The organism is Loigolactobacillus zhaoyuanensis, assembly GCF_003946385.1.
Lineage (GTDB): Bacteria > Bacillota > Bacilli > Lactobacillales > Lactobacillaceae > Loigolactobacillus > Loigolactobacillus zhaoyuanensis.
In genome coordinates this window covers 1-41,042 of sequence record NZ_RHOE01000022.1, presented here as the reverse complement: position 1 = coordinate 41,042, position 41,042 = coordinate 1, and the positions used below count along the sequence as shown (strand labels likewise).

The window sequence follows — 41,042 nt, the reverse complement described above, 5'->3', positions numbered from 1 at the left end:
TGTTGCGCGTAGCTGTGGTTCAGATTGATCCATTTTGATTTGTACAATATCGGGTTTTGCCAATAAAAATCACCTCACCAATTATTTGATGAGGTAATCATAACTTGGATTTAGTTAGTTTGATAGTCGGTCAGTTATTTGGTGCTTACGTTTAAACTGCTTAGTATATTTAGTCATAGTAAAACCCCCGGTATTGGATTCTGGTCCAATACCGGGGGTTCACTTCAACCCTGATATTTCAGAGTCACCTTTTTACCTTGTCTATGTTAAACCTGGTTTATATTTAGACTAGGTGCTTAAACTTTATCTTTATTTAGTATTAGCATGTGGTAAAATTGTTTCTACTTCAGCATGTGGTCTTGGGATAACATGGACAGAAATTAACTCACCGACTCTTTGTGCAGCCGCAGCACCGGCATCAGTCGCTGCCTTAACGGCACCAACATCCCCGCGTACGAGTACAGTTACTAAACCACCACCAACGTGTTCTTTCCCAATCAAAGTCACATTTGCTGCCTTGACCATTGCATCAGCAGCCTCAATCGAGCTAACCAAACCTTTAGTTTCAATCATACCTAGAGCATCTTGCATTGTAAATTACCTCCAAATTTTTATTTTTTTATTGTAATCGGTGTACCTGGTTTAACACCTAACGCATTGGCCTCTTCAGTATCGATATGACACTCTAACCCTGAATTTTCCTTTGCGCGAATAATAACATTGTTTAAAACACCGCCACGTAAGCCAGTGAATTCAATCGTGACATTTTCGCCATCCTGAACATTGAAAGCTGCTGCCTGACTGGGTAACATATGAATATGCCGTTGGGCGATGATTAAGCCATCTTCAGTTTCAACGGATCCATTAGGCCCAATAACCGTAATACCAGGGGTACCGTCTAACTGTCCCGATAGACGAACAGGTGCTTTAACTCCTAGTTTAAATGTATCGCTGGCGAGAATTTCAATTTGTGTATGCGATCTTACTGGACCAAGAATTCTTACTTTCTCAATCGCACCCTTGGGCCCACATAAAATGACAGTTTCCTTACAGGCAAACTGGCCTGGTTGGGATAAATCCTTTAATTTAGTTAACTGATGTCCTGTCCCAAATAGCTTATTCAAATCCTGTTGTGATAAATGAATATGTCGATTTGAGATCCCAACCGGAATTGTTTTTCCAGTGGTGACGTTAGTACTTGCAGTTGTCGTTGTGCTAGTCTGGCTATTCAATGTCCCCGTAAGGATTCGAATTGCTTTTTCATAATTATCCAATTAATTCACCTCTTCACTATTATTTATCATTCATAGCCAGTAATAACTTGCGCACAACTTCAGCCAATTCTGCATTACTAGCATCTTCCTGCTTAGCACTTAATGTATTTTTAAGTTCCGCAGAGCTTGCTTGTAATGGCTTTGGCGGCATCATCGCGTCACACTTACCGTTTGCACAGCCGGCTTCTTTGTAGTTAAATGTTGGATCATCCTCAGCCAGAGTGGTTACGTCCTTCATACCATAAGCAACTTTCTTAACATTCAATAAATGCTTAGGACTAACATTTTCCGACACTGAACTACCACCGAAGGTACCACAACCAAGCGTAAACGAAATTGGTAACCCAGTACTTAAACCTGTACCACCTTGACTGCCACCTGTATTGACTAAAATTCTTGAAGCCGGTTTAGCCGCAAATCTAAGCACCATATCATGGTTATTTGTGTGAATACTCATCGTATGACCAATTCCGTTTTGCAATAAATTGATACTCAAATCACACGCTTCTTGCCAATCTTTGACAACATAGAATGCCAATACGGTAGTTAATTTTTCAAAGGATAATGGATTACCCTCACCAACACCATCTTGTGCACCAATCAGAACTTTAGTTCCTTCTGGAATTCCAATACCAGCACCAGCTGCAATTACTTGCGGTGAGCGCCCAACATACTTAGCACTCATAGCATGTGTCCCCGGTCGGAATAAAACTTTACAAACCTTTTGTGTTTCTTCAGGAGTCATAAAGTACCCGCCCTGCCGCTTCAATTCGCTAATGACTTCATTCTTATTAGACTCTTCACACACAATTGATTGTTCTGAAGCGCAAATCGTTCCGTTATCAAAAGTTTTACTAGCAATTATCCGTGCCACCGCAGCTTTAACATCAGCACTAGCTTCAATATAAGCTGGTGAATTCCCTGCACCAACACCAATCGCAGGTTTACCAGCGCTATATGCTGCTTTGACCATCCCAGGACCACCAGTAGCAATAATCAATGCTACATCTTTGGCGTGCATCAATTCGTTTGTTGAAGCCATAGTCGGTGTCGACACACAGCCAATGATTCCTTCAGGCGCTCCAGCCGCAACAGCAGCATCATTTAGGATCTCAGCCGCTTTATTTGTACATTTGGTAGCTGCCGGATGCGGCGCAAAAATAATAGCATTACGTGATTTAATTGCAATCATAGCCTTGAAAATTGTCGTTGAAGTTGGATTAGTTGATGGAACGATTCCCATGATCAAACCAACTGGCGCTGCGACATCAAACGTGCCATTAGCCTTATCTTCAGCAATTACACCGATTGTCTTTTGATCCTTAATTTGCTCATACAGCAAGGTGGCTGCAGCATGATTTTTGTAAGTTTTATCTTTAGCCTTACCAAATCCAGTTTCAACGACTGCCATTTCAGCTAATTCAGCAGCATGTTCTTCAGCTGCTTCTTTCATATATTGTAAAATATGATCAATTTGCTCGTTATTAAAGGTAGCAATTTTTTTTGTTGCTACTTCGCCAGCTTTGACCAAATCCCTTGCTTCTTGAATCGAACGAAGGTCCTTGTCAAATTGTTCCACAATCATAATCTCCCTTTTCTGCGTAAATTATTTTTTACTTCTATAATATTTAATTAATTCTTTGATGATATTTTCCTTGCTTAGCTGATAAAAATTCTTCTTATCGGCTGCAAGATCTGGCTGACTTCTTACTAAACTACGTAAATCATTAATTTTAAATCCATTTAAGTATTTCTCAGCTGCGGTATTATCCGCAATGACTGTCATTAAATGATTTTCATTGATTTTACCTATGGATTTAGAATCGGGAGTCGTTACTTCCTTAACAATTTGCCGCTCTACCACTGAAACTTTGTTATCGACCACTGGTTTAGAATCGTCAAGTGCCTGTTCTTTGATGGAATTTTCCGACTCTATTTTGTCATCAAAAATAATATTCTTTAACATCTTGTCTGGTCGCGGAATCACATCAGTAACAAACAAACTCTCTGTACTTAAACGTTTAACTGCTGTGCTAGCTGCATCAACGGAAGTTTTTACAGCTGCAACATCGCCTGCAACCAAAGTCGCCACTAAACCACCACCGACTTTTTCTTGAGAGACGATTGTTACTTCAGCCGTTTTAAGCATGACATCACTGGCTTCAATTGCTGCTAGCATGCCCTTTGTTTCTATCATACCTAGCGCATCCATCTAATCCCTCCTTAAACTAAATCAGCCCAATTAGACGGATATGTTGTGTAGAAAATATGCGCCTGATCTGGTGAACCCCAAGTAACATCAGAACCTGATGGTACAAACAAGACATCGCCAGCCGTTGCAGTATATTTTTTGCCGTCGATTACAACTTGCAACGTACCACTGATCACGTAGTCAATTTCTTCATAAGTTAATTTCCAATCAAACGATGAATGATCGATTTCTAAAAATCCAGCGCTCATCTGCGATTCTTCTTTACTAACTAATTCTTGAAATTTTACATCAGCGTCAGGATTGCCCGTCTCAAACTCGTCCATCCGTACGCTACCACCCTTAACGACTTTCAAACCATTAGAATGACATTCAGCTTTAAATGGTAAGTTACTATTCTCTAAGCCACCATCGGCGATAATCCCCTTAAGCAGCTCAACTAGATCTTTTTTAGTGAAATTGTGACCCGCAGTTGATGCTGACTGAGCCTTATCGTGGACAAAACTTATACCGTATTCATCTGCCAGATCTTTAGCTGCTGGCGTAATGATCGTATCTTTATCAACCGAATAGCTCTGTTGTCCTTTTATGTGAACAGCTTCTACACTTTTAATGCAGATAAGTTTTTTCATGAACTAAATCCCTCCTTATCTTGTTTTTATTGATTACTGTCTATCGAACAATCTGTATCGATAATACCGACAACTGCTGCGTCAACTGGGATTTCATCATTTTCTAACATTCTACGTGCTGAACTGCCAGTTACAACAATGACACAGTCGCCTACACCACCGCCAACATTGTCAACCACAACAATTTGTTCACCTGCGCGGGTGCCACCAATAACCTCTGCTAACATTAACCTGAACCCATTTAGCAAATCTGATTTACGCGTCGCCCAAATATTTCCTGTTAACTTTGCTGTTACCATAACGCCACTCCTATTCTTTCAAAGACTGATCTACCGCTATGGTAACTAAGACATCGTCACTAGGTTTGCTATGCGGCAGGAACAATACTTGCTGCAATGCCTAATGGGGTAACAAACATTGGGTTATTTGGTTTCACCGTCATGATTCCCAATTTTTGTTCAATGATTGTCTCAATACCAGCTAAACAACACGTTCCTCCCACAAGGTAGATAACATCAATTTTTTCATTAGAAATATACTTTGCGATAATCGACGATACTTTCTCAATCACTGGTTTTAGAACTGGTAAGAGTTCTTTATGATTCTTATCTTGGCGTTTATATTCTTCAGCCTCTTGAAAAGACTTCTTATAAGCTCCTGCAATAACTAGTGACATGTGTGTACCACCAGTTGCTTCATCAGCAACTTTGATAACTCGACCATCTTTTAAGATAGCAATCCCAGTTGTACCGCCACCGATATCAACAATTGCACCATTTTTGACCTGCAAAATTTGATTGGCTGCTGTCGGTTCATCTAGTAAGTTTACTAAGTCAAAGTCAGCGCCTTGAACTACATTTTTTATGGCACCAGAATCTAATTCGTTTGTACCCGGCGGAATCGCGGCAGCTGCCTTAACCAATGTTGTTTGCAAGTCAGCTTCTAATTTAGTCTTTAATTTACGAACAATATCGATAGCGCCAATATAATCAACTACCATTCCATCACGGACCACATTAGCGTATTGATAGGCTCCCGCTACAGGATTGCCATCTCTATCCATCACAGAAAGCACGATACAGGCAGTACCTAAATCGACTCCCGTAAAATATTCCGAGCCTGCCATCCGTACTGGATGTTGAATAGTTGATTCGAACTGTGAAATAACACGATTACAGTTAATTAGTTCTTGATTGTCATCCATTGTTATTTTTCCTTTCGCATTAACTGATCCATCATCCAAGCTAACTGAGTGAGAATTTGTTTTACAGTTTGTTGTTCTTGCTGTGGAAGTTCACAAGCAAGTAATTCTATCGCACTACCGGTGTGTGCTAATTTGATGATCAGTGCACCATATTGACTTAAAACATGAAAATAGCTTATCTTGAAAGCATCTTGCTTTAGCGTAAAACCTTTGCTATTTGTAAATTCTACTAACTTAGTATCAACCGTATCATTAGTTAGTGCTTCCGCTGTTTTAAATAACGATTGACTAAATTGGCTATCGACTGGCTTCATAAGTAAAGCGATTTCATAAAAATCAATTCTGATCATGTTATATAACAACTGATTACGTCGAGTTGTCACTTCTGTGGGGATAGTTACTTCTTCAGCCTTTGCTTCCGGGACCAGCACCTGTTTAGCCAAATCAATTCGGTGATCTGATAAGAATTGTCGCGCTTCAGGCGTTAACCGACAATTGTCAGCTAAATAATAAGTTTTGAAAGGAGCTTGTTTATAATGAAATTTTATTTCATGTTCTGTGATAAATTTCATCAGAATCCTCCCTTGACCAGCTCCTTATATATTGCTTCCAAATCAGCCAAAGCTGGTTGGCGTGGATTGGTCACTGTGCAATTATCTGCCAATGCCTTTTCGGCCATAATTGGAACTGCTTCGATAAATTCAGTTGGATCAATTCCATATTCATTGATTGTTTGTGGAATAGAAAATTGTTTTGTCATTCGCTTAATACGACTGATCAAGCTGTGAACTGTAGCTTTTGGTGTTCCGTTTTTGAGACCCAACAGGTTAGCTGCTTGTTCATATCGTGCTAAGGCACAGTATTCAGTTGCTTCATTTAATCCTGCATTATAAGCAATCACATGGGGTAATAACATTGCGTTAGCACGACCATGTGGAATGTGGAATTGACCACCAAACGCATGGGCCAAGCTATGACAAATGCCTAATGAAGCCCCATTAAATGCAATTCCAGCTAAGCAGGATGCATTATGCATCTTCTCACGCGCTGTTTCATCACTACCATTTTTAACAGTTTTATCTAGGTTATCCCAGACTAACCGCATAGCTTTCTCACCGCAAGCATCGGTGAAATCAGAAGCATTGGTCGATACATAAGCTTCTAACGTATGTGTCAATACGTCCATACCAGTATCGGCGGTCACACTTGCTGGTACACTTAGCGTAAATTGTGCATCCAAAATAGCTAAATCTGGTAATAATGAGTTATCAATGATCGGATATTTTGCTTTAGTAGTTGGATCAGAAATCACTGCAAATGAAGTGACTTCACTACCTGTCCCACTAGTCGTAGGAATTGCAATCAATTTAGGTGGTTTGTTTTCCACAGTCTTAGCATAGATATTCGTAATAGCCTTGGCCGTATCAATTGCAGAACCACCACCTAACGCAATGACCGCATCTGGTTCAAAATTAATAATTCCTTCAAGCCCTTTTGTAACAACATCAATTGTCGGATCTGGAACAACATCCGCAAAGATTTCGTATGTTGCCGATTTTTCTTTTAAAATCTCAGTAATGGTATCTACCTTATGACTTTTCTGCATAAAAGGATCACAAATGATGTAATATTTTTTGAAGGTTAAGCTAGCTAAAATATCAATAGCGGCTTTACCAAAAAATATTTTTGTGGGCATCGTATACTGCTCCACTTAGGTTACCTCCTTTTTTAACTAACAATTGTTTCAATCAAATCTAAATCACTAGGTTTATCTAAATTAACTTTATAAAATGGACGTGATACCCCCGCTAAATCAAATTCACGCAATACATCTACTATTGGAGCATCCAAAGGAATCGAATCACGAGTTGTGAGAATTCCAAAGACTGGCAAACGAAATACTTTTGCAAAATTCGGGGGATAAAAGCGGCGATTATGATCAATTGAAGAAAGCATTAAGATACATTTTGCGTCCTGCTGAGCAGCAATTATATGCTGATGCATCCATGGACATTCTAAGTACGCGCCTGGTACATTTAACGTGCGTTTGCCGTAAACCATACAAGCACTCATCTTAGTTGTTGGATCCTGTTGATCAAGAAAATGTACCAATGCTGTTTTTCCGCTATTTCTGGCACCAATTATCATAATCTTCTGCTTCATTATCATTTCCCCTAAACTTAGGTACGGGTAATACCGCTAACAGTAAAACCTAGCTTATCCTGTAGAACGTTGCAAACAGAATTGAGTGCGACTTCGACACTTTGCACATCACCTAACAGCACTACCGAGCCAGTAAATCGATCGAGAAAACCGATTGAAACATCCGCAGCTTTGACTGCAACATCTGCAGCAATCATTGATGTTTCATATGGTGATAGCGTAAGAATACCGATTGCACCACTATCATCGATTCCTAAACTGTCATAAACGGCTTGAACTGGTGAGGCAATCACATGTGCCAATGTTACCTGCTTGCCTGGAACTGACTCTTCAATTAGGCGTTGGGTTAATTGTTCTGTCATAGCTCTCCCTCAATTCATAACTGCCTAATGGCGAATAACGTCGACTGGAAAATCATATTCTGCAATCCAACCTTCAATACGATCTAAATCTTCATCGCTCAGACTAGGATCACCATCAACTGGATATTCCATTCCTAGTTGCCCATATTTATTAACTCCTAATTTATGGTAAGGTAATAAATTGATCCCTTGGAAATTAGGCAAATCTTTGTATGGTCTTAAGAAGTCGATGATTGCATCAATTTCGGCTTTACTATCGTTAATTCCTTTTAACAATGGCATTCTGATTTTGATTTTATAACCCAGTTTCAATAATTCTTGTAAGTTTGCGAGAATTCTTTCGTTACTGATCCCTGTTAGTTGATTATGTTTGATTGGATCCATATGTTTTAAATCATATAGAAACAGATCCGTATACTCAGCTATTTTTAAAATATTATCTAACTTAGTATGCCCGCAGGTCTCAATTGCGGTGTTGATTCCATCATTCTTGCATGCTCGTAATAAAGCTATTGCAGCTTCGGGCTGTGCCGTACATTCACCACCACTCAGGGTTACACCGCCGCCGGACATTTCATAAAAAGCATCATCTTCATGGATTATTTCCATTAATTCAGAAATTGTTCTAACTTGACCGGTGATATTCAATGCTGCCACTGGACAAACTTCAACGCACTTTCGACAACCGTTACAAGAACGATCCCGTCGCACCTGATGCTGCCCATTTTCATCGATATAGTGAATCCCCATTGGGCAGGCATCTACACATGCTCCACAATTAGTACATAAATCTGACTTGTACATTACTTGATATTTCTGTTCCAAACCTTCAGGATTAGAACACCATTGGCAACGCAATGGACAGCCTTTTAAGAAAACAATCGTCCTAATTCCGGGGCCATCGTAAACGTTATATTTTTGAACATTAAATACCATTGCCTGTCGTTCAATATCTACTTTAGTCTGAACACCCATCGACAATCATCTCCTCAAACGTCTAATTAAAAGTGGGTTAACATGGTACGACTAATAATTTCATCTTGGACATCTTTACAAAGTTCAACGAAGAATGCGCTGTAACCTGCAACACGAACGATTAAATCACGATATTGTTCTGGATGCTTTTGCGCTTCGATCAACGTATCATTATCTAAATAGTTGAATTGCATTTCGCCATTTCCTAAATGGCTAGCAGTCCTTAGCAACGTAATTAAGCTTTCTTCACCTTCTGGCGTATCTAATATACCAGACATAATTTTAAAGTTATGCACCATTCCAATATTCATACTGTCATTTGACATCTTAGAAACTGATTTAATAGTCGCTGTAGGGCCTTTAAAATCAGCACCTTGTGATGGACTAATCCCATCAGATAATGGTGTCCATGCTTTGCGTCCATTAGCAGATGCACCAGTCATTTCACCAAATGGCGTGTTATTTGAAATTGATAATGTGCCATGGCTGAGCCTAGAGTATAAGGTTTTATATTGACGATGTTCTGCTTCAGTAAAGGTAACCAAGTCAGCTGCAATTAAATCAGCATAATCATCATCATTACCATATTTAGGTGCATTCAAGCAATCAGTTCTTACTTGTGGATTTGCTTCAAAATCATTCTTCAATGCTTCATTCATTTGTTCTAATGTATATTTTTTGTCATCAAAAACTAATTTTTTGATTGCTGCCATTGAATCAGTGTAAGTTGCTAATCCTGACCAAACGACCCCAGGGCCAAAGTTATACATTGCACCACCAGCAGAAACGTCTTTACCATGCTCCATACAGCCTTCATACATGATCGACATTAATGGCTTGGGTGCTAAATCACGATGGACGCGTTGTGAGATCACAGTTGCAACGTCGGTCCATTTAGTAATATATTTAATTTCGTCCTTAACTGCAGAGTCGAACTGTTCATAGGTTGTAAACTGAGATAAGGCCCCCATATCAGGACAAACTTTCTTACCATACCAAAGTGGTACACCATGATTTAAGACTAATTCAATACAAATTGGCCATTGCGTGTAAGATGTTGAAGTCCATTGGTAAAGTCGCCCTGATTTTTGTGGTTCAACGCAACCCATTAAGCAATAATCACGGGCATCTTCAATGGATACTCCTTTAGCCAGCATCATCTTAATGTGAGTATCATCAAAGTGACAAGCTGGGAAGCCCATTCCTGCACGAACAACATCCACAATTTTTTTAAGATATTCACGTGGAGACTTATTATGGATTCGGCAAGCCAGCGATGGTTGGTAAACCTTAACATGACGAACTGCATCCATTAATAAATAAGTGAGTTCATTAGTCGCATCTTGACCATCACGTGTGACACCGCCGACACACATATTAACAAATGGTTGATAGCCAGCGAAGAATTTTGAACCACCTTCACTAGTGATCCACATCATTTCTGACATTTTGATCAACATACTACCCGATAGTTCAAAAGCCTGAAAATCATTCATGCGGCCGGCTTCAATATCTGCTTTGTAATAAGGATACATGTATTGATCAACACGGCCGATCGACATTCCTGTTTGATTTTCTTCAACTACTAAGAGCGATTCAATTGTCCAAACTGCTTGAATTGCTTCCCAATAAGTTTCGGGTTTGTGGGCTGGCACACGCCAGTTAACTTGCGCAATTTGTTCTAATTCTGCTTTACGCTTTGGATCAGATTCCTTAGCAGCCAAACTACTAGCATATTCTGACATCCGCTTAGCATAGATCATCACGCCATCAGTTGTATCAATAACTGATTTATAGAAATATATTTTTTCGATATCATCTGGATTTTCATAATCTAATTTCTCTAAATGCTCTTTAGCTTCGTTTTGAATATCCAACATACCTTTTTTCATGGTGATCACATCATAACCAGGATTAGAATCGCCACCACCATTTAGTTGATGGTACGAACAATCAGAAACAAATGATTCCCCAGAAAGTTCCCAAACACCAGCTTCACGATATTGATCTTCGCAATATTCATCAACGGACTTACCTTTCCAATATGGGAAAAGTTCATCACGCATAATTTTCTTATCTTCATCGGATATATAGAATGGGTCTTGTGGACGATTACCAATTGTATCGATTTCATCTTCCATCCAGCGCCAAGCGATATCTGGTGAAAAAGCTCCTGCACGTGGGGCACCATTTGGCGCACCGACGATTAATTCATGATCTTGAATAACTAACGGTGCCGTTTCACAACAATATTTGAAACATTTTGCCCGTAAAACAATTTTTGGCATACCAGGATTTTCTTTAGCAATCTTAGTAATTGCTCTAGCTCGATAGGTTGTGATACTTGGTACTTGGTCTAAATAATTATCTTTTAACGCTTTTAAGCGTGGGGTGATTCCATCAGGAATTCCTGTTCCTTCAGAAATGATTGCCTCAGCTGCTGATTTATTGACACTCTTTTGTGCGCCTGTAGATTGAATATCACCTGAAATTGTTTTAAATACTTCCTTTAACGATGCTTGTTCTTCAGGGGATAATTCTTTAGTTGCTTCAGCTAATTTAGTCGAGAATTCTTTGATGTCCATACGATAAACTCTCCTTTTCAATTTCTACTTCATTTCATTGGTCAATTGTTTTAGTAAGTTTAAAAAATTATCTTGAATTTTAATATCCGTAGAATCTTCTTGCGTGGTATTCTGCCCAGATAAAATTGACGTTACTGCAGGGTACCCAATTTGCCGAACATAAGTTAAATCAGCAGGTGTAATACTGTTAGCAGCGCTACCACCTGCTGACGTTAGCCCACCCAACCAGAATGATGGTGTTAAATCTGAGTCAAGTCCAAAACTGCTGAATGTAGCTGCACCGTTAACGATTACCCGTGCTACTGGTTTTTTTAAAGCAAATTCACGAATAATTTTTTGATTATTAGAATGAATGACCAATGTATGTCCATGATGTTTATTTTTTAACAGTGCCATACATTTTTCACACGCACGTAACCAATCTGGTTCCAAATAAAAAGCTAATATTGGAAAACTCATTTCATTACAGTAAGGTGATTCATCAAAAATATATTCTTGTGTAGTGACTAGAACTTTAGTTTTATCTGGTACGGTAAATCCAGCTCTGTTAGCTAAGTACTTAGCTGATTTACCAATATTTGCCTCATATGTTGGTTGATCAACAGAGCCAATTAATGCTAATAGCTTAGTCTCATCATCAGCTGACATGAAGTAAGCGCCTTGTTCACCAAGTTCATAACGAACTTTATTCGCAATAACGGATTCAGTGATGATAAACTGTTCTGCTGCAGGTAAAATACCGTTATCGTAACTACGACTAGCAATAACCGTGGCCACTGCCGCTTTAATATCTGCTGATTTTTCAATAAATACTGGACTAAATCCTGTCCCACAATATAGAACAGATTTCCCACCGACGGGGTTAATCTCTAAATACTCCGGACAGCCGAGATTAACAACTACATCAATATTTTTATTTGTTATTAATTCATTAATACCATCAACTGCAATTTTTTTCATACAAGAAATAGTGCCATGCGGTAAACCCGCGTCCTCAATAGCCTGCGATAACATATCAGAAATACTATTAACTACAGCAGTTGTTTTAGTGTGCGGCGCAATAACTAACGAATTACCCGATTTAATCGCAATTATCGCAGCGTAACAGGTATTCAGTACTGGATTTAGCGCTGACATTACTACCCCAACAACACCGCGTGATACACCAACCGTTTGGATATTTTGATCTGTATCCGCTGATAAAATACCAACATATTTTTTATCCTGTAAGTACGTTGCCAATTTATTCATGAAGTCCGTTAGTAATTGCATTTTATCTTGCAAATTACCATAGTTCGATCCATCAACTTCTTGGCTAAGCATTGTCTCTCCGTGCTCCGCAATTACTTTAAAAATTGCCATTACTGCCTTATCCAATTCCGTTTGTGAATAACTGGCTAAATTATTCTGATTACTTTTAGCCGCATCACTTAAGATCCTTGCTTCGGAAATCGATAATAGATCTTTATCAATAAATTGCATTTCACCATCTCCTACTGACCGTCAGGCAATAGTTCTTTTAATGCATAGCGGGCGATGATTTTTTCTAAATCCTTGTGCGGACTAGCAATAACTACAGAACTATAAACATCAGCTCCCATTGCCTCCACCGCATGGACCCCTGCTTCAACAGCTGCCTTACAAGCCGCAACATCACCTTTTACAATTACTGAGATATAGCCCGATGCAACATTTTCATAGCCAACAATTTCTACATCTGCTGCTTTTCCCATTGCATCTGCTGCTTCTAGGATGTAGACAAGCCCAAAAGTTTCGATTGATCCTATAGCTTCATGATTTTGCATAAGTTTTCTCCTAGTTATTCTGAATCAATATCATGGACCAAAACAATTTTTCCTATAGCTGGTAGTGGACGAGGCATAACGTTTTGAGCAGTTAATTTACCGATGGCCTCTGCTGCTTTCGCACCAGCTTCTACAGCTGACTTAACAGCCGCAACATCCCCTTTAACCATGATAGTCACTAAGGTGGAACCAATGTTTTCATATGAAATCAATTCAACATTTGCTGCTTTTAACATCTTGTCAGCCGCATCTAATGCAGGTACTAAACCAACAGTTTCAATGAGACCAAGTGCTTCCTCGCCTTGATACTTCACACTATTCACTCCCGTCACGCAACGCGATATTTTTTGTCTACGTATTTCACAACAGTATTTTTACCATCTTCGGTTATTTTGTAGTGCAACTGTAATTCTTCCTTCTCAGATAAATCGTAATTTTCCAATTCAAGTAACCCATTTGCCTCTAATGCCATTACATGATCAATATATAATTTTTTGGTAAATTGTTTTTCTTGACCATAATCATCTTCAAGTGCTGTCATAATTTCTTCAACATTCGCTCGTCCAACTTTATATAAATGATTTAGCACTGCTGTTCTTACTGGTAATAACACATTTATTCCTCCCCGTGTTTAAATAAATCTAGCGGATTCATCGTAACCAAAATCGCTCCGAAAACGATTACAATTGAACCAATAATGATTGTTGGTGTCATCGTTTGGCCTAAGAATATCACGCTAAAAAGTACACCCCAGAAAGCATAAGTAACATTTAGCGACATTCCAACGGCAGTTCCAACTGTTGAATTTGCTTTATACCAACAAACGAATGAAATTGCTGCACTCAATCCAGCAATCGCAAGCCATGCAACTGATATTCCAGCAACTAAAGTACCACCTAACAATTTAATCCCGCCACTGATAAATGGTAAAACAGCAATCAGTACAACAAGACCAGAAATTAATTCTCGTAAATTAACAGCAACATCAGTATCGATCATTGCACCACCAAAGCTTGAGAAAACACCTTCAGCACCCCAGGCAATTGCTGCAACTAATGCGAAGATAACACCTAAGGTAAAGTTTGGTGCACCTTCTGGTTTGACGAAGTTAATGATGATTGCACCTGCAACGCACATTACCATACCGCCAACAACTCGTTTAGTTGGTCGTTGCTTCAAAAAGATCCAAGAAAAAATTGCTCCGAACAGACTGCAAGTTGCCGAAATTGGAATCGCATACGCACCTGCCAAACCTAAACCAACTAAATAAGCACCATTGGCGATCGGGCCACCCAGTAAAAAGCCTATAACTAACATAATACCTGGCTTAGTTCTTAAGGTCCGCCCTAACTCTCTTAATCTACCTTGTTTTGCGTTATAAATAAGAAGCCAAATACCTGCTAAAAAGTCGTTTAAACCTGAACAAACAAATGGGGCTGCCAAAATCCCAGCCGCGCTAGCCAATGGATCATATCCAGTAGCAACCACAACTAATGTTGAATAGATAGCATAAGTTAAACCTGAAACAAAGCCATTTGCCAACCCAGTGAGATGAAAACTTTTATTTAAACTCTTCATTTTAATATCTGCCATTGTACCTGGTGCTGTTCGTAAAATATCTTTTTCTGAATTCATATTATGCCTCTTTTTCTATTTAGTAGCGGCTGGCAGAATAGTCTCAACTTCAGCATGAGGACGAGGAATGACATGAACGGAAATGAGTTCGCCAACTTGCTGTGCTGCGGCCGCACCAGCATCAGTTGCCGCTTTAACGGCACCGACATCGCCACGAACTAATACAGTTACCAAGCCGCCGCCAACTAGTTCTTTACCGATCAAAGTAACGTTTGCTGCTTTTACCATTGCGTCTGCTGCTTCAATAGAACTAACGAGACCTTTAGTTTCAATCATACCTAATGCTTCTGAATTCATAATTTAACACTCCTTTTTAATTGACTACTTACGATTTCCATTATGCGGTAAAATAGTTTCAACTTCAGCATGTGGCCGTGGGATAACGTGTACTGACAATAATTCTCCAATTCTTTCGGCAGCTGCTGCACCAGCATCTGTAGCAGCTTTAACGGCACCAACATCGCCGCGAACTAATACAGTCACTAAGCCACCACCAACATGTTCTTTACCGATCAAGGCAACGTTTGCTGCCTTCATCATTGCATCTGCTGCTTCAATAGAACCCACTAAACCTTTAGTTTCGATCATACCCAACGCATCATATTCCATGGCGTCAAGCTCCTTTCAGATTTCATATGTGCAACATTTAACAATTGAAGTGTAAACGTTTACCTTAGGGGACGCGTCAAGAGTTTTTTTAAAAAAATTACTATATCCTAGCGCTTCAGCATCTATAGTTATTTAAATAAAGTTCTAATTGAGAATCTAAGTCAAGTAGTCAAAAACCTGCTATAATAGACACATTAACATTAATTTTCACAATTTAATAAAGTGATAAATCCGGTTAACTACGCCTTTTATGAAGGTATCCCCTTTACTGGAAGGTTAGTATTAGAACCAAATTTACCATTGACTAGGCAAAAATTTCATACTACATTTAGAGTGGATTTTATATGGGGGTATAATAATGACCACAGTAAATGAGACAAAAGAAATGTATACCGTTGGGGAAGTCTCTAAAATCTGTCATATTTCAAAGAAAACATTACGCTTTTACGATCAGGAAGGCATTATCTCGCCAGATTACGTTTCAGCTAAAAACAATTATCGTTATTACGGCAAGGATACTTTATCTTCAATCGCAATTATCAAATATTATAAGCAAATGGGATTTAAACTTTGTGAAATGAAAAATATTAATTCAAAGTCTTCATTTTATTACCATGAAAAAAATTTCCGCAGCAAAATTGAAGAATTACAAGCGGAGGAAAGACGGATTCATGATAAGTTGATTGAATTATCAGACTGGTATGATCTGCTGCACGAAGCACAGACGGTAAGCGAAGAATATAACGATGCCGTGAGTATCAAGTATCTAACTGATGAACCATATTGTTGTCTAACTCAGGATTTTCACTATGACTATATGGACTCCATTTTAAATATTCCATGGGTCAATCATTTAGAAGATAATGATCAAGCTATTACTGGACCAGTTATATTAAAATTTCCATCCTATATTGAAAAGCCCGCCAAAACAAGTCAAACAGCAATGATTATGCAAAAATCTGTTTATCCAAAAGAATCAGCGGTGTCAAAAATAAATTTTGGTGGTATCTTTGCTAGCATCTATCACGTCGGTGACTTCAATGAAATTGCTACTTCTTATCAAAAAATTGCACTTTGGGCAGCCGAAAATTCGTACATTTGTGGCCCAGAGTGTTATGAACGTTATGTTGTTGATTATTGGACAACAAAGAACTCACAAAAATTTGTCACAGAAATCCTAATTCCCATAAAAAAGTCCGATTGTTGATCACTTCATTTATTATCGTTCAGTTTTGCTTTCTCTCGTGATATATCACAAATAAAACTGAATGCTTTTACAAAACATTAATTCGTTCTATTTTCCGTAAAGGATGCGATAAATCATGAGACAGACAGAAACCATGGATGGCAATATGGCAGCAGCTTATATTTCTTATGCTTTTACTGAAGTTGCAGCCATTTATCCGATCACGCCGAGTTCAACTATGGCAGAATCAGTCGATAGATGGGCTGAACAAGGTAAACACAATATCTTTGGTGAAAAAGTAAAAATAGTCGAGATGCAGTCAGAAGGTGGCGTGGCTGGTGCAGTACACGGCTCTTTAAAAGCTGGCGCACTGACTTCTACCTATACATCATCACAAGGATTACTACTAATGATTCCCAATATGTATAAGATTGCTGGCGAATTATTGCCCAGTGTATTTCACGTTGCTGCCCGAGCTATTTCAACTAACGCCCTAAGTATTTTTGGTGACCATAGCGATGTTATGGCAACACGGCAAACTGGATTTTGTATGCTAGCTGAAAGTAGTGTACAAGAAGTTATGGATTTATCTGCTGTAGCACATTTGGCTAGCATTGAGGGTAGTTTACCTTTCGTCAACTTCTTCGATGGTTTTCGTACTAGCCATGAGCTACAACGCATTGAGGTTTTGGACTATGCTGATTTGCAAAAAATGCTTAATCAACCCGCTTTACAGGACTTTCGCATGCGCGCAATGAATCCGAACCACCCTTATGTCTCTGGAACGGCACAAAATCCGGATATTTATTTCCAATCACGTGAAACTGTCAATCAATATTATGATCAACTACCAAAAATTGTGCATGGCTACATGCAGAAAATCAACACACTGCGCGGTACTAACTATGATCTAACTAACTATTATGGTGATTCTGATGCCACTGAGGTTATTATTTCTATGGGTTCAGTTTCACCAACTATCCAACAAACCGTCAACTATCTAAACGCTCACGGGCGTAAAGTAGGCCATTTAAATATTCATCTGTATCGGCCATTTCCAGCGGCAGATATCCTTGCAAAACTACCATCAACTGTTGAACGAATTGCCGTTCTAGATCGAACCAAGGAACCTGGCTCCGATGGGGAACCTTTACTATTAGATATTCAAAGCGTCCTTTATCGTCAAGAAAAACGGCCGATCGTTATCGGCGGCCGTTATGGTATTGCGTCAAAAGATGTCACTCCCGATCAGATTATCGCTGTTTATGACCATTTACGTTTACCAGTAGCACAGCTGAAGCAGCGATTTACGATTGGAATCATTGATGATGTTACTCACTTATCTCTTCCTTTAAGAACTACGTTAGATTTAACACCCCCATCAACTTTTCAAGCAAAATTTTGGGGATTTGGCTCTGATGGTACAGTTAGTGCCAACAAGCAAGCTATCAAAATTATTGGTAAGCACAAAGACTACTATACTCAGGGCTATTTTGCTTATGATTCAAAAAAATCGAGTGGTCTCACCGTCTCTCACCTACGTTTTGGTCATGAGCCCATTATGTCAACATACTGCGTAACTCAGCCAGATTTTGTTGGCTGTCATAATGCCGCCTATTTGCACAAATATGACTTACTCAAGGGATTAAAAACTGGTGGTACTTTTCTGCTCAATACACCATGGACTCCTGAAAAAGTTAAAGCTATTTTACCAAAAAAATTAAAGCGCTATCTTGGTGAACATCAGATCAAGTTCTATGTTATCAATGCGCTAGCCATTGCCCAACACTGCGGTCTTGGTCGTCGAATCAACACAGTTATGTCGACGGCTTTCTTTGAAGTCACAAATATGTTTACTCGACAAGACTTTATTCCATTGCTTAAAAGAGAAATTGAACAATCTTATGTTAAAAGTTCCCATGAAGTAATCACAAGTAACTGGCAAGCCATTGACGAAACCTTTGCTGCAATACACCAGATTGAAATCCCAAGTGATTGGGCTAGTATCGATCCAAACACGCAATCAAAGCCGCGGCATTTACCCGCTTACGTTACGAACATCTTAGAACCTATCAGTCGGCAAGAAGGCGATCAGCTATCGGTTAAAGACTTAATTGATAATGGGATGCTAGCCGGCGCAATGCCACTTGGTTCAGCCGCCTACGAAAAGCACGGGTTAGCCTTAGAAGTTCCTGAGTGGGATGCTGATAAATGCATCATGTGTAATCAATGTTCCTTTGTCTGCCCCCATGCAGCTATTCGTCCATTCTTAGCTGATGATGACGAAATGGCGACTGCACCAGATGGTTTTATCACACGTGACATGCGCGGCCCAGATGGTCTGAAGTATCGTATTCAAGTTTCGGTCGAAGATTGTACTGGCTGCGGTTTATGCGTTGCAGCTTGTCCAGCTAAAGATAAAGCTTTAGTCATGAAACCCTATGAGGATCAGAAAAAGCAGGCTTTAAATTGGGCATTTGCCATGACTTTAGATCAAAAAACAAATCCAGCTAAAAAAAGCTCCGTCAGAGGCTCACAATTTGAAAAACCATTGCTAGAATTTTCTGGCGCCTGCTCCGGCTGTGGAGAAACACCGTATATTAAATTGCTAACACAATTATATGGTGATCATATGATGATTGCCAACACAACTGGCTGTTCATCAATTTGGGGGGGCTCTTCACCAGCTACACCATATACTGTCAACAGCCAGGGACAAGGCCCCGCCTGGAGCAACTCTTTATTTGAAGATAATGCTGAGTTTGGTTTTGGAATGTACATGGCTAGCACCGTTAAACGTGAACGCCTAGCTAATCAAGTCCGTGCTGCTTTAACAAAAAAAATAGGTTCTAAAGAAACACAAGCATGCTTATCTGATTGGCTAACACACATGGATGCTGGTGAGGATACACAACAACGTGCAAACAAGTTAACTACTGCTTTACAAATAGAAACAGAGTCTGACCTACAAGTTATTTTAGACAATAAAGATCTCTTTGCTAAAATCAGTCAGTGGATGATCGGTGGTGATGGCTGGGCCTATGATATTAACGTTGGTGGTATTGACCATGTTTTATCCAGTGGCGCAGATGTCAATATTTTTGTAATGGATAACGAGTTATACGCCAATACCGGTGGGCAAATGTCAAAAGCAACACCAATCTCTGCTGTAGCTAAATTTGCAACTGGTGGTAAACAAACCACCAAAAAAGACCTTGGTATGCTTGCTACCTCCTATGGTAATGTTTATGTGGCCCAAATTTCCTTAGAGGCTAATCAAGCTCAAGCTCTAAAAGCAATTATTGAAGCTGAAAATTATCCTGGTCCTTCACTGATTATCGGTTATACACCGTGTATTAATCACGGTCTTAAAAATGGTATGAGTCACTCAATTGAAGAAGCTAAAGAGGCTGTTGAATCAGGCTATTGGCAACTTTATCGTTATGACCCTCGTCGCCTGGAACAAGGAAAGAATCCGATGCAATTAGATTTCAAGAAACCTAACTTTGAACAAATCCCTGCCTTTTTAGAAAAACAAACACGCTTTGCTTGTTTACATAACATTAAGCAAAGTGATGCCGAGGTCGCTACTATGTTGGCGCAAACAACTACAGATATGCGTAAACGACTGGTAAAATATGATGAATTAGACACAGGAGAAAACTACGATCAGCATTAGTTTTCTATTTGTCATCTACTTCTGCTATACTGATCCCAACACCAAGGAGGTAATAATTTGACGTCAATTTATGATTTTTCGGTTACTAGCATGGAAGGCGAAACGTTTAAGCTTGAACGTTTCCGCGATCAAGTATTGTTAGTCGTGAATACCGCCAGCAAATGTGGGCTTGCACCGCAGCTAGAAGGTTTAGAGGCGCTGCATAAAAAGTATCACGATCAAGGTTTAGTGGTGATCGGCTTGCCATCGAATCAATTTCGTCAAGAGTTAGACTCCGATGAAGCAGCTAGCGAATATTGTCAGGTTCATTACGGAGTGACCTTTTTAATGACCAAGCGTGTCGCCGTTAATGGTGACGACACTGATCCGCTATTCGACTACTTGAAGACAGAATCAGGCCATGGCCGAATTAAATAGAACTACACTAAATTTTTAGTTGGTCGTGATGGTCAACTAGTGCATCGTTACGCGCCAACAACAACCCCAGAATCATTCACCGATGCTGTTGTAGACGCATTAGACAGTAACGTTAATTAATCCAGTCCCACAAAAAAAGGTTCCAAGCCTACCCACTAAGGGAATGCTTGGAACCTTTTTTAAACGATGATCCTAAAGCCATTAAATAAGTTTAACAAAATTACAAAAATGACAATGTAGCGATAAAATTTTAAAACTAATCGTTCTGACATTTGCTTACTTAAAAGTGCGCCAAGGAATCCACCGATAATGGCGGCCACTAAGATATAAGGTAAAAGTGAAAAATGAACCTGATCCGCTTGTAAATGTGGTAGTGCCGTGGCCAATTTCGAAAGCTGCGAGAAAAAGATGATAATGATCGAGTAAACCGTCGCATCTTTGACTTTTAGTCCAAACACCACCAACAGTAACGCGACGTTGATTGGACCACCGCCGATCCCCAGTAACGTTGCCAGCCAGCCTAGTAATAGCCCGATCAAAAAGCCTAGTAGCGGATTTTTAGTTGTCTTTGTGCTTGTTTTTGAGTAGCGTAATGCCAGCAATAAAGTAACGATCGTTAAGCCGATTTGAATTAGATTAACCATTTTGCTCGTCGTTAAACCAATCAATAGTCGGAAACTGGAATCACCTAACTTGCCGCCTAATAAGGCCCCTAGTGATAGACTTCCAGCTAAGATATAGTTGATTTTAATGCCATTTTTAAGTTGTTTACTCGTCGACACGATCGCCATGACGAACACAGCGAAGCTCGAGTAAAAGTTGATTGCGCTCAGTGGGCTCAGCCCTAAGAAATCTAGGCAGGGCTTAATGATCACGCCGCCGCCCATACCGGAAATAGCGCCAACTGTATTAGCAAATATGATAATGATAAAATAAATGATCCCTGTATTCACGAATCTCTCCTTCTGTCCAATGAAATAACGATTTAGTTCTTCACATCATTTGTTTCTTTTAAGCGCACCGCTTGTTCCATTGGTAAGCCAGTATCATAATCTAGCTCACGAGGTTCGTATTCTTCATTTTCTTTTTGCCGCGTATAGCCATCATTTTCCCAGTTAGGCGTTTTATCTTGCCGCCATGAGCGCACGGCCCATTGATAACCGCGGTAAGCATCGCGCGTCTGGTTCATATGTTCCAGTAATTTATCATGCAGATCATTCCGTGCTGCTGTGTAAGCTGGATCATCGATCAAATTAGTAACTTCATATGGATCTTTATTGAGATCATAAAATTCATCTTTATCCATTAAATTGATCACTAATTTAAATTCTTTACTAGTCGCGGCACGCATCATCTGTAAGCCACCGAAACCATCATGGTCGACTTCATAGCGCGTCCATTCGGTATAAACCGTGTCGTTAGTTTCAACTGCTGGGTCATAGATCTCTGGCAGCATGCTTTTACCTTCTAATAATTTAGGCAGTGGCAGGTCCATATAATCCATAATTGTTGGTACCAGATCAATATGCGTCGCCATTGCGTCAGTAGTTTGGCCAGACACACCGCCACGGACGATCAACGGTATGTTAGCAATTTCCTTATACGCTGCTGCATTTTTCATTTGTAATTTATGCGAGCCTAACATATCGCCATGATCTGAAGTATAGATTACCAATGCGTCTGGAAATTTGTCATTGACGGCTGCCATCACGCGGCCAATTTCATGATCGACAAATGTGTTACAGCCTAAGAATAACGCCAAGCCAGCCGAAGAATGATTTAATTCAGCGGCCGATTTATTTAAATCATCACCCGCCCATAAACGTTGCAATAACGGCTTATCTTCTAGGTCGTCCTCGTAATTAGGATAGTCGTCAAACTTAAAATCAGCGTACATTGTGTTATACGGTGCTGGGCAGATACTAGGGCCGTGCGGTTCATCAAACGAAACCGTTAAGAAGAAATCCGTATCGACATTATCTTTTAAGAAATCTAAGGCACGATTACTGGTCCGATGCGCATAGGTGAAATCTTCGGTCAGATCATCGTTATAAGAAGTTTCTGATTGCCGCGATAGTACCCGTTCAGCGTCAGAGCCGAGATCTTCGAGATAAGTTTTCTGATCATACCAATATTTTCCGTCCCAACCTTCGGGACAGATGCCTTTGCCAAAATAGTCGCCGCCATCTAGATGGTATTTGCCAACATAACCACAGTGGATCCCGTTATCTGATAAACGTTGCCCAACGGTTTTGACGTTATCGCCTAGCGCCAAACAGTTGGTCACCATCCCATTAGAGTGCGGGAACTGTCCCGTAAAAATAGCTGAACGGGCTGGCCCACAAACAGGTTGACAAGAATAAGCGTTTTCAAATTTAAGCCCATCCGCCGCTAAAGCATCAATATTTGGCGTTACCATTTTAGGATTGTAACAACCAACCATATCTTTACGCGTTGTATCGGTCATAATTAGAATCACTTGCTTCTTTTTCATTAGAGCTCTCCTCCTTCTTCAGTTGCTGGAGCTTCTGCTACTTTTGCTGGTGGATCTGGATTAAAGAACTTATTGATAACCATAAATGAGATAAACGAAACGATTACATAAATTGCCGTGATCACAAGTAAACGCGTCCCGTAATGCGCATGGTAAACGATACCTAGTGGTGAAAAGACAACGTAAATGTAGATGATCGTTGTCACTAGCAGCGAGGATACTGGGCGTGCCAAATGCCAAGGTGTTAGATCAACAAGCTTAACATCCTTGAGCTTATAAGCCTCTTTGCGTGGTGCAATAACACGTGTGATCAGCATGATACCGATACAGCACAAGAACAAGATGCCATAAACATATAAATAGTTGAGATCAATTTTAAGTACAAATTTATAAAGTGTGTAAGCAATCAGGAAAAAGCCAATTGCTAATTTGGCACCGATCGGCGGTACTTTTTTGGTAAAGAAGCCCATCAGTACAACTACCAAGGTTGGAATATTAAAGTAGCCCATGACACTCTTCATGAAGACATAAAGTCCCTCTGGTGCTTTAGCAATATTCGGCGCAATAATGATCGATAAAATAACCAGAAATACACCAAAAAGTCGGCCGATACTAACTAGCTTTTTATCATCGACATTAGGATTAATGATCGGTTTGTAAATATTGACACAGAACATTGTCGTAGCAGCATTCAACGCGCCATTAAACGCACTGAGCACTGCACCAAAGAGAACAGCACCGAATAAACCGAGCAATGGTGCTGGCAAAATATGACTAACTAAGTAAGCGTACGCGTAATCTTGATTAGTGATCTTTGCGCCATACAAATGAAAAGCAATAATCCCAGGAATAACCAAAATTAATGGTACAAAGATTTTAATGATCCCAGCGTATAGCACCCCTTTTTGTCCTTCGCGTAAATCTTTAGCCGCAAAGGCCCGTTGAACAATTTCCTGGTTCGTACACCAGTAGAATGTGTTAACTAAAATAACCCCAGTGAAAATCGCCGCAAACGGCGTTGCCCCAGTATTAGAGACGGCATTGATTTTTTCTGGATGCTGCACAATGATCGTGTTGATACCATGCAGAATATTGCCGCCGCTAAGTTTCCAGAAGCCGAGGATCGGAATCAACAAACCGCCGATCAAAAGGCCGATCCCATTTAGCGTATCTGAAACGGCAACGGCTTTAAGCCCACCGATGATCGCATACAAGCTACCAATAGCGGCGATCAAGATAATGATGATCGTTAGTGCCGTTAATGATGAGACATGTAGGATGCTTGTCAGGTCAAAAAGCGAAGTAATGGCTAAGCCACCGGCATACAGAACAGTTGGCAAAGTCACCACCGTTAAACTAGTTAGGAATAAAGCGGTTACAATATTGCGTGTTGCTTTGTCGTATCTTTGTTCCAAGAATTCTGGCACCGTGGTGAAGCCACCTTTTAAATAAAGTGGCAGAAAAACCAGCGCCATTAAAACCAGTGGTATCCCGGACGTGATTTCCCATGACATTGATGCCAAACCATCACTAAATCCGTTACCATTTAACCCAACTAATTGTTCGGCTGATAAATTTGTCAATAAAAGCGAACCAGCGATAAAAACACCAGATAAACTTCTACCACCTAAAAAATAACCTGTTGTCGTAGAAACGTCATGATTGTGCGTCTTGACCCATGATATGATTGCAACTAACACGGTAAAAAAGATAAACGAAAGAAAAGTCCAAACGTGCATCGTCTTGGCCTCCATATATTTTATTTGATAAATTTATCACATAATTAATACCATGATTAATTCTTGCTGTCAACTAATTATTTAGTAATAGTTACTAAATAAACATGCTATACTTTATCTCAAGGTGGTGTAGTCATGCATATTACAGACATCAAACGCAATAATAAAAAAAATATTTTAAAAGTTCTTTATAGCAAAGGGCTTTGGTCAAAGCGCCGAATCGCTAATCGCTTAAACTTATCGCCTTCAGTCGTTACTAGACTGTGTGGTGAATTATTAGATCAAAAAATTATTATTCCTTACGAATTAATTGAATCGCCGCATGCAGGTAGGCGCGAAACTAAAATAGATATTAATCCAGACTACAAGTATGGTGTCGGTATTTCAATCAATAATAAATCGACCGCACTACTGCTAACTGATTTAAAATTAAATCCGATCGCCACACGCGTAATCGCAACTAACCAGCAACCACAGCTTTACTTTGATAAGCTGATTACCGCAATCACCGCATTGGTTGCAGATAATCAGCTAACCTTAACTGACCTGCTCGGTATTGGGATCAGTATTAAAGGTAAAACTGATGGTACGCAATCTTACTATGGCGTTTGGGAGCAGCCAGTCGACGTTAAAACGCCTTTGACCGCTGCCTTACATCTGCCAGTATTCATTGATAACGGCGTTCGCTGTAGCGCCATTGCAACCCAATTACGGCACGCTAAAAAAGACTTCGTTATGATGAAATATATTGAAGCCGGCATCGGCGCAGCGGTTGTTCGCAATAGCGAACTGCTCTATGGTCAAAACCACAGCCTGGCTGAAATTGGTCATACGATCATTGATCCCAGCCAGGACTATTGCCCAATTTGCAAACGTAAAGGCTGTTTGGAGAGTATTATCTCGATCGAGCGGCTGATCGATAACGTCCGCGCAAATTTCTCTTTGGAAAAAACGCCGGTCTTATGGGAAAATTGTCTTCAGGACGCAACAAAAATCACACTGGATACAATTATCGAAGCTGCCGACGCAGGCTCGATTTATCTGAATAATTTACTGAAAAGAAACGCTGAATTATTCGCTATTGCCGTTATCAATGCCAAAGTGATTTTTGACATCAATGATTTTGTTATCATTGGTAATTTATTTAAATCGCAAAAATTTACGGCTTATTTTAACGCGGCACTTAACCAATATCAATTATCTGAAATCAACGGCAATATCAGTATTCGCACCCAAGAAAGCAATCAACTTTCTGCAGTAGCGCTACTGATCAATCAAGGTTTACTTGAACAATTAAATTAACAACACAAAAATAGCTGCTGTTCGGCAGTTATTTTTGTGTTATTATAATAATAAATTGCTATTAAGAAACAAATAATTGAATTGAGGAAGTGCTTAACGATGAAGCATATTCATATTCTGATCAAACCTGCCTCTTCACTCTGTAATCTCCGTTGTAAATACTGCTTTTATGCTGACGTCAGCTCATTACGTGAAGTTCGTTCTTACGGTAAAATGAAAGCGGAAACATCAGAGAAGATGATTGCCAATGTTTTTTATGACCTAGATGATGGCGATGAGCTCACTCTAACCTTTCAAGGTGGTGAACCAACGCTTGCTGGGCTTAATTATTTTAAATATATCGTTGCCTGTGTCGCCCAACAGCCTAAGCGCGTTGGCGTCCACTACGCGTTACAAACTAACGGGATCGTCATTAACGAGCAGTGGTGTCGTTTTCTAAAAGAAAATAATTTTCTGATCGGCTTATCGATCGACGGCCTACCCATGTATCACGACCTTAATCGAGTCGATACTCATGGTCGCGGTACTTTCCAGCGCGTACTTAAAACTAAAACGTTATTTGATCGTTATCAAATCGACTACAATGTACTTTGCGTTTTAACTAACCCACTAGCAAAAGAAGCTAAAAAAGTTTTTGAATTTATTAAAACGCAAAATATAAAGTTCATCCAGTTTATTCCTTGTCTAGATGAATTAGAAGCAACCTCTCGAAGTGGCTATGCGCTGACCCCACAGCGTTTTGCTTTATTCTACAAAAATCTATTGCAACTCTGGCTCGATGAACTGGAAAGCGGCCATTATATTAGCATTAAATTATTTGACGACCTTTATAATCTGTTCGTCCGTAAACAAGTCACTGCCTGCGGTCTAACAGGAAATTGCACGGTCCAATATGTCATTGAAGCCGACGGTAGCGTCTACCCCTGCGACTTTTTCGTGTTAGATCAATATCGGCTTGGCTATATTCAAGACCAAACACTGAAAGAATTGTTTGAACAGGATAGCGCTAAAAATTTCATTTTCGAAAAACAAGTATTGCCAGAATATTGCAATAGCTGTCCTTTTAAACAATATTGTTGCGGCGGCTGTAAACGGATGAAAGATGCAATCTATGTTAACAAAGCCGGTAATTACTGCGGTTATCAGGAATTACTGAAACTATATGTCCCTCAGATCCAACGAATTATCGATTACGCACAAACTGCTTCGATCACACAGACCGCATAAAAAATTCGCGTCGCCATGAAAAAGCGATTCTTTCTGAAATCTGGCTACAATTACCGTTTTATTTGTGTTGCCAATACACGAATCCAGCTCTCAACTTCAGCTTGCGTTTAAGATTGGCATTCACACACTACGCTTATGGAGCATAAGCCCAAAAAAATAAGTACAAAAAACGCTCTGACGTATTATGTACGTCAGGGCGCATATTTTTACCCGTGTTACCACCATCATTCATATTACTTCACAATATCAGCTCACACTACACTGAGCGTCGTGTGCCGTCGAATTAAACTGCATCACAGCAATAGGTGACTCATCGGCCTACTTTTGCTCCAAGCTCATCTTAAGCATGCCAATCCAAATACCCTTTTCACTAAACGGTACTCACTGTCATACTTACACGTCAGCACATTATTATTTGGTTTTAATAATTACGCTAACTTTAAGCTCAAAACAATTATTCTATTGATATATCAGGCTTGAATTATAAATTAGGATCCATTTTGAAGGTTAATTTAGATAATTCAGCCCCTTGCATCGTTAAGTCTGCCAATAATTTCTTAGTGACTTTATTATAATGCGTTGCGATTTCATGGTTTTGTTGAGTGAGATACGCTGTTAATTCAGTGCCGGATAGATTCTGTGCTTGTTTATCAACTGCTGAGATCTTAGTCCGCGCCCATTGTGACAAATCTTTTTGGTAATCTAGATCCGCTTGGATAAATTCTGCATAATGAGCTTCGACTACCATTGCTAGCGCTGTATATAACCAATAAGCACTGTCTAATGACATTTCCTTTGGCAATACACGATAGGATTCGTCGGTATCTGTAGCGTTAGTAAAGAATGGTACGTGTGGACAGAAGCTAGGAACACCGAAGCCGATCCATTGAACACCAGCTGCTGCTTTAGCTTTGTTATCCCGCATTTGTAAAATATGTGAGTTAGCTGTCCGCGATAAGGAAATTGACCGATAAGTTTTCTTATCATGGTCACTACCATGACCCAATGGATCATATTTTGTTTCATTGTAGTGCGATTTCATAATATATTGAATATCTTCAACTGAAATTTTACGGCTAGCTTTACGGATAAATGGTAATTCTGGTGATTCAGGATCTTGTTCGATTTCTGGATTCAGATAACGTTGGATGAACCAAACCCGTGGCGTATTATAATGATGATCCTTTTCCGTGTCAGTTCCGAAGATATGGCGGAAATCCCAGCGACCATCGTCTGGATTTAATTGATGTTCAGTGACGAATTCTTGAATACCATCAGCCCACATATAATTTTCTGGATCGTTAAAATCAATATCTTCAATAGCAATTTGGTTAGCAGTTACGGCATAAGAATCATCAGGAATTCTCACTGCTACCCACTGATGGCCAGTAACCATTTCCATATACCATACTTCATCAGCATCGTTAAACTGAACGCCATTCCCCTCTGCTGAACCATATTTCTTAACCAACTCACCAAGATAGCGAACGCCATCACGAGCAGATTTGATAAATGGTAAAACTAATGTGGTCATCGAATCTTCTGCCAAACCATTTTTAACAAATGGATCGTAAGCTAATACACGTTCATTAGCGTAAACACTTTCAGTAGCGCTTTCGCCAACATTCAATTCGTTAAAGCCATCTTCTTCATTAGGGCCATCACTTTCGTCGCCATTAGGTGTTGACGTGTAACGATAACCATTTTCTGGCAAAGGAACTGTTAAACCGTTATAAGGTGACGTGTAAACTTCTTTACGCCCAGAAACAGCTGGCTTAACCAGGAAGCGCTTCGGATGAATCGCAATCAACCGATCCTCATTACGCGAGATGTAGGTAGCACCATCTAACGCTGCCTTTTTGCCGACCATCATTGAAGTACATGCGGAAAGTTCGATTCTGTCTGTCATTATTAAAACTCCTTTTTTAATGTATTGAGGTTATTTTATTAAAGTAAAACCTTAGATAACTTGTTAAGCAACACGTTGAATTAAATGTTCATTTAACTCAATATGCTGTAAATACAGTAACAGCCTACTATATAAGAATTCATCAGCACCTTGATACTTTTGAGCTAGCTCTTGCCCGATCTCATAAACATTGCGCTTACCATTAATTTTTCGAAAAACAAAGCTCCCATAATCGTCTAGATCAAGATACGTTTGCGCTGGAATACGGACATGTAATTTTCGGAAAAACTTTTGGACGGGATGATCTTGTGGCCGTACGATCGTGATGATCCCCTTTTTTAATTTAAATTGAACCGTAGCATCCTTTTTAAATACAAGCTGCTTTAAGTCAGCATCCGTTAGTTTTTCATCCTTGGCCATTTTGCTCACCTCTATTCCACAATTAAATTCGTCACATTGAGCCAATAACACCTGTCCTTATGCTCAGTTAAAGTACAGTGCTAATCGTCAAGATCTTTCTGTTTAATATTATACAACGGCCAGATAATTGATACTATCAACACTAGCAATAAGATCATGACACTACCATTACTGCCAGCAAAACCAGTTGGTACTTTATCACCAAGTACGCCGGTTACGTGGAGAATGATCCCAACTAAACCGATAATTGAGCCACCTGCAATCAAGCCAGATGATAGACTGACACCACTTTGAACTCGTCTGTCTTTTAATTCAGGCTGGTTAGTTGTTTTCTCGATCAATAATTTAAGCAAGGCGCCAATTAAAATAATCGAAGTGGTTGAAATTGGTAGATAGAAGCCAATCGCAACGGTCATGATTGGCAAACCTAACATCCAACAAACTAATGCCATAACAACACCCACGATGATCATGATCCAGGGAAGGTTGCCTGACATAATACCTGAAGTTAATGTGGCAATCAAATTAGCTTGTGGTAAACCGAATGGTGGGTTTGAACCGGTTATCTTCAATTGTGGTGCTAAGATAACAGTTGTTCCGACAACAACAACAACACCAACCATTGCTGCAATCATGAAGTATTTCATCATTTCCTTATTGGAACCGCCAATAACGTAATTAACTTTCTGCGTTTGCATATAGGCGCCACCAACTGAAATACTAGTAACAATGAAAACACCGAATAAGAGTAAAACTTCACTATGACCTTGGTTAGTCCAGCCCATTAAAACAAAGACTAGCGTCATAATAACCAAGGAAGCAATCGTCATCCCTGAAACAGGCGCATTAGAACAGCCAATCGTTCCGGCTAACCGTGCAGATACAATGACGAATAATAATGAGAGGAATAAAGATAAGATACCACCAACAATAGCGATTAAGATATTACCGGAAATTATAAAGCCAGCAACAAAGATAACCACACAAGCAATCAATAACGAAATAATACCTAGCGTGTTTTTATCATCGCTAACACTGTTACGCGCATCAAGTGTTTTCTTGATCGATGTGATAATTACTGGAATCAACTTGATTGCACCCAGAATCCCACCGCATAACATCATACCTGCACCAATATACTTAACATAGGCACCGGTAACATCATCAATTCCCATTTTAGAAACTGCTAATGCGGTATTATTCCATACATGCGCATGGCCACCCGCCATTTGTGCAAAGTAACTGATCAATGGTGCAATACCAAAGTTAGATAGAACTGATCCTGCAAACATGGTTAATGAAACCTCTAAACCAACTACAAAACCGATCCCAGCTAGCATTGGATTAACTTCAGTTGACATTTTCCAACGATAAGTTGAGTTGCCAAGAAAAGTCATCGTACTATTGACCCAGCCAAAAACCTGCGTCGTCAATAATGTGATCAGACCACCAGCACCGAAGCCAATACCCATAAACTTCAGTGAATCGCCACCGCCTTCCGAAGCCACTAAAGCTTCGGAAATTGCCATTGATTCTGGATAAACAAGGCGACCATGTTCTTCAACAAGCAAGTAATTCTGTACCAGAGAAGCACTACCGATCGCAAACAAAACGGCTAGCGCACCCACCATGATACCTGATAGAAAATTCACATGCCCCCCAATTAAAATAATGGCTGGTAACACATAGATCATCCCACTGGCAATTGATTCACCACCACTGGACATTCCTTGTAAAATATTCTTACCAAGAATTCCTTTTTGTTTAGCAAAAATACTAATCAATCCGGAACCAATAATTGAACCTGGTATACCAGCAGCAACGGTCAGCCCTGCTTTCATACCTGAATAAGCGGTTGAAGCTGCAAAAATAATGGCTAGAACAATACCCATGATCATGACAACGGGATTTCCTCCATTTTTCTTTTCAGTCACGTACGGGACGTACTTGTTTCCAGCACCGCCCCCATAAGCCGACTTGGATAATCTCTTTTCCATCTTAGTTCCTTCCTTCACATGAATTTATATGATAAGTGCCTAACAAAATACCATTATTTAAATATATTTTTTATTATAATTAAAGCCTGCTAATAAAAGTAGTTTTATGCTAGGGCTTTAGCCAACAAAATGCCCGGTTGGATCCTGACAGAAGAAGTGATCAATATTTTTAGCTACCTTAGCCAGATCGACATTGCCACCAGAAACTAACGCCACTACCTTTTTGTCTTCTAGCCACTTTTTATCGATCTTATGTGCTTCTAATGCAGCAGTAGGTAGCGCACCTGCACCTTCAGCAATTATTTTAGTACGTTGCATCAGGTCTTTCATAGCTGTTGCGATTTCTTCTTCACTGACCAACACAAACTCATCAACTAGGTGCTGTGCAATTGGAAAAGTTAGACTTCCTGGTGTCGCAACTGCCGTCCCATCAGCCAGTGTACTGCCCGTACTTTGTGTGGTGACTTGGCCTGCTGCAACTGAAGCCGCCATACCATGAACATTTTCAGACTGGACACCCACAATATGAATTGATGGATTAAAGCTCTTCAATGCGATTGCAACACCGGCAATTAAGCCACCACCGCCAACAGGGACGATCACGGTATCAACATTCCAGAGTTCGTCTAAAATTTCCAACCCAATTGTTCCTTGTCCAGCGATCACCGCTGGATCATTGTATGGATCAACAATGGTGAGCCCGTCCTGAACAGCTTTAAGTTCCATGAATTTTCTAGCTTCATCAAAATTATCACCGTGTAAAATCACTTCAGCACCATAACCTTTTGTAGCTGCTTGTTTTGATAGCGGTGCTGCTTTCGGCATAACAACTGCAGCCTTGATACCTAATAGCTTAGCAGTTAAGGCAACCCCTTGTGCATGATTACCTGCAGAAGCAGTAATAATTCCCCGTTTCTTTTCAGCTGAACTGAGTTGGTTAATTTTATTAAATGATCCGCGAAATTTAAAAGAGCCAGTTAGCTGCATGTTTTCAAGTTTTAAATAAACTTCACCGTTTGTCACTTTGCGGCTTAAAAACATGGATTGAATCAGCGGCGTTGTTCGGCCAACCTGATGAATCAAATGACTAGCTTCTTCAATATCACGAACAGACACTGGACTTTCGAAAGTTTCAGTTACTTTATCTTTAACTAAAAGTGCGCGATCCCCTGTCACCATCATTACCTCCACTCTTCTACTTCACAAATATAGTCAACTGCTTAGGTTCCCGATCAACTGTTGATATATTAACAGCAATAAATTGGTCTCAGTATCAACTTACCCGCCTTTCCTCTTTAATGATTTTCATTGATCTGTAGCATACTTGATATCGCAATAATGATAACGCTTACTAAATGCCGCCACAACCATTTTATGCTTATTCACACCGGATTCTTATTATTAATTATTAGCCTGTTATTTTTTTATCATTTTGTTCAAAGAATCAATTATTTAATTAAAATCAAGATAACCAGCAGACCGCTGTTTACAAAATAATTAAGTTGCTAGCTTAAATTATTTAATCGCTTAAACGGCCGCTATTATCATTTTAATACCATTACTAACGTGACCAGACCGCTATGGCTTCTGTGTTTTACCGTCAACAAATCATTCTGTCCTCAGAATTAATAATATATTATCATCACGATATAGTTTTATTTTCATGTACTAATCCGATCTTTATGTTATCTTTCAGTCAGTACAATATATTGGTTGCTAAATAGTGATCATGCACCTAAGTCAATCATGCTGATTGCATGGAAATTCAGGTGAACTACTTTGATAAATTATAAAAGTGTTTTTGATATTATTGGACCAATCATGATCGGCCCCTCTAGCTCGCATACTGCTGGTGCCGTTGCTCTAGGCCATGCAGCTAGACAAGTTTTTCATGGGCAAGTTACGTCTGTCGTTATTCACTATTACGAATCCTTTGCGGAAACCCACAAAGGTCATGGCACTGACTATGCGATTATTGCTGGAATACTCGGGCTTTCACCAAGCAATCCCGATGTACCGATCGCATTAGAATTAGCCAAGAAACAAGCTATCACCATTAAGTTCATTGAAGAAAAAGTACCAAGTCCAATCGGCCATCCAAATACGGCAATCATTCACTTAATGAACTTATCTCACCAAATAACGCTTGCTGGTTGCTCAATTGGAGGTGGCACGATTCAAATTCGCGAAATCCAAATGGATGGCTTCACTATTAAGCCGACTGGGCCGCTACCGCTACTATTGGTACAACAGGTTAGTGATCAAGTTAAATTGACCGTGCGCTTAGAAAAGCTATCGCACATCAATCAACAAAAATCCTACCATTCCGTTAAGGGTGATTTATTTGAGTATGAGTTAGATACACCGTTGAGAGCTACTGATTTAACGGCATTGACAGCAGATTATCAGCAATTAGTTTATCTTTAAACGTATAAGCTTGTTATAAAATAATTGAAATTGATCAATGATATATCAGATAAGTAATAGCATTCAAACACTTGATTTTGATCATTTCAAGCAATAAAAGATTATCATTATAATATTTATTTGTTATTATATAGTCAATCTAATAACAGAAGGTGCTTAGTATGGTTGATCAACAAGTAATCCACGAATACATTCAGCAGTTCATTCCGCTGGTTGATTTTTTAGCAGATATTCTAGGTGAAAATAGTGAAGTTTTATTGAACGATTTGACTAATTTAGATCACTCCGTTATCGCTATTCGTAATAGTCATATTTCACAGCGTAAAATCGGTGATCCAGTCACTGATTTGGTCTTGCGCACAGTTCAAGCGGGGAAAATTGAGCAACGTGACTATTTAGCGAATTATGCCGGCGTCATCCATAATCAGCATGAATTATGTTCCTCTACCTACTTTATTCGCTATGCTGGTGAAATTATCGCCATGATTTGTATCAACACAGATAACGGTCAGCTTGATGACTTGCAAAAGGCAATTACTAAAGTCATCAATAGTTATAATCAATTAAAGCCAAATACGCCGCAAAAAGTGACGACGTCTGCGCCAACTGAGCCTGAGCATCTTACTAGCTCGATCCATGATTTAGCCACAACGGAAACCTTACAAGTCTGCAGCGAACGTCATGTTTCAGTCGATTATTTAAAGCGCGACGATAAAATAGAAATCGTGCGCCGCCTGCAAAAACAGGGTTACTTCTTGCTAAAGGATTCGGTTAGTTTAGTCGCTACTACGATCAAGACTTCTGAGCCTAGTGTTTACCGCTACCTACAACTGGTTAAAGCGCAAGATGCTTAAAGAAAACCAGGTTACTTGGCATCATCTTTTTACAAAAAATAAGGAGACAAAACCGTTAAAAACGACTTTTTCTCCTTATTTTTGTTTATCGTTTAAACTTTTTCTATAGCATATGCACAACTATATTGCGTAAATAATCTAATTGCTCCTGTTCGATATTTACACCGGCATATTCTGCCTGACGGGCGATCATATCATAGCCCAGAATTTGAGTTAATATAATGCTGGAAGGCTTTTTTAGTTTAATTGATAATAAATAACGGCTTTTCTTTTGAACCGATGTGATCGGAAAAACTAACGCCATTTTTGCCTGATTATAACGATTATTGGAGACCACTACAACCGGTCGTCGGATATTATCATTATTAAGCGCATGTCCGCCCTCTTCGTGCCCAGCATGCGGTTCTGCTGTCACCCAATAGATTCCACCTTGTTTAATAATCTGTGTTTTCGCGGCCATAATTACCTCCGTCATCCTGTAAACCAATTTCTTGATTAAACTCAGCAATAATAGCAGGATCGTCATTCCAAATTTCAGGGTACGATTGAACCGGCGTAAATTGAATAGTACCATCTGGTAACTTTTTTGCTTCATATTCAATATTCGTTTCAATGTTGAATTCGGCCGGCACTGTTAAAACAATCGAGGTTCCTTGTTTACGAGATTTTATATATTGCATCGTAGCACCTCCCATTAATAATCAACTAATTTGATCACAAAAAAAGCCATTCATCGTAATTTTACGATGAATGGCTTTGCCTGGTTAAATCGCTAAACGAGCACGAACTTTTTCCATTTCTAGTTGACGCGTTTTACGTGGTAAGAAACGGCGAATTTCTTCTTCATTGTATCCAATTTGTAGTCGTTTATCATCAAACATGATCGGCCGTTTGAGTAAATCTGGATGTTGCGCAATTAATTCGATCAATTTACTAGTTGAGATGGTATCCAAATCAATATGCAATTTGCCAAAGATCTTCGCTCGTGTTGAAACGATATCCTCAGTACCATTCTCAGTCAGACGCAACAGGCGTTTAACTTCATCCTGACTTAGTGGTTGTGCCATGATATTACGTTCCATAAATGGAATCTCATGGTCACGGAACCAAGCACGGGCCTTACGGCTGGATGCATTGCTTGATGACGTGTAAAGTTGTACTGTCATTTAAAGCGCCCCTTTGTCAAAAAATTTTGTCCAATATACAAACAATTCATAGCTTATTATTTGTAAGTAAATTATAACAACTATTTTTATAAAATACAATAGGTTGCGCAAAACTTTTTTAATTTTTCAGTCTACCATACGCCAAGGTGTGGTGCTAGCAAATTGACTGAAATCATAAAAAACGGCGCTTATATCGCGCACCAAAATTGCGATTTAGCTGTGTTTTAACCATATTAATGCTATGATGAAGCCAAAGTAATTCATTAAGGAGGCGCGCATCATATGCCCAATAAACCGTCAACTTGGTTTACTCGACTTTTTCTCAATAATAAAGCCACCATTTACTTACTGAATATCAGTCTAGGGTTAGTTGTGATCTGGATGGCAACCAAATTAACTTGGTTGCTTGATCCCTTGGGCCAATTTTTATCGACCGTTGCCCCGCCACTCATTCTAGCCGGTATTTTATACTATCTAATGGTACCTCTGGTGAATTTATTGGAGCGGCGCTGGCATATTAATCGTGGATTAACGATTGCCGGACTGTTTGTAGTGCTGGTTTTGCTGATCAGCCTGGGCATGCGCCAATTTATTCCGGCGGTCCAACAACAAATTAGTGGTTTTGTTAAAGCCGCACCGCAATATTGGCGGGAATTGACTAAAATTAGCCGCAACGTGGCTGATCAACAACATTGGCCTGATTTTATTGATATGAACCAAGTCGGTCAAGATTTAACTAAATTTTTTGGTGGCAAAAACGGCAACTTAGTCGATGGCACTTTTTCACAATTAAGTTCGATCATCAATGTGGTCGGCAATGTTGTGATCACGATCGCCACTGCTCCTTTCCTGCTCTTTTTCATGCTAAAAGATGGTCAATACTTCCCGCAGGCGCTGGCTAAATTATTGCCTGAACGTTATCAAGCCACGTTATTAGACCTGCTGAACGAGATCAACACTAAAGTCGGCCAATACATTCAAGGCCAGTTAACCGTTGCCTTCTTTGTTTCAATTATTTTTATGATCGGTTATAGTGTGATCGGGTTGAAATTTGCGTTAGTGCTTGGCTTATTGGCTGGACCGCTTAATTTGATTCCTTATTTAGGCTCAGCGCTGGCGATGATTCCTGCATTGGTCCTTGGTGCATTGACCTCGATCCAAATGTTTATTGCTGTGATCGTTGTCTTCCTTATTGAATGGCTGTTAGAAACACAAGTGATTTCGCCATTGGTCATGGGCAGCAATATGGCGATGCATCCCGTCACGATCGCAATTGTTTTATTGACCGCTGGCAAATTATTCGGCTTAGTCGGAGTTATTCTCGGTATTCCTGGTTATGCTGTGCTTAAAATTATTATCAGCCGTTTGTTCAATTGGTATCGTTCCCGTTCAGGTTGGTACCATCCTGAACGTAATGACGAGCCGTAGAATGGGAAGTCAATGAGAATTTAGCTATATTTCACTAAATCTACTCAGAATCTGTACACGTTTTTATATCCTGCTGTATAATTTGGTAATGTGATTATGCGCTAGCTGACAAACCGTTTTCCCACACGCTGATCACTTAAGCTGGCGTATTTTGCCGCTTTGATTAAGATTCTATCACAAACACTGGGGGCATTATTTATGGGACTGCGCGAACGCAAAAAAGCGCTCAAGCGTCAGGAGATCGTTACCGTCGCTATTCACCTATTCGATGAAAAGGGTTTTGACAACGTAACTGTTGCCGAAATTGCTAAACAAGCCGGTATCGCACCAAAAACGCTATTCACTTATTTTAAAAGTAAAGATGATATTATGTTTCATAATGAAACTGCGCTACTCACTAGTATTCGTCATTTAGTTCAGCAACAGACTTCCGTTGCTAATCTATGGCCAGCCTTTCATCAATTCGCTGAAGACTTGCCAACTAACGAAGCAACACAGGCTGCATTACAGGCAACACGCCGCTTAATGGCCAATGTTAACCGTACGCCTGAGTTAAACGGCCGGCGCTTAGAAATGTGGGCGACCTATGAAGCTGGTGTCCAAGCAGCACTTATTGAACAGCGCCTGACTGATTCATTGACGGCACAGGTATTAGCTCACCAAATGATCTTAGTGTTAGAAATTGTTTTCAACGCTGAATTATCTGATGAGTTATGGCAAGCACGGGTAACGCGAATTTTCAACGCTACCAGCCAAGTAGCTAGCTTGACCAATGAAGTTGATATGACGATCTAGTTCAGCTTGACTGAAACCAGCCACTAGTAAATTGGTGGCTGGTTTTTTGTATTTGTATAGCGATCACCAACGCTGTTTTAATTTATCCCTCATTATGCGACGTAGCTTTGACCAACAACGTGACTTCGCTTATACTTCAGTTATGCGAAAAAGAGACGATAAAAAATACGAACAGATCATTGATAGTGTAACTGAGTTGATTTTGCAAGTCGGCTTAAGTGATATCACAATTGCTAAAATTGCCGCAACTGCGCAGTTATATCCCTCAACGATCTACATTTATTTCGATAACAAGGAAGATTTACTCCGTCAGGTTTTTCAACGGCAACGGCAAAATTTACAACACTATTTAAGCGCCAAGCTCGCTTTAGCAGCAACGCCGACTCAGCAAGTTCAAATTTATATGCGTGCCCTTTACCAGTTTGCTCAAGATCAACCACGATCACTTGCGACGCTGCAACAATTTCTCAATTCCCCGTTGCTAACTCAGCTGGCAATTCCCGCAGTAGAACAAAATTTGATTTTCCCTGAATTCCAGACTGTGATCGAGCAAGGTCAAGCTGCTGGCGATTTTCGTGTGCTGCCATCTGGCTTAGCAATCTTGCTGATCAATAGTGACGTTTTACAGTACGCACAGGCAATCCAACAGCAATTAGTCGACCCTGTGATGCAACCGTTAGAGCAATTATTAAACCTGACCGCAACGTGGTTGACCGATCCTAAATAGTTAATAAAGCTCACGCCAAAAAGGGGCATTATAGCTGTTAGCGTGTTACAATTTTAGGTACACTTGGTCAATAAACAACCTATTCAGTGAAGTAGAGCCATGTTTCTTGCGGCACGAACTTTGCCACAAGAATGTCATCGCCCGGAACATCAAAGTTTATTAGCGCTATTGGCTAATAAACAACCTATTTAGCGAAGTAGAGCCATGTTTCTTGCGGCACGAACTTTGCCACAAGAATGTCATCGCCCGGAACATCAAAGTTTATTAGCGCTATTGGCTAATAAACAACCTATTTAGTGAAGTAGAGCCATGTTTCTTGCGGCATGAACTTTGCCACAAGAATGTCATCGCCCGGAACATCAAAGTTTATTAGCGCTATTGGCTAATAAACAACCTATTTAGTGAAGTAGAGCCATGTTTCTTGCGGCATGAACTTTGCCACAAGAATGTCATCGCCCGGAACATAGAGGTTTATTGACGGACTGAGTCAATAAACAACCTATTTAGTGAAGTAGAGGAGCCTTTTTAAATGAGTAAACAAGATAAACCAAATAGTCGTGTCGCGCGCCATGCGGCTAAACAGCCGCAACGCGCCACCGCAGCCAAGCCAGCTAGAAATACAGGAGCACCGCGGCAATCTTTCATCACCCGCCATCGTTGGTCACTAATTATTATCGTGGTTCTGATTGTGGCCTTTGGTGTCTACGCCGAATTTTCTAGCATTGCTAACGACAACCAAGCCGCACAACCGACCACTACGACAGTAGCCAGCGAATCGAGTAGTGCTGAAACAAACGCTAGCAGTAAAACGAGCACGGCGACTAGTAGTAGTCACCATCAAAAAAGTAGTAGTACTAGTGACGAGGACAGCAACAGCGACACCGCTGACGACAGTACTAGCAGTAGCGCTGATAGTAGCTCGGTAGCTAGCGGTGATGGTCAAAACTTTTCTTCAACCAGTGAAGCAGTCGCTTGGGGTCAAGCCAATGCTTCAAGTTGGATGGCAGAAGGCTATAGCAATTTTGAAGTCGTCCCCAGCGGCAATGGCTATACGATCCAGTACGTTAAATAAGCAATCACTGCTTATTTTTTTATTTGAAAATAAATTGTACACAATTATAATTCGTGTTATGATAGGGCTACCAAATATAATAATGAGGTGAGTTTATAATGAACGTTACAATGCATGGTGATCCTTTAACAACTGTCGGTGAAGCACCTGAAGTTGGCAGCCTATTGCCTGAATTTACGGTCCTTAATAAGGCTGGCGAGACGTTAACGACGACTGATTTTTCCGGTCAAACCACTTTGATCAGCGTAATTCCTAACATTAATACTAGCGTTTGCAGCGTGCAAACTAAACATTTTAATGCCGATGCTGACAAGATACAGAATATTCGCTTCGTAACTATCTCCACCAACACAATAGCTGAACAGTCTGATTGGTGTGCCGCTGAAGGCGTTAAAAAAATGGAAATGCTTTCTGACGCTAAAGCATCATTTGGCCGCGCAATGGGCGTATTTGCTCCTGAAGCAGGCATTAACACACGTTCGATCTTTATTATTGATGCCAGCGGAAAAATTGTTTACCGCGAATTACTTCACGAACAAACTAACGAACCTGATTACAGTGCTGCATTGAATTTCTTAGACACTTTATAGAAAAATAAAAAGCCCAAATTGTCAAATCAAGTGCAACAGTATCGACCTATTCTTATAAATTGGTATAGTTAATCATCTAAATCAATGAATAGTTCACTGGCGCAGTTGTAGTTCAAGCTCCGACGTGGCCGGTGGTTAAGCGCGTCTTGGATTCCTTGGA

General features: G+C 39.9%; 41 protein-coding genes and 1 pseudogene. 12 read left to right on the top strand and 30 right to left on the bottom strand.

The genetic code is table 11. The features are described from left to right. Positions 1-309 precede the first annotated feature (309 nt). The 20 genes from eutM to EKM76_RS06285 all read right to left on the bottom strand — a co-directional run bounded on the left by eutM (position 310) and on the right by EKM76_RS06285 (position 15,453). Positions 310-591, bottom strand: coding sequence for an ethanolamine utilization microcompartment protein EutM (eutM, locus tag EKM76_RS06380; protein ID WP_125549855.1), 282 nt, complete (start codon positions 589-591; stop codon positions 310-312). Positions 592-611: 20 nt separating this feature from the next. Beyond that, positions 612-1,232, bottom strand: a complete 621-nt coding sequence (locus EKM76_RS06375) for a phosphate propanoyltransferase (protein WP_225417889.1) — start codon at positions 1,230-1,232, stop codon at positions 612-614. Between the two features lie 61 nt (positions 1,233-1,293). Next, positions 1,294-2,853 (bottom strand): acetaldehyde dehydrogenase (acetylating), encoded by a 1,560-nt coding sequence (locus EKM76_RS06370; RefSeq protein ID WP_125549853.1) that lies wholly within the window; start codon positions 2,851-2,853, stop codon positions 1,294-1,296. Positions 2,854-2,880: 27 nt separating this feature from the next. Beyond that, entirely contained in the window at positions 2,881-3,486 is a 606-nt protein-coding gene (locus EKM76_RS06365; protein WP_125549852.1) for a BMC domain-containing protein, read from the bottom strand. An 11-nt stretch (positions 3,487-3,497) separates the two neighbouring features. Continuing rightward, positions 3,498-4,115: a cupin domain-containing protein gene (locus EKM76_RS06360; RefSeq protein ID WP_125549851.1), complete on the bottom strand. Its 618-nt coding sequence runs from the start codon at positions 4,113-4,115 to the stop codon at positions 3,498-3,500. 26 nt (positions 4,116-4,141) lie between these two features. Then, positions 4,142-4,414, bottom strand: coding sequence for a EutN/CcmL family microcompartment protein (locus EKM76_RS06355; RefSeq protein WP_125549850.1), 273 nt, complete (start codon positions 4,412-4,414; stop codon positions 4,142-4,144). Positions 4,415-4,482: 68 nt separating this feature from the next. Further along, entirely contained in the window at positions 4,483-5,319 is an 837-nt protein-coding gene (eutJ, locus tag EKM76_RS06350; RefSeq protein ID WP_125549849.1) for an ethanolamine utilization protein EutJ, read from the bottom strand. A 2-nt stretch (positions 5,320-5,321) separates the two neighbouring features. Further along, a complete protein-coding gene (locus EKM76_RS06345) occupies positions 5,322-5,891 on the bottom strand; it encodes a hypothetical protein (RefSeq protein WP_125549848.1) in 570 nt (189 codons plus the stop codon). Beyond that, positions 5,891-7,030: a 1-propanol dehydrogenase PduQ gene (locus EKM76_RS06340; protein WP_125549847.1), complete on the bottom strand. Its 1,140-nt coding sequence runs from the start codon at positions 7,028-7,030 to the stop codon at positions 5,891-5,893. Before EKM76_RS06340 ends, EKM76_RS06345 begins: the two co-directional genes overlap by 1 nt. Before the next feature lie 17 nt (positions 7,031-7,047). Next, positions 7,048-7,482 carry a EutP/PduV family microcompartment system protein gene (locus EKM76_RS06335; RefSeq protein ID WP_164507608.1) on the bottom strand — a complete coding sequence of 145 codons (435 nt, stop codon included), beginning with the start codon at positions 7,480-7,482 and terminating at the stop codon, positions 7,048-7,050. Positions 7,483-7,499: 17 nt separating this feature from the next. After that, a complete protein-coding gene (locus EKM76_RS06330; protein ID WP_125549845.1) occupies positions 7,500-7,844 on the bottom strand; it encodes a BMC domain-containing protein in 345 nt (114 codons plus the stop codon). A gap of 24 nt (positions 7,845-7,868) precedes the next feature. Beyond that, on the bottom strand, positions 7,869-8,819 hold the full coding sequence (gene cutD / locus EKM76_RS06325; RefSeq protein WP_125549844.1) for a choline TMA-lyase-activating enzyme: 951 nt from the start codon (positions 8,817-8,819) through the stop codon (positions 7,869-7,871). A gap of 26 nt (positions 8,820-8,845) precedes the next feature. Then, positions 8,846-11,404: a choline trimethylamine-lyase gene (gene cutC, locus EKM76_RS06320; RefSeq protein ID WP_125549843.1), complete on the bottom strand. Its 2,559-nt coding sequence runs from the start codon at positions 11,402-11,404 to the stop codon at positions 8,846-8,848. A gap of 24 nt (positions 11,405-11,428) precedes the next feature. After that, positions 11,429-12,886: an aldehyde dehydrogenase family protein gene (locus EKM76_RS06315; RefSeq protein ID WP_125549842.1), complete on the bottom strand. Its 1,458-nt coding sequence runs from the start codon at positions 12,884-12,886 to the stop codon at positions 11,429-11,431. Positions 12,887-12,897: 11 nt separating this feature from the next. Beyond that, positions 12,898-13,209, bottom strand: coding sequence for a BMC domain-containing protein (locus tag EKM76_RS06310; protein ID WP_125549841.1), 312 nt, complete (start codon positions 13,207-13,209; stop codon positions 12,898-12,900). A 14-nt stretch (positions 13,210-13,223) separates the two neighbouring features. Next, a complete protein-coding gene (locus EKM76_RS06305; RefSeq protein ID WP_125549840.1) occupies positions 13,224-13,523 on the bottom strand; it encodes a BMC domain-containing protein in 300 nt (99 codons plus the stop codon). Positions 13,524-13,537: 14 nt separating this feature from the next. Then, positions 13,538-13,822, bottom strand: a complete 285-nt coding sequence (locus tag EKM76_RS06300) for a hypothetical protein (protein WP_125549839.1) — start codon at positions 13,820-13,822, stop codon at positions 13,538-13,540. A gap of 2 nt (positions 13,823-13,824) precedes the next feature. Continuing rightward, positions 13,825-14,844 (bottom strand): DMT family transporter, encoded by a 1,020-nt coding sequence (locus tag EKM76_RS06295; protein WP_125549838.1) that lies wholly within the window; start codon positions 14,842-14,844, stop codon positions 13,825-13,827. Positions 14,845-14,859: 15 nt separating this feature from the next. Continuing rightward, complete coding sequence (locus EKM76_RS06290; RefSeq protein ID WP_125549837.1) at positions 14,860-15,141, bottom strand: BMC domain-containing protein; 282 nt, start codon at positions 15,139-15,141, stop codon at positions 14,860-14,862. Between the two features lie 24 nt (positions 15,142-15,165). Further along, entirely contained in the window at positions 15,166-15,453 is a 288-nt protein-coding gene (locus EKM76_RS06285) for a BMC domain-containing protein (RefSeq protein ID WP_125549836.1), read from the bottom strand. Positions 15,454-15,811: 358 nt separating this feature from the next. On the opposite strand from EKM76_RS06285, the gene EKM76_RS06280 reads away from it, so the two are divergent. From EKM76_RS06280 to EKM76_RS06270, 3 genes and pseudogenes are all read left to right on the top strand, one after another. Beyond that, positions 15,812-16,660: a MerR family transcriptional regulator gene (locus tag EKM76_RS06280; protein WP_125549835.1), complete on the top strand. Its 849-nt coding sequence runs from the start codon at positions 15,812-15,814 to the stop codon at positions 16,658-16,660. A gap of 115 nt (positions 16,661-16,775) precedes the next feature. Next, positions 16,776-20,318 (top strand): pyruvate:ferredoxin (flavodoxin) oxidoreductase, encoded by a 3,543-nt coding sequence (nifJ, locus tag EKM76_RS06275; RefSeq protein WP_125549834.1) that lies wholly within the window; start codon positions 16,776-16,778, stop codon positions 20,316-20,318. Between the two features lie 57 nt (positions 20,319-20,375). After that, a pseudogene (locus tag EKM76_RS06270) lies at positions 20,376-20,855 on the top strand (glutathione peroxidase). A 59-nt stretch (positions 20,856-20,914) separates the two neighbouring features. Here EKM76_RS06270 and EKM76_RS06265 read toward each other — a convergent pair. Genes EKM76_RS06265 through EKM76_RS06255 form a run of 3 tightly spaced genes read right to left on the bottom strand, consistent with a single transcriptional unit; the run spans position 20,915 to position 24,968 of the window. Continuing rightward, complete coding sequence (locus EKM76_RS06265) at positions 20,915-21,688, bottom strand: sulfite exporter TauE/SafE family protein (RefSeq protein WP_125549833.1); 774 nt, start codon at positions 21,686-21,688, stop codon at positions 20,915-20,917. A gap of 32 nt (positions 21,689-21,720) precedes the next feature. After that, positions 21,721-23,229 carry a sulfatase-like hydrolase/transferase gene (locus tag EKM76_RS06260; protein WP_125549832.1) on the bottom strand — a complete coding sequence of 503 codons (1,509 nt, stop codon included), beginning with the start codon at positions 23,227-23,229 and terminating at the stop codon, positions 21,721-21,723. Next, complete coding sequence (locus tag EKM76_RS06255; RefSeq protein WP_125549831.1) at positions 23,229-24,968, bottom strand: solute:sodium symporter family transporter; 1,740 nt, start codon at positions 24,966-24,968, stop codon at positions 23,229-23,231. The genes EKM76_RS06260 and EKM76_RS06255 overlap by 1 nt, the downstream gene beginning before the upstream one ends. Before the next feature lie 135 nt (positions 24,969-25,103). On the opposite strand from EKM76_RS06255, the gene EKM76_RS06250 reads away from it, so the two are divergent. Together EKM76_RS06250 and EKM76_RS06245 are read left to right on the top strand one after the other, a co-directional pair. After that, positions 25,104-26,270, top strand: a complete 1,167-nt coding sequence (locus EKM76_RS06250; protein WP_125549830.1) for an ROK family protein — start codon at positions 25,104-25,106, stop codon at positions 26,268-26,270. 99 nt (positions 26,271-26,369) lie between these two features. After that, positions 26,370-27,497, top strand: coding sequence for a radical SAM/SPASM domain-containing protein (locus EKM76_RS06245; protein WP_125549829.1), 1,128 nt, complete (start codon positions 26,370-26,372; stop codon positions 27,495-27,497). Between the two features lie 481 nt (positions 27,498-27,978). Here EKM76_RS06245 and EKM76_RS06240 read toward each other — a convergent pair whose 3' ends face one another. From EKM76_RS06240 to tdcB, 4 genes are all read right to left on the bottom strand, one after another. After that, the gene (locus EKM76_RS06240; protein WP_125549828.1) at positions 27,979-29,406 is read right to left on the bottom strand and encodes a C69 family dipeptidase; all 1,428 of its coding nucleotides are present in this window, start codon (positions 29,404-29,406) and stop codon (positions 27,979-27,981) included. A 63-nt stretch (positions 29,407-29,469) separates the two neighbouring features. Next, the gene (locus EKM76_RS06235; RefSeq protein ID WP_125549827.1) at positions 29,470-29,826 is read right to left on the bottom strand and encodes a PqqD family protein; all 357 of its coding nucleotides are present in this window, start codon (positions 29,824-29,826) and stop codon (positions 29,470-29,472) included. Positions 29,827-29,906: 80 nt separating this feature from the next. Next, positions 29,907-31,823 (bottom strand): OPT/YSL family transporter, encoded by a 1,917-nt coding sequence (locus EKM76_RS06230; RefSeq protein ID WP_125549826.1) that lies wholly within the window; start codon positions 31,821-31,823, stop codon positions 29,907-29,909. Positions 31,824-31,940: 117 nt separating this feature from the next. Next, positions 31,941-32,999 (bottom strand): bifunctional threonine ammonia-lyase/L-serine ammonia-lyase TdcB, encoded by a 1,059-nt coding sequence (tdcB, locus tag EKM76_RS06225; protein ID WP_263853679.1) that lies wholly within the window; start codon positions 32,997-32,999, stop codon positions 31,941-31,943. Positions 33,000-33,602: 603 nt separating this feature from the next. Here tdcB and EKM76_RS06220 point away from each other — a divergent pair. Together EKM76_RS06220 and EKM76_RS06215 are read left to right on the top strand one after the other, a co-directional pair. Further along, entirely contained in the window at positions 33,603-34,250 is a 648-nt protein-coding gene (locus EKM76_RS06220; protein WP_225417887.1) for a serine dehydratase beta chain, read from the top strand. 161 nt (positions 34,251-34,411) lie between these two features. Beyond that, positions 34,412-35,104 carry a helix-turn-helix transcriptional regulator gene (locus EKM76_RS06215; protein ID WP_125549824.1) on the top strand — a complete coding sequence of 231 codons (693 nt, stop codon included), beginning with the start codon at positions 34,412-34,414 and terminating at the stop codon, positions 35,102-35,104. A gap of 103 nt (positions 35,105-35,207) precedes the next feature. Here the strand turns inward: EKM76_RS06215 and EKM76_RS06210 are convergent, their stop codons facing one another. The 3 genes from EKM76_RS06210 to spx form a co-directional block, all read right to left on the bottom strand. Beyond that, entirely contained in the window at positions 35,208-35,564 is a 357-nt protein-coding gene (locus EKM76_RS06210; RefSeq protein ID WP_225417886.1) for a type II toxin-antitoxin system PemK/MazF family toxin, read from the bottom strand. Next, on the bottom strand, positions 35,539-35,784 hold the full coding sequence (locus EKM76_RS06205) for a hypothetical protein (RefSeq protein ID WP_125549822.1): 246 nt from the start codon (positions 35,782-35,784) through the stop codon (positions 35,539-35,541). Before EKM76_RS06205 ends, EKM76_RS06210 begins: the two co-directional genes overlap by 26 nt. 84 nt (positions 35,785-35,868) lie before the next feature. Beyond that, complete coding sequence (gene spx / locus EKM76_RS06200; protein WP_125549821.1) at positions 35,869-36,270, bottom strand: transcriptional regulator Spx; 402 nt, start codon at positions 36,268-36,270, stop codon at positions 35,869-35,871. Positions 36,271-36,552: 282 nt separating this feature from the next. Here spx and EKM76_RS06195 point away from each other — a divergent pair, with 282 nt between their 5' ends. The 5 genes from EKM76_RS06195 to tpx all read left to right on the top strand — a co-directional run bounded on the left by EKM76_RS06195 (position 36,553) and on the right by tpx (position 40,882). Beyond that, a complete protein-coding gene (locus EKM76_RS06195; protein WP_125549820.1) occupies positions 36,553-37,698 on the top strand; it encodes an AI-2E family transporter in 1,146 nt (381 codons plus the stop codon). A gap of 198 nt (positions 37,699-37,896) precedes the next feature. Then, positions 37,897-38,493 carry a TetR/AcrR family transcriptional regulator gene (locus EKM76_RS06190; protein WP_125549819.1) on the top strand — a complete coding sequence of 199 codons (597 nt, stop codon included), beginning with the start codon at positions 37,897-37,899 and terminating at the stop codon, positions 38,491-38,493. Positions 38,494-38,587: 94 nt separating this feature from the next. Then, a complete protein-coding gene (locus EKM76_RS06185; protein WP_225417885.1) occupies positions 38,588-39,220 on the top strand; it encodes a TetR/AcrR family transcriptional regulator in 633 nt (210 codons plus the stop codon). A 529-nt stretch (positions 39,221-39,749) separates the two neighbouring features. Beyond that, the gene (locus tag EKM76_RS06180) at positions 39,750-40,292 is read left to right on the top strand and encodes a hypothetical protein (protein WP_125549818.1); all 543 of its coding nucleotides are present in this window, start codon (positions 39,750-39,752) and stop codon (positions 40,290-40,292) included. Positions 40,293-40,390: 98 nt separating this feature from the next. Next, positions 40,391-40,882, top strand: a complete 492-nt coding sequence (gene tpx, locus EKM76_RS06175) for a thiol peroxidase (RefSeq protein ID WP_125549817.1) — start codon at positions 40,391-40,393, stop codon at positions 40,880-40,882. The last annotated feature ends 160 nt before the right edge of the window (positions 40,883-41,042 follow it).

What these genes read in the sequence shown, in the direction of transcription:
- EKM76_RS06335 (WP_164507608.1), bottom strand. Translation starts at nt 7,482, where the DNA reads ATGAAGCAGAAGATTATGATAATTGGTGCCAGAAATAGCGGAAAAACA.
- spx (WP_125549821.1), bottom strand. Translation starts at nt 36,270, where the DNA reads ATGACAGTACAACTTTACACGTCATCAAGCAATGCATCCAGCCGTAAG.
- tpx (WP_125549817.1), top strand. Translation starts at nt 40,391, where the DNA reads ATGAACGTTACAATGCATGGTGATCCTTTAACAACTGTCGGTGAAGCA.
- EKM76_RS06195 (WP_125549820.1), top strand. Translation starts at nt 36,553, where the DNA reads ATGCCCAATAAACCGTCAACTTGGTTTACTCGACTTTTTCTCAATAAT.
- EKM76_RS06295 (WP_125549838.1), bottom strand. Translation starts at nt 14,844, where the DNA reads ATGAATTCAGAAAAAGATATTTTACGAACAGCACCAGGTACAATGGCA.
- EKM76_RS06345 (WP_125549848.1), bottom strand. Translation starts at nt 5,891, where the DNA reads ATGAAATTTATCACAGAACATGAAATAAAATTTCATTATAAACAAGCT.
- EKM76_RS06315 (WP_125549842.1), bottom strand. Translation starts at nt 12,886, where the DNA reads ATGCAATTTATTGATAAAGATCTATTATCGATTTCCGAAGCAAGGATC.
- EKM76_RS06310 (WP_125549841.1), bottom strand. Translation starts at nt 13,209, where the DNA reads ATGCAAAATCATGAAGCTATAGGATCAATCGAAACTTTTGGGCTTGTC.
- EKM76_RS06180 (WP_125549818.1), top strand. Translation starts at nt 39,750, where the DNA reads ATGAGTAAACAAGATAAACCAAATAGTCGTGTCGCGCGCCATGCGGCT.
- nifJ (WP_125549834.1), top strand. Translation starts at nt 16,776, where the DNA reads ATGAGACAGACAGAAACCATGGATGGCAATATGGCAGCAGCTTATATT.
- EKM76_RS06235 (WP_125549827.1), bottom strand. Translation starts at nt 29,826, where the DNA reads ATGGCCAAGGATGAAAAACTAACGGATGCTGACTTAAAGCAGCTTGTA.
- EKM76_RS06215 (WP_125549824.1), top strand. Translation starts at nt 34,412, where the DNA reads ATGGTTGATCAACAAGTAATCCACGAATACATTCAGCAGTTCATTCCG.
- EKM76_RS06185 (WP_225417885.1), top strand. Translation starts at nt 38,588, where the DNA reads ATGCGACGTAGCTTTGACCAACAACGTGACTTCGCTTATACTTCAGTT.
- cutD (WP_125549844.1), bottom strand. Translation starts at nt 8,819, where the DNA reads ATGGGTGTTCAGACTAAAGTAGATATTGAACGACAGGCAATGGTATTT.
- EKM76_RS06240 (WP_125549828.1), bottom strand. Translation starts at nt 29,406, where the DNA reads ATGACAGACAGAATCGAACTTTCCGCATGTACTTCAATGATGGTCGGC.
- EKM76_RS06280 (WP_125549835.1), top strand. Translation starts at nt 15,812, where the DNA reads ATGACCACAGTAAATGAGACAAAAGAAATGTATACCGTTGGGGAAGTC.
- EKM76_RS06245 (WP_125549829.1), top strand. Translation starts at nt 26,370, where the DNA reads ATGAAGCATATTCATATTCTGATCAAACCTGCCTCTTCACTCTGTAAT.
- eutM (WP_125549855.1), bottom strand. Translation starts at nt 591, where the DNA reads ATGCAAGATGCTCTAGGTATGATTGAAACTAAAGGTTTGGTTAGCTCG.
- EKM76_RS06260 (WP_125549832.1), bottom strand. Translation starts at nt 23,229, where the DNA reads ATGAAAAAGAAGCAAGTGATTCTAATTATGACCGATACAACGCGTAAA.
- EKM76_RS06250 (WP_125549830.1), top strand. Translation starts at nt 25,104, where the DNA reads ATGCATATTACAGACATCAAACGCAATAATAAAAAAAATATTTTAAAA.
- EKM76_RS06290 (WP_125549837.1), bottom strand. Translation starts at nt 15,141, where the DNA reads ATGAATTCAGAAGCATTAGGTATGATTGAAACTAAAGGTCTCGTTAGT.
- EKM76_RS06255 (WP_125549831.1), bottom strand. Translation starts at nt 24,968, where the DNA reads ATGCACGTTTGGACTTTTCTTTCGTTTATCTTTTTTACCGTGTTAGTT.
- eutJ (WP_125549849.1), bottom strand. Translation starts at nt 5,319, where the DNA reads ATGGATGACAATCAAGAACTAATTAACTGTAATCGTGTTATTTCACAG.
- EKM76_RS06360 (WP_125549851.1), bottom strand. Translation starts at nt 4,115, where the DNA reads ATGAAAAAACTTATCTGCATTAAAAGTGTAGAAGCTGTTCACATAAAA.
- EKM76_RS06205 (WP_125549822.1), bottom strand. Translation starts at nt 35,784, where the DNA reads ATGCAATATATAAAATCTCGTAAACAAGGAACCTCGATTGTTTTAACA.
- cutC (WP_125549843.1), bottom strand. Translation starts at nt 11,404, where the DNA reads ATGGACATCAAAGAATTCTCGACTAAATTAGCTGAAGCAACTAAAGAA.
- EKM76_RS06190 (WP_125549819.1), top strand. Translation starts at nt 37,897, where the DNA reads ATGGGACTGCGCGAACGCAAAAAAGCGCTCAAGCGTCAGGAGATCGTT.
- EKM76_RS06330 (WP_125549845.1), bottom strand. Translation starts at nt 7,844, where the DNA reads ATGACAGAACAATTAACCCAACGCCTAATTGAAGAGTCAGTTCCAGGC.
- EKM76_RS06210 (WP_225417886.1), bottom strand. Translation starts at nt 35,564, where the DNA reads ATGGCCGCGAAAACACAGATTATTAAACAAGGTGGAATCTATTGGGTG.
- EKM76_RS06285 (WP_125549836.1), bottom strand. Translation starts at nt 15,453, where the DNA reads ATGGAATATGATGCGTTGGGTATGATCGAAACTAAAGGTTTAGTGGGT.
- EKM76_RS06365 (WP_125549852.1), bottom strand. Translation starts at nt 3,486, where the DNA reads ATGGATGCGCTAGGTATGATAGAAACAAAGGGCATGCTAGCAGCAATT.
- EKM76_RS06230 (WP_125549826.1), bottom strand. Translation starts at nt 31,823, where the DNA reads ATGGAAAAGAGATTATCCAAGTCGGCTTATGGGGGCGGTGCTGGAAAC.
- EKM76_RS06355 (WP_125549850.1), bottom strand. Translation starts at nt 4,414, where the DNA reads ATGGTAACAGCAAAGTTAACAGGAAATATTTGGGCGACGCGTAAATCA.